The 57,671-nt window shown below is 61.9% G+C and carries 43 protein-coding genes and 1 pseudogene; 19 read left to right on the top strand and 25 right to left on the bottom strand.

The genetic code is table 11. From position 1 onward, the window contains the following. Nucleotides 1–413 (top strand): integrase core domain-containing protein (locus tag CKW07_RS06220; RefSeq protein WP_141234429.1); only part of this gene is annotated, 413 nt, incomplete at its 5' end. Nucleotides 414–514: 101 nt separating this feature from the next. On the opposite strand, the gene CKW07_RS06225 is transcribed toward CKW07_RS06220, so the two are convergent. From CKW07_RS06225 to CKW07_RS06235, 3 genes are all read right to left on the bottom strand, one after another. Continuing rightward, nucleotides 515–934, bottom strand: coding sequence for a cupin domain-containing protein (locus tag CKW07_RS06225; protein WP_095144075.1), 420 nt, complete (start codon nt 932–934; stop codon nt 515–517). 145 nt (nt 935–1,079) lie between these two features. Further along, nucleotides 1,080–1,373 (bottom strand): putative quinol monooxygenase, encoded by a 294-nt coding sequence (locus CKW07_RS06230; protein ID WP_095144076.1) that lies wholly within the window; start codon nt 1,371–1,373, stop codon nt 1,080–1,082. A 125-nt stretch (nt 1,374–1,498) separates the two neighbouring features. After that, nucleotides 1,499–2,932 (bottom strand): PLP-dependent aminotransferase family protein, encoded by a 1,434-nt coding sequence (locus tag CKW07_RS06235; protein ID WP_095144077.1) that lies wholly within the window; start codon nt 2,930–2,932, stop codon nt 1,499–1,501. 218 nt (nt 2,933–3,150) lie between these two features. Between CKW07_RS06235 and CKW07_RS06240 the strand changes: the two genes are divergently transcribed. Both CKW07_RS06240 and CKW07_RS06245 read left to right on the top strand, forming a co-directional pair. Further along, the gene (locus CKW07_RS06240; protein WP_095144078.1) at nt 3,151–3,672 is read left to right on the top strand and encodes a GNAT family N-acetyltransferase; all 522 of its coding nucleotides are present in this window, start codon (nt 3,151–3,153) and stop codon (nt 3,670–3,672) included. Nucleotides 3,673–3,809: 137 nt separating this feature from the next. After that, nucleotides 3,810–4,304, top strand: coding sequence for a hypothetical protein (locus tag CKW07_RS06245; protein ID WP_095079153.1), 495 nt, complete (start codon nt 3,810–3,812; stop codon nt 4,302–4,304). 56 nt (nt 4,305–4,360) lie between these two features. Here the strand turns inward: CKW07_RS06245 and CKW07_RS06250 are convergent, their stop codons facing one another. Continuing rightward, on the bottom strand, nt 4,361–4,582 hold the full coding sequence (locus CKW07_RS06250) for a CcoQ/FixQ family Cbb3-type cytochrome c oxidase assembly chaperone (protein WP_095144079.1): 222 nt from the start codon (nt 4,580–4,582) through the stop codon (nt 4,361–4,363). 57 nt (nt 4,583–4,639) lie between these two features. Beyond that, on the bottom strand, nt 4,640–6,067 hold the full coding sequence (ccoN, locus tag CKW07_RS06255; protein ID WP_095144080.1) for a cytochrome-c oxidase, cbb3-type subunit I: 1,428 nt from the start codon (nt 6,065–6,067) through the stop codon (nt 4,640–4,642). Between the two features lie 263 nt (nt 6,068–6,330). On the opposite strand from ccoN, the gene CKW07_RS06265 reads away from it, so the two are divergent. Together CKW07_RS06265 and CKW07_RS06270 are read left to right on the top strand one after the other, a co-directional pair. Next, the gene (locus CKW07_RS06265) at nt 6,331–8,004 is read left to right on the top strand and encodes a nitrite/sulfite reductase (RefSeq protein ID WP_095144081.1); all 1,674 of its coding nucleotides are present in this window, start codon (nt 6,331–6,333) and stop codon (nt 8,002–8,004) included. Further along, complete coding sequence (locus CKW07_RS06270) at nt 8,001–8,483, top strand: DUF934 domain-containing protein (protein ID WP_095144082.1); 483 nt, start codon at nt 8,001–8,003, stop codon at nt 8,481–8,483. The genes CKW07_RS06265 and CKW07_RS06270 overlap by 4 nt, the downstream gene beginning before the upstream one ends. Nucleotides 8,484–8,553: 70 nt before the next feature. On the opposite strand, the gene CKW07_RS06275 is transcribed toward CKW07_RS06270, so the two are convergent. Then, nucleotides 8,554–10,905, bottom strand: a complete 2,352-nt coding sequence (locus tag CKW07_RS06275; RefSeq protein ID WP_095144083.1) for a tetratricopeptide repeat protein — start codon at nt 10,903–10,905, stop codon at nt 8,554–8,556. Between the two features lie 220 nt (nt 10,906–11,125). Between CKW07_RS06275 and CKW07_RS06280 the strand changes: the two genes are divergently transcribed. Next, nucleotides 11,126–11,797 (top strand): DUF3313 domain-containing protein, encoded by a 672-nt coding sequence (locus CKW07_RS06280; protein ID WP_095144084.1) that lies wholly within the window; start codon nt 11,126–11,128, stop codon nt 11,795–11,797. A gap of 304 nt (nt 11,798–12,101) precedes the next feature. Here the strand turns inward: CKW07_RS06280 and CKW07_RS06285 are convergent, their stop codons facing one another. The 12 genes and pseudogenes from CKW07_RS06285 to CKW07_RS06340 form a co-directional block, all read right to left on the bottom strand. Continuing rightward, the gene (locus tag CKW07_RS06285) at nt 12,102–14,618 is read right to left on the bottom strand and encodes a fused MFS/spermidine synthase (protein WP_095144085.1); all 2,517 of its coding nucleotides are present in this window, start codon (nt 14,616–14,618) and stop codon (nt 12,102–12,104) included. A 103-nt stretch (nt 14,619–14,721) separates the two neighbouring features. Then, nucleotides 14,722–16,311, bottom strand: coding sequence for an arylsulfatase (locus tag CKW07_RS06290; RefSeq protein WP_095144086.1), 1,590 nt, complete (start codon nt 16,309–16,311; stop codon nt 14,722–14,724). A 78-nt stretch (nt 16,312–16,389) separates the two neighbouring features. Then, entirely contained in the window at nt 16,390–17,418 is a 1,029-nt protein-coding gene (locus CKW07_RS06295; RefSeq protein ID WP_095144087.1) for an HAD family phosphatase, read from the bottom strand. Then, nucleotides 17,415–18,719 carry a BatD family protein gene (locus tag CKW07_RS06300; protein ID WP_095144088.1) on the bottom strand — a complete coding sequence of 435 codons (1,305 nt, stop codon included), beginning with the start codon at nt 18,717–18,719 and terminating at the stop codon, nt 17,415–17,417. Before CKW07_RS06300 ends, CKW07_RS06295 begins: the two co-directional genes overlap by 4 nt. Further along, entirely contained in the window at nt 18,716–20,308 is a 1,593-nt protein-coding gene (locus CKW07_RS06305; RefSeq protein ID WP_095144089.1) for a VWA domain-containing protein, read from the bottom strand. Before CKW07_RS06305 ends, CKW07_RS06300 begins: the two co-directional genes overlap by 4 nt. A 1-nt stretch (nt 20,309) precedes the next feature. Then, the gene (locus CKW07_RS06310) at nt 20,310–21,302 is read right to left on the bottom strand and encodes a VWA domain-containing protein (RefSeq protein ID WP_095144090.1); all 993 of its coding nucleotides are present in this window, start codon (nt 21,300–21,302) and stop codon (nt 20,310–20,312) included. Beyond that, nucleotides 21,289–21,870: a DUF4381 domain-containing protein gene (locus CKW07_RS06315; protein WP_095144091.1), complete on the bottom strand. Its 582-nt coding sequence runs from the start codon at nt 21,868–21,870 to the stop codon at nt 21,289–21,291. The genes CKW07_RS06310 and CKW07_RS06315 overlap by 14 nt, the downstream gene beginning before the upstream one ends. After that, nucleotides 21,867–22,811 carry a DUF58 domain-containing protein gene (locus CKW07_RS06320; RefSeq protein WP_256577026.1) on the bottom strand — a complete coding sequence of 315 codons (945 nt, stop codon included), beginning with the start codon at nt 22,809–22,811 and terminating at the stop codon, nt 21,867–21,869. The genes CKW07_RS06315 and CKW07_RS06320 overlap by 4 nt, the downstream gene beginning before the upstream one ends. 10 nt (nt 22,812–22,821) lie before the next feature. Further along, a pseudogene (locus CKW07_RS06325) lies at nt 22,822–23,825 on the bottom strand (AAA family ATPase). 113 nt (nt 23,826–23,938) lie between these two features. Beyond that, a complete protein-coding gene (locus CKW07_RS06330; RefSeq protein ID WP_095144093.1) occupies nt 23,939–24,844 on the bottom strand; it encodes a transporter in 906 nt (301 codons plus the stop codon). A gap of 43 nt (nt 24,845–24,887) precedes the next feature. Beyond that, nucleotides 24,888–26,291, bottom strand: coding sequence for a DUF1254 domain-containing protein (locus tag CKW07_RS06335; RefSeq protein WP_095144094.1), 1,404 nt, complete (start codon nt 26,289–26,291; stop codon nt 24,888–24,890). Between the two features lie 33 nt (nt 26,292–26,324). Beyond that, nucleotides 26,325–27,104, bottom strand: a complete 780-nt coding sequence (locus CKW07_RS06340) for a hypothetical protein (protein WP_095144095.1) — start codon at nt 27,102–27,104, stop codon at nt 26,325–26,327. Nucleotides 27,105–28,225: 1,121 nt separating this feature from the next. Between CKW07_RS06340 and CKW07_RS06345 the strand changes: the two genes are divergently transcribed. Next, on the top strand, nt 28,226–29,623 hold the full coding sequence (locus CKW07_RS06345; protein ID WP_176465285.1) for an insecticidal delta-endotoxin Cry8Ea1 family protein: 1,398 nt from the start codon (nt 28,226–28,228) through the stop codon (nt 29,621–29,623). Here CKW07_RS06345 and CKW07_RS25175 read toward each other — a convergent pair. Next, nucleotides 29,600–29,857: a hypothetical protein gene (locus CKW07_RS25175; RefSeq protein WP_141234430.1), complete on the bottom strand. Its 258-nt coding sequence runs from the start codon at nt 29,855–29,857 to the stop codon at nt 29,600–29,602. The two genes, CKW07_RS06345 and CKW07_RS25175, sit on opposite strands and share 24 nt — an antisense overlap. A gap of 96 nt (nt 29,858–29,953) precedes the next feature. On the opposite strand from CKW07_RS25175, the gene tpx reads away from it, so the two are divergent. The 9 genes from tpx (at nt 29,954) to CKW07_RS06390 (ending at nt 43,587) form a co-directional block, all read left to right on the top strand. After that, entirely contained in the window at nt 29,954–30,454 is a 501-nt protein-coding gene (gene tpx / locus CKW07_RS06350; RefSeq protein ID WP_095144097.1) for a thiol peroxidase, read from the top strand. A gap of 176 nt (nt 30,455–30,630) precedes the next feature. Further along, nucleotides 30,631–31,947 carry an MdtA/MuxA family multidrug efflux RND transporter periplasmic adaptor subunit gene (locus CKW07_RS06355; RefSeq protein WP_095144098.1) on the top strand — a complete coding sequence of 439 codons (1,317 nt, stop codon included), beginning with the start codon at nt 30,631–30,633 and terminating at the stop codon, nt 31,945–31,947. Then, nucleotides 31,944–35,048 (top strand): MdtB/MuxB family multidrug efflux RND transporter permease subunit, encoded by a 3,105-nt coding sequence (locus CKW07_RS06360; protein ID WP_095144099.1) that lies wholly within the window; start codon nt 31,944–31,946, stop codon nt 35,046–35,048. Before CKW07_RS06355 ends, CKW07_RS06360 begins: the two co-directional genes overlap by 4 nt. After that, nucleotides 35,045–38,152, top strand: coding sequence for an efflux RND transporter permease subunit (locus CKW07_RS06365; protein WP_095144100.1), 3,108 nt, complete (start codon nt 35,045–35,047; stop codon nt 38,150–38,152). Before CKW07_RS06360 ends, CKW07_RS06365 begins: the two co-directional genes overlap by 4 nt. Continuing rightward, nucleotides 38,149–39,642, top strand: a complete 1,494-nt coding sequence (locus tag CKW07_RS06370) for an efflux transporter outer membrane subunit (protein ID WP_095144101.1) — start codon at nt 38,149–38,151, stop codon at nt 39,640–39,642. Before CKW07_RS06365 ends, CKW07_RS06370 begins: the two co-directional genes overlap by 4 nt. Nucleotides 39,643–39,891: 249 nt before the next feature. Further along, a complete protein-coding gene (locus tag CKW07_RS06375) occupies nt 39,892–41,973 on the top strand; it encodes a bifunctional diguanylate cyclase/phosphodiesterase (RefSeq protein WP_095144102.1) in 2,082 nt (693 codons plus the stop codon). Between the two features lie 180 nt (nt 41,974–42,153). Further along, nucleotides 42,154–42,900, top strand: coding sequence for an SDR family oxidoreductase (locus CKW07_RS06380; protein ID WP_095144103.1), 747 nt, complete (start codon nt 42,154–42,156; stop codon nt 42,898–42,900). A 139-nt stretch (nt 42,901–43,039) separates the two neighbouring features. Beyond that, nucleotides 43,040–43,312 carry a CopG family ribbon-helix-helix protein gene (locus CKW07_RS06385; protein WP_095144104.1) on the top strand — a complete coding sequence of 91 codons (273 nt, stop codon included), beginning with the start codon at nt 43,040–43,042 and terminating at the stop codon, nt 43,310–43,312. Further along, on the top strand, nt 43,312–43,587 hold the full coding sequence (locus CKW07_RS06390) for a type II toxin-antitoxin system RelE/ParE family toxin (RefSeq protein ID WP_095144105.1): 276 nt from the start codon (nt 43,312–43,314) through the stop codon (nt 43,585–43,587). Before CKW07_RS06385 ends, CKW07_RS06390 begins: the two co-directional genes overlap by 1 nt. Before the next feature lie 19 nt (nt 43,588–43,606). On the opposite strand, the gene mapR is transcribed toward CKW07_RS06390, so the two are convergent. The 4 genes from mapR to CKW07_RS25425 all read right to left on the bottom strand — a co-directional run bounded on the left by mapR (nt 43,607) and on the right by CKW07_RS25425 (nt 47,316). Next, nucleotides 43,607–45,016, bottom strand: coding sequence for a GntR family transcriptional regulator MpaR (mapR, locus tag CKW07_RS06395; protein WP_095144106.1), 1,410 nt, complete (start codon nt 45,014–45,016; stop codon nt 43,607–43,609). Nucleotides 45,017–45,161: 145 nt separating this feature from the next. Then, a complete protein-coding gene (ccoG, locus tag CKW07_RS06400) occupies nt 45,162–46,574 on the bottom strand; it encodes a cytochrome c oxidase accessory protein CcoG (RefSeq protein WP_095144107.1) in 1,413 nt (470 codons plus the stop codon). Nucleotides 46,575–46,796: 222 nt separating this feature from the next. Beyond that, nucleotides 46,797–47,003: a DUF3203 family protein gene (locus CKW07_RS06405; protein ID WP_095144108.1), complete on the bottom strand. Its 207-nt coding sequence runs from the start codon at nt 47,001–47,003 to the stop codon at nt 46,797–46,799. A 151-nt stretch (nt 47,004–47,154) separates the two neighbouring features. Then, nucleotides 47,155–47,316, bottom strand: a complete 162-nt coding sequence (locus tag CKW07_RS25425; RefSeq protein ID WP_176465286.1) for a hypothetical protein — start codon at nt 47,314–47,316, stop codon at nt 47,155–47,157. A 186-nt stretch (nt 47,317–47,502) separates the two neighbouring features. Between CKW07_RS25425 and CKW07_RS06410 the strand changes: the two genes are divergently transcribed. Genes CKW07_RS06410 through glgB form a run of 3 tightly spaced genes read left to right on the top strand, consistent with a single transcriptional unit; the run spans nt 47,503 to nt 55,107 of the window. After that, nucleotides 47,503–49,497, top strand: coding sequence for an alpha-1,4-glucan--maltose-1-phosphate maltosyltransferase (locus CKW07_RS06410; protein ID WP_095144109.1), 1,995 nt, complete (start codon nt 47,503–47,505; stop codon nt 49,495–49,497). A 26-nt stretch (nt 49,498–49,523) separates the two neighbouring features. Beyond that, nucleotides 49,524–52,865 carry a maltose alpha-D-glucosyltransferase gene (gene treS / locus CKW07_RS06415; protein ID WP_095144110.1) on the top strand — a complete coding sequence of 1,114 codons (3,342 nt, stop codon included), beginning with the start codon at nt 49,524–49,526 and terminating at the stop codon, nt 52,863–52,865. A gap of 10 nt (nt 52,866–52,875) precedes the next feature. Further along, nucleotides 52,876–55,107, top strand: a complete 2,232-nt coding sequence (glgB, locus tag CKW07_RS06420; protein ID WP_095144111.1) for a 1,4-alpha-glucan branching protein GlgB — start codon at nt 52,876–52,878, stop codon at nt 55,105–55,107. Between the two features lie 81 nt (nt 55,108–55,188). On the opposite strand, the gene CKW07_RS06425 is transcribed toward glgB, so the two are convergent. Then, the gene (locus tag CKW07_RS06425) at nt 55,189–56,256 is read right to left on the bottom strand and encodes an autotransporter outer membrane beta-barrel domain-containing protein (RefSeq protein ID WP_095144112.1); all 1,068 of its coding nucleotides are present in this window, start codon (nt 56,254–56,256) and stop codon (nt 55,189–55,191) included. A 312-nt stretch (nt 56,257–56,568) separates the two neighbouring features. Further along, a complete protein-coding gene (locus CKW07_RS06430; protein WP_095144113.1) occupies nt 56,569–57,357 on the bottom strand; it encodes an endonuclease/exonuclease/phosphatase family protein in 789 nt (262 codons plus the stop codon). Nucleotides 57,358–57,671: the final 314 nt, after the last annotated feature.

Genomic DNA, 57,671 nt, shown 5'->3' on the forward strand with positions numbered 1-57,671 from the left:
TGATCACTGACGCCTACTCACGGAAAATCGTGGGTCATCATGTGCATGAGAGCCTGCACACCGCGTCAGTGATCAAGGCGCTCAAGAACGCCGTCGGACAGCGCCAAACCAAGCAGACGCTGATCCATCATTCAGACCGTGGCGCCCAGTACTGCTCCGATCTTTATCAGCGGCTGCACATCAAGCACGGCATCACCTGTTCAATGACGGATGGTTATGACTGCTATCAGAACGCTATGGCTGAGCGGGTAAACGGAATCCTGAAGACGGAATTCCTGCTGCATCGCCCAAAGGATCTGGAGGAAGCGAAGAGAATGGTGGACGAATCGGTGCTGATCTATAACCGGGAGCGACCGCATTTGTCCCTGAAATACAAAACGCCCGATGCGGTGCATCGGGCGTTTGGCGACTGAAACAGGTGTAAACCTATTTCAGGACTAGACACGTGATTCCCTGTGTTCCCCCCCCCTCATTCGTTGTGGGGTAGGCCCGCTCACGCAGGCCGATTCAGTGATCAGTTCTGCAGTGGGATCAGTATTTTCTCGTCAGGCGACAGGACCATGAACACCAGCAATTTGGCCGGTTGGGTGCTGCTGGCATTTTTCGACACCAGGTGCTCGGAACCTGCCGGTTCGTACCAGTATTCGCCTGCCTTGTAGGTAATGGCCTTGCCGCCCTTGACCTGGGAAACAATCTCCCCCGAGACCACGTAGGCCATGGCCGTGCCCTCATGTTTGTGGGCGATGGACGACTGGCCGGGCAGGTAGTCGACTTCGATCATCAGCGCCTTCTTGCCGGGTGCGTTTTGCAGCATCTCGTCCTGCAGTACCGTGACTTTTTCTGACGGGGCACCGGCTTCGTGGGCCAATACAGGGGCGGATGCCAGCAGGCTCAGGACGGTCAGGGTGCTTGCGAGTAACGGTAGCGGTCTCATGCTCATCACCTATGGGTGTGTTGATCAAGTGTGCGAATCAGGCTTAACGTTAAGCCTGCATCCGGGATCAACAAACAGCCAATTGTTGCGAAGCTGAGCAGACCAATGAGCGCCGGGCGAGTGTCCGGGGTGCACTTGTTATCGTTCAAACTATCGGAAAGCTGTTGAAGTCGATGCTGCTGGCCAGTCGACTGTCGAGCAAACTGATGAAACCTTGCACCTCGGGGCAGTTGAAGTGGGTTTGCATGGCGGTTTCCGATTGCCAGTGGGCACTGACGGTCCACCGATTGTCATCCTCCGGGCAGCGATCAACCATGTAGGTGTCGCAATCGGGGAGTTGGCGCAAGGTGTCGACGATCTGCTGCAAGTGCCGGCCCAGTTCATCGGAGCAGCCAGGGGCGGCCTGGACCTGGACCGTGTTGATCATTTTCGCGGGCATCGCACAGGCTCCCTTTTCAAGCCGCACAGGCCGTGTTCAGGATGGGGTGACATTCGTGCAGGATAGGCCCGTATACGGTAGCGGCCAACGACCAATTGGCTGTAAAAGCCCCATGCCAATAGACCTCAGGCGACTTGCTGCAAGAGGTCGCGCAGGCGGTCCAGGGCGGTATCGATGTCCAGGGTATCGATCGCGCCAAACCCCATGAACAGCCCGGCGCGAGGGGCTTGCTGATAAAAGAATTCGCTCAGGCCATAGAGCCCGACCTCGACGTCTTTCGCTCGCTCGATGAGTCGCGACACATCCACCTCCACCTTGCACAGCAGCACCATGTGAAACCCGGCGGTGCTCGGCACGGCCTCAAGCCAGGGTGAAAGGTCGTCGGCAACCCGCGCCAGGATTCGCTCGCGACGCCCGGCGTAGACCGTGTGGCAGCGGCGAATATGCTTGAGCAGGCAGCCTTCGTCGATGAACTTGGCCAACGCCCATTGCGGCAGGGTCGAGGTGTGCAGGTCGGTCAACTGCTTGGCGCGGATGACCGCCTCGAGGATGGCTGGCGGCAGGATGGCATAACCCAGCCGCAACTCGGGCAGCAAGGTTTTGGAGAAGGTCCCGACATAAGCCACGAGCCCGTGTTGATCCAGGCTCTGCAGGGAGTCGGTGGGCCGGCCCTCGTAGCGGAACTCGCTGTCGTAGTCATCCTCGATGATAATCGCGCCCAACGCGTGAGCCCTGGCCAGCAAGGCTTCACGTCGAGCCTGGCTCATGGGCATGCCCAAGGGGAACTGGTGCGAGGGCGTGACGTAGATCAGCCGGGTGCCTTCGGGAATCGACGCCACCTGAATGCCTTCGCCATCGACCGGCACGCCGACCACCTCGGCACCGTGGGAGGCGAACAGCAGGCGGGCCGGCGGATAGCCGGGGTCTTCCATGGCCACCAGGCTGCCGGGCTGGATCAGCACCCGGCCAATCAGGTCCAGCGCCTGCTGCGCACCGTTGCACACCACCACGTCCTGGTCCTGGCAAATCACCCCGCGAGAAAACGCGATATGCCGGGCGATGGCACTGCGCAGGGCCGGGAGACCTTCGGCCTGACTGTAAAAGCCCATGACGCTGGCGACCTGGCGCAGTGCATGGGCGGTGCAACGGCGCCAGTCGTCCCGGGGGAACAGGCCCTTGCTGGTGGCGCCGCCAATGAAGTCATAACGCAATGAAGCGTCCGGGGCGGGGTGACGCAGGAACGTCGGCAGGTTGCGCCAGCGTTCTATGATTTCGCGGCTGGCCAGCTCCGAGTGGCTTTGCTTGCGCGCCAGCGCTGAAGTCCGGATGTTGACGTAGGTGCCTTTGCCGACGATCCCGGTCAGGTAGTTTTCGTAGGTCAATTGCGTATAGGTGTCGGAGATGGTCTTGCGCGAGATCCCCAGTTGCTCGGCCAGCAAGCGGCTGGGCGGCAGTTGCGTGCCGGCGGCCAGGCGGCCCGATTCGATGGCGCTGCGCAGCTGCTGGTACAGCTGGCCTGCGAGGTCCTTGCGGCCATTGATCACAACGTGAAGTTCCATACCCGCGAGGCTCCTGCGGTGGTGAGGGTGAGGCGGCTGACGACAGGTTACTCGCAGAGGCGGGGGGCTGCACCTGATCAACGCCCACGCCCGGGAGCAGGCCACGCTCGCCAAGGCAGGCATATTGCGATTACCCTCGAAGGCCAGGCTGCACGTGGCCACTGGATCACAGCGGGCAACGGATACCGCGCAGCACCGCTTTCAAGGAAGAATTCCCTATGTCGACCTGCGATCCCGTCATCACCCTCGAGCGTTTCAGCGAAGCTCACATCGAGGGCATTACCACGCTGTACAACGACCCCGCGGTTGCTCGTCAGGTGCTGCAAACGCCTTACCAGTCCACCGAGGTCTGGCGCGAACGCCTGGCGTCCAGGAACGAGCGGGTGGTGCAACTGGTGGCGTTGCATCAGGGGCAGGTGATCGGCAACATCGGCCTGGAGCAGTTCTCGCGCATTCGGCGCAGTCATTGCGCCAACATCGGCATGGGGGTCGCGGTGGCGTGGCAGGGAAAAGGCTTGGGTACTCGCTTGTTGGCCACGGTGCTGGACCTCGCGGACAACTGGATGAACGTGCAACGGGTGGAATTGTCGGTGTATGCGGACAACGACGCGGCGATCGGGCTGTATCGCAAGTTCGGCTTCGAGACCGAGGGCCTGTTCCGCCAGTATGCGGTGCGTGACGGTCAGCTGGTAGACGCCCTGAGCATGGCACGTTTGCGCCATTCGCCCAAGGCGTCCTGACTCAGTCGCCCAAGGCAAAGGCCACGGCGGCATGGGCGTGCAGTTCGGTGGTGTCGAGCAGGTATTAGTCGTACATCGCCCGCGAGCATCTGTCATGCTCAGTGTTCGTAACACGGGTTAGTCCGAGGAACAGCGCAATGGACGACGTACAGCAACTGGGTGAAATGCTTCGCCACTACGCAGAAAGCGAAGCGCACAAGAAACAGGTGTTTGAAAGCCAGTCGGCGGTGTGGGCCATGCGAATCGGCGAATTGTTCGACCAGATCGAACAATGGCTGGCACCGGTCAGGACGCCGAATTTGCTTGAGGTGAGCCGGGAGGTCTATGTCGCGTTCGGGGCCAGTGTGCCGGTGGAAACCTCGGCTTTCAAGTCCGAGAAACTGAGCATTCTGATCGCCGGCAAACCGGTGGAGTTCGTGCCCGAGGTGATGGGCGCCGGCGGGTTGATCACCTTGGCGGTGGTGGGCCTGACCGCCGCGCGTTATGGCAGTGTGTCACTGGTGTGCCTGCCGCCATCGACCGAGTGGCAGTGGCGCAAGACCAACGGTTTGAAAGACCCGGACACCTTTGCCTTTGATGCCAATTTCCTGGCCCAGCAGCTGCAGAGCCTGATTCCGCGTGAGCGGGGGTGAGGTAGTTGGGGCCAGCGCCCGTCTTTGTGGCGGGCATCTAACCCTGTGGGAGCGCATCAAACTTCCACATTACCCCAACCCGGCTTCGCCACCTCCGGTGCAACCGCGTTGATAGTCTTACCGGTGGCCTGTTCCACCCGTCGTGCTACGTCGGGGTCGTCGGCAAAGGGGATCAGGCTGGCATCGTCCAGGCTCTCGGGCGATTGATGCCGCAAGCAGTACTCCACCGACAGATACAGGCACGCCACCGCCGCCAGATTCAGCATCACTTCCATCATGATCAACGTTCCCTCGGGTGAGTGACGCAAGCCGGGGCGGCTTGCGTCGTGGGGCAATCAGGCAAACTGCGCTTCGCGCTCGGCCAGCGTTGCGTCGGCAACCCGCACGGTGCGCCAGGTGTTGTAGGCCATCAGCAGCATGCCGCCGAGGAAGAACACCCCCCCGGTAAACCGCACGATGAAGCCAGGATGGCTGGCCTGCAGCGCTTCGACGAAGGAGTAGGTGAGGGTGCCGTCGTCGTTGATGGCGCGCCACATCAGGCCCTGGGTGATGCCGTTGACCCACATCGAGGCGATGTAGAGCACGGTGCCGATGGTCGCCAGCCAGAAGTGCAGGTTGATCAGTGGCACGCTGTGCATCTGTTCGCGGCCGAAGATCTTCGGGATCATGTGGTAGGTCGCGCCGAACGTGATCATCGCTACCCAACCCAGGGCGCCGGCATGGACGTGGCCGATGGTCCAGTCGGTGTAGTGGGACAGCGCGTTGACGGTCTTGATCGCCATCATCGGGCCTTCGAAGGTCGACATGCCGTAGAACGCCAGGGACAGCACCAGGAAGCGCAGGATCGGATCGGTGCGCAACTTATGCCAGGCACCCGACAGCGTCATCATGCCGTTGATCATCCCGCCCCAGCTCGGCGCCAGCAGGATCAGCGACATGGCCATGCCCAGTGACTGGGCCCAGTCCGGCAGTGCGGTGTAGTGCAGGTGGTGGGGGCCGGCCCAGATATACAGGGTGATCAGTGCCCAGAAGTGCACGATCGACAGGCGATACGAGTACACCGGGCGGCCGACCTGCTTGGGCACGAAGTAGTACATCATCCCCAGAAAGCCGGTGGTCAGGAAGAAGCCCACGGCGTTGTGGCCGTACCACCACTGGACCATGGCGTCGGTGGCCCCGGAATACACCGGGTAGGACTTGAACCAGTCCACCGGGATCGACAGGTGGTTGACCACGTGCAGCATGGCGATGACCACGATGAACGCGCCAAAGAACCAGTTACCGACATAGATGTGTTTGGTCTTGCGCTGCACTACGGTGGTGAAGAACACGATGGCATAGGCCACCCAGACCACGGTCATCCACACCGCGCCGGTGAACTCGATCTCGGCGTATTCCTTGGTGGTGGTGTAGCCCAGCGGCAGGGTGATCAACATGCTGACGATTACCGATTGCCAGCCCCAGAAGGTGAACGCCGCCAGCTTGTCCGAATACAGCCGTACCTGGCAGGTCCGCTGTACCGCGTAGTAGCTGGCGGCAAACTGTGCGCTGCCGGCAAAGCCGAAAATCACCAGGCTGGTGTGCAGCGGCCGCAAGCGGCCGAAGGTGGTCCAGGGCAGGTCGAGGTTCGCCTCCGGCCACACCAGCTGCGAGGCGATCCACACGCCCATCGCCATCCCGATAACACCCCATACCACTGTTGCCACGACGAATTGGCGGACGACCTTGTAGTTATAGGCCTGTCCGATTGTTGCTGTGCTCATGGTCATTGCTTCCACGGTTGCAAAGTCATGCCAGGCCACCCGGTCTGGCAGGGTGTGAACTGTAGAAACACCCGGGGAAACAAAACAGGCTCAGAAAAAGCACATTAATACGGATCAGAAATTACCCATGTCTACGGCAATTGGATGGGGTCTGATCTGGTTTTTTAGTGGTTAGCTGAATCTGTAACGTCCTGAGCTGCTGATCCATAGTCATTCACCTTGAAACGAGCCGTAGAGCCCGATCACCCTGATGAGGTAGCGACATGTATCAGTACGATGACTACGACCGGGCCCTGGTCTTTGAACGGGTTGAGCAGTTTCGCGATCAGGTCGAACGGTTCATGGCCGGCGCCTTGAGCGAGGAAGAGTTCTTGCCCTTGCGCCTGCAGAACGGCCTGTACCTGCAAAAGCACGCGTACATGCTGCGGGTGGCCATTCCCTACGGCACCCTGAATGCCTGGCAGATGCGCACGCTGGCCAGCATCGGCCGGGATTACGATCGTGGCTACGGCCACTTCACCACCCGGCAGAACCTGCAGTTCAACTGGATCGAACTGGCGCAGGTGCCGGACATTCTCCAGCGCCTGGCCGAAGTCGAAATGCATGCGATCCAGACCTCTGGCAATTGTGTACGCAACATCACCACCGAGGCGTTTGCCGGGGTGGCGGCGGACGAGTTGATCGACCCGCGTCCCCTGGCGGAGATCCTGCGGCAGTGGTCGACCATCAACCCCGAGTTCCTGTACCTGCCGCGCAAGTTCAAGATCGCCATCTGCTCGGCCGTACAGGACCGCGCGGCGATCATGATGCATGACATCGGCCTGTACCTTTACCCGGATGCCTCCGGGCAGATGCTGCTACGGGTCATCGTCGGCGGTGGCCTGGGGCGCACGCCGATCCTCGGCCTGCAGATCCGTGAAGGCCTGCCCTGGCAGCACCTGCTGTCCTACGTCGAGGCGGTGTTGCGGGTGTACAACCGTCATGGTCGGCGCGACAACAAGTACAAGGCACGGATCAAGATCCTGGTGAAGGCCCTGGGGATCGACGCCTTTGCCAGGGAAGTGGAGCAGGAGTGGCAACACCTCAAGGACGGCCCGGCACAGTTGACCGAACTCGAGTACCAGCGGGTCGCCAGCGCCTTCGTGCCGCCGAGCTACGATCGATTGGCGGACACTGATCTGGATTTCGGCACGCGGCTGGCCGAAAACCCGGCGTTCGCGCGCTGGGTGGCGCGCAACGTACAGCCGCATAAAGTGCCGGGTTACGCCAGTGTGGTGCTGTCGACCAAGCCCGGCCTGTTCGCGCCTCCGGGTGACGTCACTGACCGGCAGATGGACGCGGTGGCCGACTGGTCCGAGCAGTTCGGCTTCGGTGAGATCCGCATTGCCCACGAGCAGAACATCGTGCTGCCGGACGTGCCCAAGGCGCACTTGTACGCTTTGTGGTGCCTGGCCTGCGAGGTCGGGTTGGGGTGCGCGAACATCGGCTTGCTGACCGACATCATTGCCTGCCCTGGCGGTGATTTCTGTGCGTTGGCCAACGCCAAGTCGATTCCGATTGCCCAAGGCATCCAGGCACGCTTCGACGACCTCGACTACCTGCATGACCTGGGGGATATCAGTCTCAATATCTCCGGTTGCATGAACGCCTGCGGTCACCACCACATCGGCAACATCGGCATTCTCGGGGTCGATAAGAACGGCAGCGAGTGGTACCAGATCACTCTGGGGGGTGCCCAGGGCAAAAACAGTGCGTTGGGCAAAGTGATCGGTCCGTCGTTCAGCGCGGCTGAAGTGCCCGGGGTGATCGAGCAGATCATCGCGACCTTTGTTCGCTACCGGGAAAGTGAAGAGCGGTTTGTCGACACCGTGCAGCGTATCGGGCTGGAGCCATTCAAGGAGTGCATCTACCCCAAGACCCTGGAGGGCGCGGCATGAACAATCTGCTACGCCTGTTGGATGGCGTTGCCCACAAGGTCGACGATGATCCATGGACCTTGATCAAGGACATTGATGCGCAACGGCCGGTCGGGCCGTTGATCTGGCCCCTGGCGCTATGGCATGAGCACCGTCGCGCCTCGGATGCCGTGTGGCTGGGGCCGGATGACGAGGTGGAAAGCCTCGAACCCTGGTTGCCCCGGTTGCCCATGATCGCGTTGGAGTTTCCCAGCTTTCGCGATGGCCGGGCCTACAGTCAGGCGTACCTGTTGCGCACGCGTTTGGGCTGGACGGGGGAGCTGCGGGCGGTGGGCGACGTGCTGCGTGACCAGCTCAGCCATATGCGTCAGTGCGGGTTCGATGCGTTCGCCGTGCGCGAAGACAAGTGCGTCGACGATGCACTCAAAGGCCTGGCGGGCATGAGCGTGCAGTATGGTCGCTCGGTGATCGAGCCTCGGCCGTTGTTTCGCCGACGCTGAAATACCCTGTGGGGTTCTGCCTATCGCCTGCTGTCCACCCGCAATGGCGCGGGTGGACAGGGTTTGGCGCTCACTTGAGCGCCGGATCCTGCGGGTTCAACTGCTTCCAGCCTTGCAGCAAGACCTGGGCCTTGGGTTCCTGGCCGTTGTCCAGGTAGTACTGGATCAGCGACAACCGTGCATTGCGGTTGGCTGGTTGCTGTTTGACCAGTTTTTCCAGCAGTGCGCACGCTTCATCGATCTTGCCACCCTCGTACAGGGCCACGGCCAGTACATAACCGTACTGTGCATTCAGCGGCTCCAGGCGCGCGGCATTGCGCAGGGCCGGCATGGCCTGGGCGGTCTTGCCCGCACGAATCAGGGCCAGGCCTTGGGTGTGCTGGAGCAGTGCGGCATCCGGGTGCTCCTTCAGGCTCGTGGCCAGCAACGCCTGCGCCTCCTCCTTGCGCCCGCGTGACTCCAGCCATTGCACCAGTGTCACCAATGCCGGGAAGAAGTCCGGGTCGCGCTGCAGGGCGGCTTGCAACCGCGGTTCGACCTCGGCACTGCGTCCACTGGCCTGGTAGAGCATCGCCAGGTTGAGGTTGGCTTCGGCGCGTTCGGCCAGGCTCAATTGAACCTGCTCATACTCATCGATGGCCGCCTTCCATTGCTTCTGAGCGGCACCCAATGTGTTGGCCACGCTCAGCAAATCCCGGGCGGCGGCAATGCGGATCGCCTTGACCGGATCGCTCAAAAACGGCGTGAACAACGCCACGCGTTCGGCGGGGGGAAGGAAGGCGCTGACCGCGTGAATGGCACTCTCGCGAACCTGCGGGTCGTGGTTGCCTAGGTCCTTGCTCGCCAGCTTCAACGCCTGCTCGCTCGGATACAGCGCCAGTTCCGCCAGCAAGGTTGCCCGTTGAATGGCCGGCAGGTTACTGCGCTGCAACTGCTCGTACAGTGCTTGCGCGGCACCGGGCTGGCCGGTACGCACCTGCCACAGGCTTTCGTCATAGCGCGGCGCCTGGGCCACGGGGTTGGCACTCCACAGCTTGAACTGCTCGGTGACCTTGTCGCCGGCCTTGCCCTGGTGGCACGTCAGGCAGGCGTCGGGCGTGCCCAACTGCTGGGCGCGTACAGGGTTGGGCAGGCTGAAGCTGTGGTCATGCCGAAAGTCATTGCCCATGTAGAACTTGCCGGGCATGTGGCAATCCACGCACTGGGATCCCGGTTGGCCGGCGACATGCCGATGGTGCTCAGGCGAGTCGTAGTTTTTGGCTTGCAGGCCTTTGCCGTCGACCCCGGCGACCGTGGTTTTGCCCGCGGTGTTGTGGCATTGCAGGCAGACGCCGTTGCCCTGGGCCTTGAGTTCGGTGCTGTGGGGGTTGTGGCAATTGCTGCAACGCACGCCCTTGTCGGCCATCTTGCTTTGCAGGAATGAGCCGTGCTCGAACACTTCATCCTTGATCTTGCCATCCAGCGCGTACAGCTCGCGGGTCAGTACGCTGGGCAGGTAGTCATCCATCAAGCGCTTGCCGACGGTGTAGCCGTCGCCCAAGGGGGCTCGGCGGGCATGGCAACGGGCGCAGGTTTCGATCTCGGTGGTGGCGTTCTTGTCCTTGAGGTCCACGGCAAAGCCTGCATGGATCAGGTCGCTTTTCTTGCCGGCCCATTCAAGGTGATTCGACGCCGGGCCGTGGCACGCCTGGCAACCCACCCCCAGGCTGTTCCACTGGCTGGCAAAGGTGTTGCTGGCCGCATCGAAGTTACGCTTGTAGCCGGTGGTGTGGCATTCCACGCACATGAAGTTGGCGTTCTGGTTCGGCTTGCTCCAGTGCAGCGGGTTCTTGAAGTTCACACCCTGGCCCGGGTAGAGGTGAAACCAGCGGGTTTTCTCGGTATCCCAGGCCACGCCCAAGGCTTGCAGGCGACCTTCGCCGACCTCGATCAGGTACTGCTGCAGCGGCGCGATGCCGAAGGTGTAGGCCACCTTGAAGTCAGCGTTCCGGCCGTCGGCCCCGGGCGTGTTGACCCAGAAACCGTCGTCCTTGCGAAAGAACCGCGTGGTCTCTTTTTCACCCTTGAACGTGCTGTTGTCGAAGTTGGCCAGAACGGTCCCGGCATCGGCCACCTGCATCGCCAGTTGGTGGTGGGAGCCTTGCCAGTCCTTGACCTGTTCAGTGTGGCATCCCTGGCATTGCTGTTCGTCGACCAGGGTGGCCGGCGGTGCAGGGGCGGGTGGTGCCTGCGCAGCGGGGGCATTGGCGATGCTGGGCGCCACATAGGGCGGCGGCGTCGATTGGCCGGCCAGCAGGAACCAGCCAAGCCCGGCCATGACCAGCAACAGCGCGGTGGCGGTCACCGGGAACAGGTAGCGGGAAATCAGGGGTGGGGGCGAATCAGGGTCAGGGTTTATCGCTTTATTTTTATGCTTGGGCATTACGACTTCCGTGGTCCAGATGCGTTGGCCATACCGGCGCGCTTTTTTTAGCTGGGTGCAGCTTTGCCCCACGGCGTCCGTCTGTCAAATGACGGTTGTGATGGCGCTTGCAGCCTTGGGTGAATTTTCAGAGTCCGGTACTGCAAATGATTTAACTTTTGCCTGTACCTGTTAGTCCATTTCGCTTTACCGTTGTCGTCCCTATAACAGGAGTTACAGTATGAAGCTTGCCCTCATGATGAGCACACTGTGCATCGCCTCCCTGGGAATGGTGGGGTGTTCGAGCACTATCACCAAGCCTGAGGATTATTCCGGCTTTCTCAAGGACTACAGTCAGCTCAAGGAGGCCAAGTCGCCTTCGGGTGTGGACGTGATGCGCTGGGTCGACCCTAAGCTCGACATCAGTCAATACACCAGCGTTTACATCGAGCCCACCCAGTTCTACCCGCTGCCAAAGCCGACGGAAAAAATCCCTCAGACCACACTGTCGGGTATTACTGGTTACTACGACCAGGCGCTGAGGCGTGAACTGGCCAAGTCTTTGCCGTTGGCTAACGCGCCAGGTCCGGGCGTGGTCGTGGTGCGTGCGGCCATCACCGGCGTCAGCAGCAGCACCGAAGGCCTGAAGCCTTACGAAATCATTCCGATTGCACTGGTGGCGGCTGCCGTCAGCACCGCGACCGGTATCCGCGATCAGGAAACCGACCTGGCCACCGAAGCCGTGTTCCTCGATGGCGGCAACAACAAGGTCATCGCCGAAGTCGTGCGCAAAGGCACCGGCAAGTCCCTGGAAAATGATTCGCAAGTCATGACGGCCAACGATGTGAAAAACGTCATGGATGGTTGGGCCCATGACTTGAACCAGTCTTACGTGAAGCTCAAGGCCCAGTAAAAGCTTCGCGGGCAAGCCCTAATGCCAGTCAGTTAAGAAGGTGAAGTCGAATTTGTAGGAGCGAGCGTGCTCGCGATGAACTCAAGAGCAACGCGTTCAATCAGAAAACACGCGTTATCGTTAATGTCCATCGCGAGCACGCTCGCTCCTACAAAGGCTGGCGTTCGCTTAACTGACTGGCATTAGGGCAAACCCGCTCTCAAATAGTCCGCGTATGCAGTAAAGCCGCTCAATCCTGCGTGAACGCGGCCTCTGTGGCGAGGGAGCTTGCTCGCTCGCCACGGAGCAGGTGTCCGGCATCCCCTCACTCCCCGACAAACCACCGGTAGTACGGGTTGGCGCCATCCCCTCGCATCACCTCACGAATATCCCTGGCCCAGGCTTCGCGGTCGCCGTCGTAGGCGTGCAGGCTGGCGCGATAGAACTGCATCAGGCGTTGTTGATGGGTATTCATTCGCTCGGTAAACGCGGCATCGGCATGAAGCAGCGGCGGCGGCTGACGCAGCGCCAGCAGGGCCGGCAACACGCGGGTGATTTCCCGGGCTCGGACCCAGGGGGCGTATTCGATGCGTGGCTGGTCATCGGTGACGGGCAGGGCCTGGCCGGCAAACTGTGTCAAACCCTCACGGTCGGTGACCCAGGTGGCCATCAACGCAGGCGCCGAACTCACGCCGACATCCTGCAAGGTGCTGCGCACACTCTCTTGGGCATAACGTTCACTGATGCGCGCGGCGTCCAGTTCGATCGGTTCCAGAGAACCCACCAGCAGCATTTCGTGGAACTCGCTGGTCCAGACGTTGGCATAGGGAAACACGTCGAGGAAGCTACGCACCAGCGCGCATGAGTCATCGATATTCTGGGTGGGCAGCGGCAGCCATTGGGCGACCAGGCCGTTTTTCTCCAGGCGCCTGGCGGCCAGTTCGTAGAAGTCGCGCGAATACAGGTTGACCACACCCGCGGCCGAAGGCGGCGGTGGTTCAAGGGTGATCAGGTCGTATCGTTGTTCGCTACGCAGCAACGCCTGACGACCATCGCGCAGGCGTACCTCCAGTGCCGGGTCGGCGGCGGCGTTGAAGTTGCCTTTGAACAAGGGCGCAGCCTTGACCACCGAGGGCAGCAGTTCAGCCACCACACGATGCTCGAGCCCCGGATAACGCAGCAGCGCGCCGGCGGTGATGCCGGTGCCGAAGCCGATCACCAGGGCCGAGCGCGGTTCGCCGTTGTGGATCAGCAACGGCAGCAGGGCCTGGATACGCATATAGCGCAGCGACGGCATGGCATCGCCAGTGTTCGACACGCCCTGAATGTACAAGCGCTGGAATGTGCGCTCACGCTGCCCCTGGGTAACCACCGCCACTGTGCCGCCGCGACCTTCTTGATAAAACGCCAGTTCGCCATTGCGCGCCCCGGGCAGCAGGCTGGCGAGCTTGTCGACCGGGGTCAGCCACGCTACGACCAGGGACAACAGGCCCAGGGCGATCACGCCTTGGCGTGTGCCTTTCTTCACGGCGTGGCCTCGGCTGACGGCGACGTAACCGACGGCGGCGGCGATGATCGCCAGCAGCCCCAGGGTGCGCACCAGGCCGAGCAAGGGAATCAACAGGAAACCGCAGAGCATCACGCCGATAATGCCGCCCAGGGTGTTGAATGCCACGACAGCGCCGACGTCCTGGCCGACACGATCACGGCCCACGCTCAGGCGCAATGCCAAGGGGAATGCGGCACCCAGCAGCAAGGTAGGAACAAACACAATGCTCAGGGCCGCGACGGCAAAGCGTACGCTCATGGCGCCCAGTTCACTGGCACCGATGGCCAGCGCGGCGGCTTCACCCTGGGTTTGCAGGTAGATCAGCCAACGACCGAGCAGCGCCACTTCGAGCAAGGCCACCAGCCCGGCACCGGTAATCAACCCACCGAACAGCCCCCATGGATCGCGGACCCGGTCAACGCGCCGGGCCATCCACACGCTGCCCAGAAACAGGCCACACAAGTAGGTCGCCAGCACGACGGCGAACGCGTAGGTGCGCGTACTCATGAACTGCACGATCGATTGCGACCAGACCACCTCGTAGCCCAGCGCGATACCGCCGGCGATCGCATACAGCCACAGGGCCAGGCGTGCGGGGGCGGCTGGTTGCGTGACGTGAACGGAGGCTTCGATGGGTGTCAGTGGCCGGCGCTGGAACCACAGCAGGGCCCCGGCGGCGGCCAGCAGGTTGAGCATGGCGGCGGCGATCGCGCTGCCACGCACGCCAAGGGTAGCAATCAGTATGAACCCGGTGAGCAAGGTCCCGGCGATGGCGCCCGCGGTGTTCGCCGCATACAGATGGCCGCCAGCCTTGCCCAGATACCGGGGATCGGCCGCCAGAGCGCGCACCAGCACCGGCAAGGTCCCGCCCATCAACACCGCCGGTATGCCCACCAGGGCAAACGGCAACACCCAGGCCACCACACCGATGTGCTGCTCCAGCCAGGCAAACGGACTGGCCGCCAGGCTCATGCCCATCGTGGCCCCGACACCCAGCAGCGCCACCAGCACTTCCAGCCCGGCGTAGAGCAGAACCGGGCGCTGCACGCGGTCGGCCAGGCGCCCGAACAGCCAGCCACCCAGGGCTAGTCCCGCGAAGAATGCGCTGATGCCGGTGGTGATGGCATAGACCTCCACGCCAACCACCAGCGACAGTTGCTTGATCCACAGCACCTGATATACCAGCGCCGCTGCGCCGGAGACGCACAGCAGCAGGGCGGGGATCAGCAGCGCTGGGGCGCTGGCGTGAGGGGCGGGTATGGCCGACGACTTGCTGGCGACACGTGAGGACATTGCGGATTGCCTTGTGAAAAATCGGGTTGCGCACAACCCGGTAACCGACAAAAAGAAATAGGGCCGCTCACCCCACCAGGGGTGAGCGGCGGTCTTGCAGGAGTTACTGTGCCGCTTGTTGCGCTTTCATTTTTTCCGCGATTTTTGCATCCACGGCCGCACGAACCTGGTCAATGCTGAAGCTGGCCGGGCGTTGGCTAGGTGGGTACTCGATGAAGGTCTCCAGGAACTTTGCCGATTTCGTGGTCGCGACAGCGGCCAGGTAGACGTTTTTGGTCAACCAGTCGTAGTACTGATCGGACACCACGTCGGCGCGTTCATACGGGTCCATGCGCAGGTTGAGGATTTTCGGCACGCGCAGGCAGACGAAGGGTTCGCTCCAGACCCTGAAGCCTCCGGGCTGGCGTTGCTCGCAGAACACCGCTTTCCAGTTGTCAAAGCGCATCGACACCAGCATGCCGTCGTCGTTGAAGTAGTAGAACTCCTTGCGCTCGCCTTTGGGCTGTTGGCCGGTCAGGTAAGGCAGCTGGTTGTAGCCGTCCAGATGCACCTTGAAGTTGGTGCCGCCAGACGTCGGCGCCCAACCTTTGAGCAGCTTCTCTTTCACGCTGTTGTCACCGGCGACAGCCAGCAGCGTCGGGAACCAGTCCAGACCCGAGAACATCTCGTTGGAGACTTCGCCCGCCTTGATCTTGCCAGGCCAGCGAACCATCGCCGGTACGCGGTAGGCGCCTTCCCAGTTGGAGTTCTTCTCGTTACGGAACGGCGTGGTCGCCGCGTCCGGCCAGGAGAACTGGTTCGGGCCGTTGTCGGTGGTGTAGACGACGATGGTGTTGTCGGTGATCTTCAGGTCATCGAGGGTCTTGAGCAGTTTGCCCACATCGTTGTCATGTTCGATCATGCCGTCGGCATAGTCGTTGCCAGGCATGCCGCTCTGGCCCTTCATCGACTCGCGAACGTGAGTGAACAAGTGCATGCGGGTGGTGTTCATCCAGACGAAGAACGGTTTGTCCGCCTTGGCCTGCTTCTCGATGAACGCCTGGGCAGCCGCGGTGGTCTCGTCGTCGATGGTTTCCATGCGCTTGCTGTTCAAGGCGCCGGTGTCTTCGATCTTGCCGTCGGCGAAGCTGTGGATCACGCCGCGTGGCGAGTTGGCCTTGACGAATTCGGCATCGTCCTTGGGCCAGTACGGGCGTTCCGGTTCCTCTTCGGCGTTGAGGTGGTACAGGTTGCCGAAGAACTCGTCGAAGCCGTGGTTGGTCGGCAGGTATTCATCCCGGTCGCCCAGGTGGTTTTTACCGAACTGGCCAGTGGCATAGCCTTGGGACTTGAGGGCCTGGGCGATGGTGATATCGCGCTTTTGCAAGCCAACCGGAGCCCCCGGAATGCCGACTTTCGACAGACCGGTGCGCAAAGGCGTCTGGCCGGTGATGAACGACGAACGCCCGGCGGTGCAGCTGTTCTCCGCGTAGTAGTCGGTGAACATCATGCCTTCCTTGGCAATCCGGTCGATGTTTGGCGTCTTGTAGCCGACCACCCCCATGGAATAGGCACTGATGTTGGTCTGGCCAATGTCGTCGCCGAAGATCACCAGAATGTTGGGTTTTTCAGCGGCCCCGGCCGTTGCCGAAATCGCCATGACCGATGCTGCCACCAGGGCGAGTTTCGGTAGCCACTTGCGTATGCGAGTCATCTGACTTGCTCCTTTTTCTGACTGGAGTCGCGTTCTTGTTGTGCGACCAACGTTTATTGCAGTCCTGCGATACGTCTTCTACTTTTTTTGTTCGGTTGCGGGGGCGTCGAACGGGTAGATCCGGCGCCATTCGGTGGTCATGTCGACGACTGTCCACTTGCGTGTATTGGCTTCGTCCAGGGCCTTGTCCAGTCGACCGATCTTCGACTCCCGGTCGTAGGCCCACTCACGCTTTGCATCGGTGTGATGCACCAGCCCCATGAAGCGCTTGCCGGGCCCGGCGGCGGTCCACTGGAGCATTTGCAGGTCGCCGTCCGAGTTGCCGAAGGCCAGGATCGGTCGCCGCCCGATCACCGCCTGGATGCTTTCCGGTTTGCCCGGGCCGTCGTCGTTATGCGCAAGCTTGGGCAGGCGCAGGATCGAAGCATCGCCGTCTTTTAGCTGGAATTGGGTGACAAAGGTGGTACCGATCACTTGCTCCGGCGGGATGCCATAGACGTGCTCGGCGAAGGCGCGCATGAACTCGACTTCACCGCCGGAGACGATGTAGGTCTTGAAGTCCTGGCTGCGCAGGTAATCGAGCATTTCCAGCATCGGCTGATAAATCATCTCGGTGTAGGGCTTACCGGTTTTCGGGTGGCGGGCTTGGCTGAGCCAGGTTTTCGCGTTGTCCATGAAGGCCGCGGTGGTGATCCCGGTGTGGGTCGCGCCGACGATCTTCATCAAGCCTTCCATGCCACTCTCGGCCAGGGCCTTGTGGTCGTTCTCCAGCACGGCCTGGAAGGGTTGCTCGGTTTTCCATTCCGGGTGCTGCGGCGCCATGCGCTTGACTTCCTCCAGGGCGAACAGCACCTGGAAGTACATCGGTTGCTCACTCCACAGTGTGCCGTCGTTGTCGAACACGGCGATGCGTTCAGCGGGCTTGACGTAGTCCCTGGAGCCTTCGGTAGTCACGGCCTGGACAAACTCGATGATGCTTTTCTTCGAGGGGCCATCGTTCCACGAGGGCAGGGGCTCGGCGGCTTGAACCAGCAGCGGCAGGCTCAGGGCCAGGGTCAACAACAGCTTCATTCCGTGGAACTGACGCAGTGAAGTCAGGTATGTCATGACAAGTCCTTCCCGTGACCCGGGTTAAGAGGGCGCAAGGCCGATGATTGCGTATCGTTTCGCGGCGCGGTTTGAGCTTGCAGCGTAGACAAGGATTGCTTGAAGTGGGACAACGCCGCCCGTTGGCTCTGCTCCTGTGCGTAGCAACCGCGTAGCAGGGCCTGCACGTTTTCCCCGAGTCCACCGATCCGCCAACCGGGCCGGGTACGCCGGGCCCACAGGTACAGCGCGCTCAGTTGTGGCGGTTGCCTCTCCAGTTGCCCGGGAATCTGTTTCCAGGCGTAGTCGGCGGACGCCAGCGAGGCGGCATGCCGTGCCTGCCGACGGGTTTGCAGGGCATGCCAGGCACGCCGGCACCACGGCCTGGCCAGGTAACCAAGGCCCGCAACCAACAGCAGCACGACCGTCAATACCAGCCAGTACCGGGACAGGTGCATACGGCTCTTCTGGCCCAGTTGCCGGAGATCCTCGGCGATCGAGAAGACGGGTTGATAGCGGCCGTTGGCCGCGGCGTCGAAGGTGGCGGCGGGCACTTGGACGGTGCGGGCCTGGCGGGTGCCGGTATCCCACCAGCGCAGCTCGATAGCCGGCAGGCTGTGGCGGCCCTGGCGGTCAATCTGATAGGTCACGCTGTCGATGCGCTGGCCACCGTTGTGGTTGCCCCGGCCGTCGTCCAGGTTGCTGATCTGCGGGGTTTTCGGGTACCGGCTCAGGCCATCGACCTCGACCAGCACCGGGGCTGGCAAGGCCATCGCCAGCGCGCCATCGGCTTGCAGGGTGAGTTGGCGGGTGACGGTGTCACCGACTTTCAGCGGTGTCGAAGACTGGCTGATCACTTGGGTGAAGCGTACGCCCTGGGCCACCAGCACCGGTTCGCCCGGCTGGAATCCCGGCGGTTGCTGCGCCGTGAAGTGCTGGGGCTGGCCTTGGGCTGTGAGTACACCGCTGGCCTGGCCTGGCGTGGCCTGTACGGTCAGGGCGGGGATGTCGAATGCTATGGCCTGGTTCGGGGTGATCAGGTAGCTGTAACGCAGGCCGAAGAACGGTGTGCCCTCCAGGGTTTGCGTGGTGTGCTGGGCCTCGCCGTTGGGCGGCATGACCAGCGCGCCCGCAAGCTTCAAGTCAGGCAGGGTGGGAGCACTGGTAAACCAGCTGTCGGTCAGCACATCGACCTGCAACTGCACCACCGAACCGACCATCACCTGCTCGGCGGGCACTAGCCGGGTTTGCACACGCAGTTGCGGTTCAGCGGCGAAGGCGCTGACCGACAGCAGGCAGCAGGCCAGCAAACTGATTCTCATGGCGGGCTCCCGGCTTGAGCCGCGCGCTGGTCCTGCAGGCTGAACTTCTGCCGCAGGAATTTGGCGGGCGAGGTGGTCAGGTTCTGCAACCAGAGTTCATCCGAGGTGGCTTGCTGGGTCTCGACCGCTTTGCTCTGGCCCTTGCCCGAGGGTTTGTCGTATTTCACCTCGTCGGGTTTGACCTCGGGCGTGTTTTGCTCGGCGCTCTCGGTGTCTTTTTGCAGGGCCTTGGCCAACGCCAGGTTGGCGGACGCTTGCGGGAACTGCGGTTGCAGCTTGAGCGCCTGGGTGTAGGCGTCGATGGCCTGGTCGAACTTGAAGCGCCGCACGTAAATGTTGCCCAGATAAAAGTACGCCTGGGGGGTCTCGAGCCGGGCGAAGCTGGCCAGTGCCAGGTCATAGTCGGCGGCGTTGTAGGCGGCAATGCCTTTCCAGTATGGATCGTGGAACCGCTTGGCAGCGGCAGGGAAGTGCTGGTGCTCGAACGCCCAGCGGCCTTGTTGATCGGCGGTAAAGAAGGCGTCGGTCAAGGTGTTGGCCCGGGCTGGTGCCGGTTGCAGTGCAAAGCCCAGGCCGAGCAGCAGCGTGGCCATCCAGTTCAGGCTCCAGCCCCGACGCACACTGAAAAAGGCCAGCAACAGCAGGGGCCAGCATAGCCAGTAGCCGGCGTCTTTCCAGTGCAACTCACGCTGTTCGGCGCTGGCGTTCTGGAAATGTTGCTGGGCGTGCAACTCGATCCAGTCCAGGTCGTCGTCGTTGAGGGTCAGGCTGCCCAGCGGCGCATCGGTGGCCGAGGCCAGTTGTTTGAGCGCCGCTGGATCGAAGCTGCCCAGCACCGGGCGACCGTTGCTGTCGGTGCTTAGTTGGCCGCTGGAATCCTTGACCACACCACCGTCGGTACTGCCCAGTGCAAGAATCAGCACTTGCAGCTGACTACCGTCCAGCTGCTTGCCCAGCCCCGCCAGCTGTGTCGTGTCGGCACCGTCGGTGATCAGCAGCAGGGTGCCAGGGGCTTTCTCGGCGGCCAGCAAGCGCTTGGCCTGATCGATGACGGCTCCGACGTTTTTCCCCGGCTTGTCGATCAATACCGTGCCCAGTGCCTGGATGAAGGTGTCTAGCAACGCTGGATCGTCGGTCGGTGGCAGCACCAGGTGGGCGCTGCCGGCGTAGGCGATCAGGCCGGTGCGGGCACCGCTGCGACGCTGGATCAGGTCATGCACCTTGTGTTTGGCGGCCTCCAGTCGCGTGGGCGGCACGTCGCTGGCATCCATCGACGGCGACAGGTCGAACGCGATGATCAAGGGCGCGCGGTTCTCCAGGAAGTCCGGTCGATCCTGCTCCCAGGTTGGCCCGGCTGCGGCGATGGCGCCCAGTACCAGCAGGGCACAGACCAGGTGTACCGGGCGCAGGCGATGGGGGTCGTCAGGGGTGATCAGCAGATGGGGCAGCAGGTGTGGGGCAATGTTGCCGCGCAGCCGCCGTTGAAGGTCGCGGCTACGGCGCCACAGCAGGGGCAGCAGCGCGCCGAACAGCGCCAGCATTAACCAGGCCGGGCGCAGGAAGTGGAAGTCGCCGAGGTTGATCTCCATCTCAGGCCTCCTGCCGTTGACGGGTGCTACTCAGGCGTGGCCGGAGCAGGGCGAGCAAGTGGTACAGGGCCAGCAGGCCGATGGCCGCGCTCAGGGGGAGCCAGAACAGGTCGCGCTTGGGCTGGTGGCTGAAGGTTTTCACCTGGTGCGGGGTGATCGTGTCGAGGGTTGCGTAGACCTGATCCAGCGCCTGCCGGTCTTCGGCACGGAAGAACCGGCCGCCGGTGGCCGTGGCGATCTGTTGCAAGCCTTGCAGGTTGACCTTGGCTTCGCCGCTGGCGTCGGGGTCGCCGATGCCGATGGTGTGAATCACCACCCCTTTGGCGGCCGCCATGCTGGCGGCGTGGTCCGGGGTGATCGCGCTGCTGGTGTCGTTGCCGTCGGTGAGCAGGATCAGCACTTTCTCCGGCTCATGGGCCTGGTCGAGCATCTTCAGGGCCAGGCCGATGGCATCGCCGATGGCGGTGTTGGGCCCGGCCATGCCGATGCCAGTGTCGTCCAGCAGCAGCGACAGGCTGGCGTGGTCCAGGGTCAGTGGTGCTTGCGGGTAGGCACCGCTGCCGAACACGATCAGGCCGAGGCGGTCCTCCTTGCGTCGGTCGATAAAACCGTGGACCACTTCCTTGACTGCGGCCAGGCGGTCGATCTTCTGCCCGTTGGCGTCGGTGTAGTCGGTGGTTTCCATGGATTGGGAAATGTCGATCGCCAGCATCAGGTCGCGCACCGGTTGCTGGCGCTCGATGGGTTTTTCCACCAGCACCGGGCGCGCAACGGCCGCGACCAGCAGGGCCCAGACCATTGCGTTGAGCAGCAATTGCCAGCGGTTGCCGCGAGTGCCGGCCTGGCTCGGTACCTGGCCGACGGCGCGGCTCATGGCGCCGAAAAACGGCACCCGCACCGCACTGTGGGCTTCGCGGTAGTCAGGCAGGTAGCGATAGCCCAGCCAGATCGCCGGGAGCAGCAACCACAACCACGGGTAGTCAAACTGCCACATGATGATGCTCCACCCAGTGTTTGCAGGTGTTGAACAGTTGCTGGCGCTGTTCGTGCGGCAGAGCCCGCAGGGCGGCGTCCGGGGCGTAGGCCAGTTGGGCAAGTTGTTGACTGAAGTCTGGAGGGAGGGGCTGTGCACTGTGCCGCTGCAGGAAGGCTTGCCAGTCCTCTTTACCTAGCGCCGCAGGACCCGGTGGGAGCGGGTTTGCCCGCGATAGCGTCCGGTCAGCTGACACCAATTTTGAAGGTGACGGCCTCATCGCGGGCACGCCTGCTCCCACAGCGGTTGCGTTCGGCATCGAGAGGGCGACTCTCTTGAGCAACTCCGGTAATTCACGTAACGCATTCAGGTCATCGCTGCATTTTTGCAACTGCGTCAACCGCATCAATGCCTCGCGCCGATAACGATCACGCCGCCACTGCCAATAACGCCGCGCCCCGACCAGCAGCACCGCACCCATCAACACGGCCAGCAACACCCACCAACCCCAGGTTTTCGGCATGTAGCTGACCGGTGCCGGCAGCGCCAGCTCCTTGAGTTGCTCAATGCTCGGGACGTTGGGGTTCATCGCCGCCCCCCGGCCAGCTTGCCCAGTTCGGCGCGCAGTTGTTCCTGAGCATCGGTGGCGGTGCTGAACATCATCAATGGCACCTGACTGCGACGCAGCAGGGTCGCGACGTCCTTGAGGCGTCCGCTGAGAAAGTCCCCCAAAGGCTGATGAACCTGGCGCTGTTCCACGGCCAGCTCCACCTGCAACTGGCCTTGAGTCACCAGCAGGCGGCCGTTCTTCGGCAAGTTCAGCGCCATTGGGTCGTAGATCTGCATGGCGATCACGTCGTTGTGGGCACTGAGCTGGCGCATCAGTTGCAAGGTGCGCGGGCCCGCGCCGGCGAAGTCGCTGATGATGCAGATCAGGTGATCATGACCGGCCAATGCCAGGCATTGCTGCAGGACCTTGTCGAGTTGGTCTTCGTCTTCACGGTCGGGGTTGCGTGCGCTGAGCTCCTGATTCTGCCGGGCGATGCGGCTGCACAGCGCCTCGACGCGCTTGCGGCTGCGCAGCGGGGCGACGCTGTCGATACGCTGGTCGTTGAACACCAGGCCGCCGACCCGGTCACCGGCGTTGAACACCATCCAGGCCGTCAGGGCGCCGAGTTCGGCGGCAAGCGCCGACTTGAAGCTGCGCTGCGAGCCAAAGAACATCGACATGCGCTGGTCCACCAGAATCAACGCCGGGCGGTCCCGCTCCTCGGTAAAGGTGCGGACCACCGGTTTGCCGGTGCGCAGGGACGCACGCCAGTCCAGGTGACGCAAATCATCGCCAGGCTGGTAGCGGCGCAGCTCATCGAAATTCAAGCCGCGCCCGCGCAACCGCGAAGCGTGATTACCGGCCAGGATGCTGCCCCGTGGGTGGCGGGCGAGAAAACTCAGGTCATGGGCCTTGAACGCCAGCGCCATCAATTGCGCCAGCGACACATACACCAGGCCGTCCATTTCCTGAGTATCCATCGCTCAACCCTCAGGCCGGGATCGCGACGGTGTCGAGCAGGCGGTCGAGTACCTGATCGGCGGTGACGCCGTCGGCCACCGCGTCGTAGCTCAATTGCAGGCGATGGCGCAACACCGGATGCACCACGGCCCGGACGTTGTCTGGCGTGACGAAGTCTTGCCCCTGCAGCCAGGCGTCGGCCCGGGCACAGCGGTCCAGGCCGATTCCGCCCCGGGGGCTGGCGCCAATGGCAATCCAGCGGCCGAGGTCGGCATCGTAGTTGGCGGGATGGCGGGTGGCGTTGATCAGGTCGATCAGGTAGCGTTGATCAGGTCGATCAGGTAGCGGTCGATGGCCGGTGACACACTGACGGCGCTGACTTCGCGGCGTGCGGCAAAGATCACCTCCTGGCTCAGGGCAAAGCCTTGCACCACAGCGGTCCTGGCGCCCAGGGCCTGTTCTTCTTCGCGCAGCAGGCGCAGCACCTGGCTTTCGTTGTCTGTGCTCGGGTAATCGAGCAGTACCTTCATCAGGAAACGGTCCATCTGGGCTTCCGGCAACGGGTAGGTGCCTTCCTGCTCGATGGGGTTCTGGGTTGCGACCACGATGAACAGCTCCGGCAACCCATGGCTGTTGCCGGCGACGGTGATCTGCCGCTCTTCCATGGCTTCCAGCAAAGCGGCCTGGACCTTGGCCGGGGCGCGGTTGATTTCGTCGGCGAGGATCAGGTTGCCGAACAACGGGCCTGGCTGGAACTGGATCTGATTCTGTCCGTCGACCTGATGCAGCACTTCGGCGCCGGTGATGTCCGATGGCAGCAGGTCCGGGGTGAACTGGATCCGGCTCATCTTCGCGTCCAGGTGCTTGGCCAGCGCTTTCACGGTGCGGGTCTTGGCCAGCCCCGGCAGGCTTTCGAGCAGCAGGTGCCCGTTGGCCAGCAGGCCGATCATGATCTGGCGAATGACCTGCTCCTGGCCAAGCACCGCCTCGGCAATACTGGCTTGCAGGGCGTTGATGTCAGTGAGTGCTGTCATTGGAGCGGTCCTTTGCGTGATCGGGTTAAAACACGAACGACGGATTCACCAGGATCAACCATAGGCGCAAGTTCCGGCGCCTGCTAACAAGATCATCCGCGTGAATGTCCGGATTACCAGGCGTACTGCAAGCGCAGAGTCCAGGTGTTCACATCGGGCGAGCCGGTGCGTTCGGCAACGGTGTCGGTGTAGGCGATCAGGCCACCGAACTGCGGCGAGAGCATGAAGCCCATGCTGGCGCCCAGCAGGCCGTTTTCCTGTTTGTTGTCCTGCCAGTCGCCATTGATCCGGGTTTCGCCGCCCCGGCTGTAGGTGGCGTCCAGCGAAGCCCAGAGGGCGCGGTTGAAGGTATAGCTGTAGTGACCTTCGACGGCGTACAAGGCTTTTTGCTCAAGGGTGCCGTCGCCTTGGTAGTCGTCGTTGTCAGTGAACATCGACACATAACCGTTGATCTCCAGCCAGGTCGGGCCAAGGGGAGTGCCGAAGGCGATTTCCGGCTTGAAGGCCCAGCGGTTGGAACCGATGTTGATCACCCGGTTCTTGTCGTAGTCGCCGGTGGGCGCGGTGACCCACAGCGCGCCGGTGACGAAGGTTTCCGGGGTCCAGTTGGCGAACTCTTCCTGGGTCAGGGCCGGGCCGCCAAAGAGATTGTGCACCAGGACGAACTGGGTATCGGCCATGCCGCCGTTGTGCTTGGTGCCCTTGAAGAACTCGGCGTTGTCGAAGGAGGCCGAAATGTCCGCGTAAGGCTGCAGGATCTGGATCGCGCTGTTGCGCCCGTCCACGGAGAACGAGCGGGCGAAACGGGCGATGTACAGATCCGCGTTGACCGACAGGCCGTCGATCGGCAGCGCAGTGTCGATCGGGGTGTTGGAATCGATCCGGTTGTAGTAACCGAATACCATGTTCAGGTCGGTTGGCAGGTTTTGCCAGTCCCGGGCGTTGTCGGCGAAACCGAGCAGTGGCGTCAGCGTCAGTGTGGCGGCAACGACACGCCCCAGTGTTGTCGATGAACCCATGGTGTTGCTCCTTGCATTATATGGTTCGGCCGGGCCGCGGTGATCAGTTGATAGGGGTCAACGCCGGCAGCTTCCACTGGCCGTTGGCGACTTCAGGTTTGGGCAGGTACAGGCGCAAGATGGCGAAGAACGGGCCATGGGGCGCCGGCAGCCAGTTGCTGCGCTGATCCTTGAGCGGCTCGGAATGCTGCAGATAGAGCGTCACGCCACCGTCAGCATCGCGCTTGAGCGTGGGCAGCATGCGCGAGTTGATCAGGTAGCGTTTGGAGTGGTTGGCCACCAGCAGCTTGGTCTTGGCGTCGTACAGGGTCAGCGACCAGAAGGCGTCGGCCGGTGGCAACTGGTCCTTGGCAAAATGCAGGGTGTAGCTGTGCTTCGCGCCATTGACCGGCTTGCCGGCGTTATCGACGAAGTACCCCATGTAGGCGGCTTCATCGGCGGAGTTGCCAAAGATCCCCATGTTGGCGCCGGCGTAGCGGTACAGGTAGTTGTTGTTCAGGTGATCGCGGGTGCCGAAGAAATCGCCACTGGCGACCTGATGGGTATCCACCTTGTCTTTCTTGAAGGCGGCGAACTCGGCCTTGGCATCGCTGATGCCGTCTTCCAGCGCCCTGCGTTGTTCGGCGGTGAGGGCCTTGAGGTCGAACGGCTGGCCGGCAACGATGCCGATGGTGGCGAAACGCGCCAGCAGGTCTTTCTCGGAGTCCTGTGCCGGGGCAAAGGCGAGCATGAAGTTCAGGTAACGGAACAGTTCCGGGCTGTCGGTCATGCTGGCGGTCGGTTTCGGCCAGCTGATTTTCGCCGGGGCGGCCAGTGCCGGTTGCTTGAGGTATTGGCTCAGGGTCTGGACCTTGTAGCCGTTCTGGATTTTCCTGACCTTTTCCAGGTCCTTTTCATCGAACAGCTGTGTGCGGTACAGCGCATAGGCGATATTGCTTTCGCTGCGCACCACGCGGTCGATATCGACTGGCTGCTGACCTTTCCAGTCGGGCCCGACGACCATGAAGTGGCCGCCACGGTTGCCGGTGCTGCGGGTGCCCAGGTAGGCGAAGTTCTGGGTGTAGAGGTCGATCAACTGGACCGAGTAGTAACGCTCCTCGGCGATCTCTGGCAGGGTCAGGACCAGCGGTTCGGCGCGCAGGTCCATCCACACGAACGAGTAGGGGGTGTCCGAGTTGGGCGTGATGATCGCCGTGTCCTTGGGGGTGAACACCCGGGCGGTATTGCCGATGCGGTTGAACGGTGCCTTGAAGTTCGGCCCGCCCTTGTCCACGGCCTGTGCGTATAACGTTTTGTACATCTCCACCACCGGGAAGCCATACAGATAGGCCTCCTTGGCAATGCCCCGTGCTTGTTCCGGGCTGGCGCTGAAGTCGGCCCAGGCGCCAGGGCTCAGTAGCAGGGCCAGGCCCGCGAGTAAAAGGCGGGTCGGTTTTACAAGAGTCATTGCACAGTCCTATGGCTAAGCACGTTGCGGATGTTATTTGCCAAACGTGACGTTGATACCGGCGAACAGGGTGAACTGCGGCAGGCCGTCGCCCTTGCGCGCGACCGTCCACTGCGGTTCGAGGAACGCATTGAGGATATTGCTGCCGGACTTCCACGCCTTGCCCCCACCGAAACCGATGGGGATGTAATGGGTGTCGTTCTTCAAGTCGAAGGTCCAGATGCCGGTCGAACGCAAGTACCAGCCCTTGGGCAGGTTATGCATGAAGAATGGCTGCAGGGTCGCGGTTTCAACGTGCTCCCGGTCGTGATCGCCGGCGAACGAGCTCTGGTACTGCACCAGCGCGCCGAGCAGGCCGCGTGGCGAGGCGTCGATGGCCACGGCGGCCAGGCCGGCCTGCCATTTTCCGGTCCCCAGCTCGTCCTGTTCCGCGGTAGGCGCGGTGAGTTGCGGGCCGATACCCAGTTGTACGCCTTCGGTCTTGAGCAGGAAGATATCGAACAGGTTCAGGTCGCCCATGCCCGTGCTGTAGCCGTTGTGCGGATCGGGTCGGGTGCTGATCGGCAGGGTGACGCGCAACAACTGGGGGACAGGGATGACGTCGTTGGCGGCCATCGGCAGGGCGCCCCGCAACAAGGCGTCATTGGTGTGGACGTTGGTGTCGTACAGGCTGGGAGTGTAGTAATCCTGGAGGTTGAGGCCGGGGGCCAGGCTCAACGGGTTGTTACTCTTGTTCGCGGTCTCGGCGTTATCCGCCAACGCGCCAGCGGCAGGCAGCAGTGTGGTGGCCAGCAGCAGGACCTTGCGTGACATTCCCTTTGACATCGTTCCCTCGTATCCCTGGTGGCTCGATCATCGCTTCAGTGCTTGATGGTCGATTGCTTTGTAGTACTTATTCTGGACGGCCGTAGGACGCAACGGGTTACGTTAGCATTAAACACGGTAACGACCGCTCGTCGTCATTGGATATTTCAATGTGTGTCGCAGTTCAGCTAAATTTTTTTAAAGTAACTTGTTTTAATTCATTTGGTTAGGCGTGAAAGTTCCGGTAATGCCTAAGAGGCTGGGGCGAGGCCTTGGGTGCGTGTTCAACGGAAGTTGGGTGCAGATGCCGGTAATGGCATTTACGACCCAGTCCAAAGGGCGCACACCCGACGAGGTTCGGGATTTCTGCCTTGGGGGTCGCCACTTTCTGAAGATCTTCCCTGGAGAAGCACCCCTTTGGCTGATATCGACCCACGGAGCCTGATAAACGCCTCCGGGCGCCCGTTTTGATGGCTGCACGGGGTCTTTGAGGTGTGGCATTGGAATAGGGGGCGTCGTTGGATTGAAGCCTGCACTTACCTCAACCCAAGTCATCAGAGTGTCATTATGGATGACGTATGGATGCGTTCTGTAATGACGGAGTTGGCTCGGACAACCTCCGGAATGAAATTCCGCCTAGTTGATCAAGTGTCAATTAAGTGTCCTCAACGTTCAGCTGAGGAGCCGCTCCCGGCGCTGAATAGGGTAATTCGCTCAAGCCCCTCTCAGTGCTTGCCCGACTGCCAGAACCAGGCCGGCTGAAATCTGCTGAGATTGAACTTCGGTAAGTTCCCCTGAAAAGTACCCGTCAGAAGTGGAGTTTTCCCCTGGTCGGATCAAACGGAGAACTTATACCGCGCAACAGGATGTACGCAGTGATGAATTCGATGCTATCGAGATGTTCTGTAACTCGAAGCGCCGTCACAGTTTCAATAGTAAGTTGTCATTGGCGGGGCTCAAAAATCGCTGCAAAATTAACTTGCAAGGTATCTAGCGAGTTTAGGGTGATTCATGCTTCCAGCAAAAATATATCGCACTTTGTTACGCATCGTAAGTTGCGCTTTCGACAAGCGCACGCTCATTGTAGTGCTACCGGCAGCATAACGCTGTTGAAAACAAGGAGCGTTGAGATGGTTCGTAATAAAGATAATACAGTGACCAACGTTAGGGCATTACTGGAACGGAGGCAGCTCCTGCAGGGAGCCGTAGCGGGTGCGGCAGTTCAAACGAACACTGGGCTCGTCGACTCGAATGGCGATCCACTCATGCAAAGCCACGTGTTACCTTCCAGCATGCCTGAGCAATTCTATGATGCCCTGCGACACAGCATTCTCGGTGGGGTGAATCTTGTCCCTGTCGTCGGTGGACTTCTATCATACTTGGGCGCGCTATTCATACCAGACACCGGTGAGTCGCCGGAGCAGATGTGGGGGCGTCTGATCGATGCGAAAATTTCAGATGCATTGATGAGAACGATTCAGCGGGATCTGGTTGGTCTTTCGAATGTGAGCAGGCTATACAAGACTGCTGTTGAAACCGGAAACAATCAGACGATCCTCGCACAGAGCATTGCGGCCAATACGCAGTTCACCGCCATGCTGCCGGGGTTTCAACTCAGTGGAGAGGAATCGGCACTGCTGCCCCTGTTTGCAATTGCCGCCACTCTCCATCTAGCCTTACTTAGAGACATGGTGCTAAAGGGTAAGGAAATTGGCCTCGAGGACGCGCATGTGGCCAGACTCGCAGACGAAATGATCGCCCTGATCAAACAGTACTCCACGTATGTGGACACTCATGTAGCCGCTGCAATCGACAAAACACGACGCGATAATCCGAACGGAGTCGGTTGGTACGGCAGGAACATGCCGCTGTCAGCCATGCTGGAAACAAAGGCTCACTATCAGATCACTGTCATTGATTTTCGAGATACATGGAGCGGGTTTGACCCGATTCGTTTTCCTGGCAAGTCTCTCATAAAGCTTGATCGCGAAGTGTACACGCCAGTCCTCGGTTGGTGGGACTCCAAGAATCGTGCTCCTGATGCGATCCCGGCATGGGAGCGTCCGCAGTCGCCCTTGAATGCGCTTAAGGTATGGGACAAGAGTCAATGGCGCACGCGTTTCATCTTCGGCTTCGAAGAAAGCTATGCGGACGGTAGCAGAACCAGTTCCGGCTCAAAGGACGGTGTTGTCCATGACGTTCCTGTTGGACGCTACATCGACGAGGTCGTTACGCAATCTACTGCAGGTGTCTTCCACATGAACTTTCGCAGCGCTGGACGCTGGACAGGGGTGGGAAGAGCCCCCGATGGGACCTCACCCCGCGTATTTCGAAGTGCCTTTTCCGGGCACAGGCTGTCCTCGGTTCGAGCCATAGGCCAAGGAGAAAGGGCGGCTGAAGGGGCTGTGAGTGGTTGCGTACTCGGATTTCAGTTGATCGATCAGGGCGCCACCTCGATATCCCTAGCAGCGTTCGACGCGATCGCTCCAAAGATCGCACCGCAGTTACTTGAGTGGATAGCTAGATGACAGGATTTGATCATCTGTCGCGCCGGACGATCGTGGCACAGACAACGTGACAATGCCGACGGTCAGAGGGTCGTTGGTGACCGCCTGACCGTCGGCAAACTCGCTCTCCCAGTGCAGGTCAACGCGGTCATTAATCAGCACCGTGCCGTGAGAAAGCGCTACCTGCACCTGGATCTTGATAGAGCCATTTATCAGTTCACACTGACATAATGCTCGACGGCGAAGTGCCGACATGCCGGGATAGGCTCGATGACGCATTCGTGGTTAACTTTGCGTCCTCGCACCACCAAGCGATGATTCATAATCACTCCATTCAAAAGGATACCGCTCATGGCTCAAGTCACCCTCAAAGGCAACCCGGTTCAAGTCAACGGCCAACTGCCTCAAGCCGGTACCAAGGCACCAGCCTTTTCCCTGGTGGCAGGCGATCTGTCCGACGTGACCCTGGCGAGCTTCGCCGGCAAGCGCAAAGTACTGAACATCTTCCCAAGCGTTGACACTCCGACCTGCGCCACCTCGGTTCGCACGTTCAACGCCCAGGCCAATGACGTGGCCAACACCGTTGTGCTGTGCATCTCGGCTGACCTGCCGTTCGCCCAGGCGCGCTTCTGCGGCGCGGAAGGCCTGGAAAACGTCAAGAACCTGTCGACCCTGCGCGGCGCCGAGTTCATCGAGCAGTACGGCGTGGCGATTGCCGACGGCCCGCTCAAAGGCCTGACCGCGCGCGCGGTGGTGGTGCTGGACGAAAACGACAACGTGCTGCACAGCGAACTGGTCAAGGAAATCGCTGACGAGCCGAACTACGCGGCGGCGTTGTCCGTTCTGAAATAATCGCGTTTACAATTGTTAACGGCCTGGCACTGCCCAGGCCGTTTTCATTTGTGCTTCAGTAATTTAGCAAACACTCGCAATCGTCAGCTGAAGGTAAATTGCCGGTAAAGGCGCTTTGCTTATAAGCCACTAGTGCTTATCGTTCAGCCTCCTGTATCAAGATGCCCACGCGCCCAATGGTTGATCACTCCATGCAATCCTCTGCTTCCCGTAATCCTCGTCGCTGGCTGTTCGGCCTATTGGTTCTGTTGGTCATTGCCGGCCTGTGCTGGATGTTCTGGCCAAGCGCGGCGACGCAAAAGGACGGCGCCGCGGCAAAAGCCGCGAACGGCCATGCCGGCAGGGCAGGCGGAATGCGCCCCGGATTTGGCGGCGCGACGGGGGCGGTGCCGGTACGGGTGGCCCCGGCGGTGCTGGGGGATTTCCCGCTGTACTACAAGGCGCTGGGCACGGTCACGGCGTTGAACACCATTAATGTGCGCAGCCGGGTCGGCGGCGAACTGGTGAAAATCGCCTTTGAAGAAGGGCAGATGGTCAAGGCCGGCGACCTGCTGGCCGAGATCGACCCGCGTCCTTATCAGAATGCCTTGCTCCAGGCCGAAGGGACCCTGTTGCAGAACCAGGCACAGTTGAAAAATGCCCTGGTGGACCTGGAGCGTTATCGCGGCCTGTATGCCGAAGACAGTATCGCCAAGCAGACCCTGGACACCGCCGCCGCGCTGGTGGGGCAGTATCAGGGCACGGTGAAGACCAACCAGGCGGCGGTCAACGACGCCAAGCTCAACCTTGAATTCACCAAAATCCGCGCCCCGATCACCGGTCGGGTTGGTCTGCGGCAGCTCGATGTCGGCAACCTGGTGGCCGCCAACGACACCACCGCGCTGGCAATCATCACCCAGACCCAGCCGATCAGCGTGGTGTTCACCCTGCCGGAAAACAGCCTGGACGTGGTGCTGGCCCGTTACCGCTCCGGCGCCAGGCTGCCGGTCGAGGCCTGGGACCGTGGCGACAACAAGCTGCAGGCCAGTGGCCTCTTGCATAGCCTGGACAACCAGATCGACACCACCACTGGCACCCTGAAGCTCAAGGCGCGCTACGACAACCGCGACCAGGCGCTGTTCCCCAATCAGTTCGTCAACGTCCGCCTGCTCGCCGACACCCTCAAGGGGGTGATCCTGGCGCCTTCGGCGGCCATTCAGTTCGGCACCAACGGCACCTTCGTCTATGCCCTGGACGGTGACAAGAAGGTCACCATCCGCACCTTGAAGATTGGCGCCAGCGACGGCGACAACACCGTGATCCTGGAGGGCCTGAAGCCTGGTGATCGGGTGGTCCTGGAAGGCACAGACCGCTTGAAAGAGGGCAGTGAGGTCGAAGTGGTCAACGACAGCGACACGGTACCGGCATCGCCGGCGGACAGCCTGCACAGCCAGGCCACTGATGGCGCCTCCGCACCCGCTGCCACCGGCAAGGCCCTCAAGGGCGGCGCATGAACATCTCGCGCCTGTTCATCCTGCGGCCGGTTGCCACGACCCTGAGCATGCTGGCCATTGTCCTGGCTGGCTTGATCGCCTATCGGCTGTTGCCGGTGTCGGCGTTACCGCAGGTCGACTACCCGACCATCCGGGTCATGACCCTGTACCCGGGCGCCAGCCCGGATGTGATGACCAGTGCGGTCACCGCGCCCCTGGAGCGCCAGTTCGGGCAAATGCCCGGCCTGACCCAGATGGCCTCGACCAGTTCCGGCGGCGCCTCGGTGATCACCCTGCGTTTCAACCTCGAGATCAACATGGACGTGGCCGAGCAGCAGGTGCAGGCGGCGATCAATGCCGCGACCAACCTGCTGCCCAACGACCTGCCGGCGCCTCCCGTGTACAACAAGGTCAACCCGGCGGACACCCCGGTGCTGACCCTGGCGATCACCTCCAAGACCATGCTGCTGCCCAAGCTCAATGACCTGGTCGACACGCGCATGGCGCAAAAGATCGCCCAGATCAGTGGCGTCGGCATGGTCAGCATTGCCGGCGGTCAACGCCAGGCGGTGCGGATCAAGGTCAATCCGCAGGCCCTGGCGGCTAGCGGCTTGAACCTGTCGGACGTGCGCAGCCTGATCGGCGCCTCCAACGTCAACCAGCCCAAAGGCAACTTCGACGGCCCGACCCGGGTGTCGATGCTCGACGCCAACGACCAGCTGACCTCGCCCAAGGATTACGCCGAGCTGATCCTGGCCTACAACAACGGCGCGCCGTTGCGGCTCAAGGATGTGGCGCAGATCGTCGACGGCGCGGAGAATGAGCGCCTCGCGGCCTGGGCCAATGAAAACCAGGCGGTGCTGCTCAACATCCAGCGCCAGCCCGGGGCCAACGTGATCGAGGTGGTCGACCGGATCAAGGCCCTGTTGCCGAGCATCACCGATAACCTGCCGGCCGGCCTCGACGTCGTGGTGCTGACCGACCGCACCCAGACCATTCGGGCCTCGGTCACCGACGTGCAGCACGAACTGCTGATTGCCATTGCCCTGGTGGTGATGGTGACATTCCTGTTCCTGCGTCGCGCCAGCGCCACCCTGATCCCGTCGATTGCCGTGCCCTTGTCGTTGATCGGCACCTTCGGGGTGATGTACCTGGCCGGGTTCTCGGTCAATAACCTGACCTTGATGGCCCTGACCATCGCCACCGGCTTTGTGGTGGATGATGCGATCGTCATGCTGGAAAACATCTCGCGCTACATTGAGGAGGGCGACAGCCCCTTGCAGGCAGCGCTCAAGGGCGCCAAGCAGATCGGCTTTACCCTGGTCTCGCTGACGTTGTCGCTGATCGCGGTGTTGATCCCGCTGCTGTTCATGGCGGACGTGGTCGGGCGGTTGTTCCGCGAGTTCGCCATCACCCTGGCGGTGGCCATCCTGATTTCCCTGGTGGTCTCGCTGACCCTGACGCCGATGATGTGCGCGCGCCTGCTCAAGCGTGAACCCAAGCCTGAAGAGCAGGGCCGTTTCTACCGGGCCAGCGGTGCGTGGATCGACTGGCTGATCGCAGCCTATGGCCGGCAGTTGCAATGGGTCCTCAAGCACCAGCCGCTGACCCTGTTGGTCGCCATCGCCACCCTGGGCCTGACGGTGGTCCTGTACCTGGTGGTGCCCAAGGGCTTCTTCCCGGTGCAAGACACCGGGGTGATCCAGGGGATTTCCGAAGCGCCGCAGTCGATCTCGTTCGCGGCCATGAGTGTGCGTCAACAGGAATTGGCCAGGGTCATCCTGAAGGACCCAGCGGTGCAGAGCCTTTCTTCCTATATCGGCGTGGATGGCGACAACGCCACGCTCAACAGCGGCCGCTTGCTGATCAATCTCAAGCCCCACCGGGAACGCGACCTGAGCGCGACCGAGGTCATCAGCCGCCTGCAGCCGCAACTGGACACCCTGGTGGGCATTCGCCTGTTCATGCAGCCGGTGCAAGACCTGACCATCGAGGACCGGGTCAGCCGCACGCAGTACCAGTTCAGCATGTCGTCTCCGGATGCCGAACTGCTCAGTCAGTGGAGTGGTCGCCTGGTCGAAGCGCTGGCCCGCCAGCCCGAGCTGACCGATGTCGCCAGCGATCTGCAGGACAAGGGCTTGCAGGTGTACCTGGTGATCGACCGGGACGCGGCCTCGCGCATCGGGGTGTCGGTGTCCAACATCACGGACGCGCTGTACGACGCCTTCGGCCAGCGGCAGATCTCGACCATTTACACCCAGGCCAGCCAGTACCGCGTGGTATTGCAGGCCAGGGATGGCGAGAAAATCGGTCCGCAGGCGCTGGAGCAGATCTACGTCAAGAGCACCGACGGCGGCCAGGTCCGACTGTCCAGCCTGGCCCGGATCGAAGAGCGCCAGGCCCAGCTGGCGATTGCCCATATCGGCCAGTTCCCGGCGGTGATGGTGTCCTTCAACCTCGCGCCCGGGGTGGCTCTGGGGCAAGCGGTGGCGTTGATCGAACAGGTCGAACAGGAAATCGGCATGCCGATCGGGGTGCAGACCGAGTTTCAGGGTGCGGCCCAGGCCTTCCAGGCTTCGCTGTCGAGCACCTTGCTGCTGATTCTGGCGGCCGTGGTGACCATGTACATCGTGCTGGGGGTGCTGTACGAAAGCTACATTCACCCGATCACCATTCTCTCCACCTTGCCTTCGGCCGCTGTCGGCGCCTTGCTGGCGTTGCTGCTCAGTGGCAACGACCTGGGGATGATCGCCATTATCGGCATCATCCTGCTGATCGGCATCGTCAAGAAGAACGCGATCATGATGATCGACTTCGCCCTGGAGGCCGAGCGCAATCAAGGCATGGACCCGGCGACGGCGATCTATCAGGCGGCGTTGCTGCGGTTCCGGCCGATCCTGATGACCACCCTGGCGGCCCTGTTCGGGGCGGTGCCCTTGATGCTCGCCACCGGTTCCGGCGCTGAACTGCGCCAACCCCTGGGGTTGGTGATGGTGGGCGGCTTGTTGGTCAGCCAGGTATTGACGCTGTTTACCACGCCGGTGATCTATCTGTATTTCGACCGTCTCGGTCGACGCTGGCGGCGTGCGCCTGAGCGTCTGGAGTCGGTAGAGCAGCCATGAACCTGTCTGGACCTTTCATCAAGCGCCCGGTAGCGACCATGTTGCTGAGCTTGGCAATCATGCTGCTGGGTGGCGTCAGTTTCGGCCTGTTGCCGGTGTCGCCTTTGCCGCAAATGGACTTCCCGGTGATCGTGGTCCAGGCCAGTTTGCCGGGTGCCAGCCCCGAGGTCATGGCGTCCACCGTGGCCACGCCGCTGGAGCGATCCTTCGGTGCGATCGCCGGGGTCAATACCATGAGCAGCCGCTCCAGCCAGGGCTCGACCCGGGTGATCCTGCAATTTGACCTGGACCGCGACATCAATGGCGCGGCGCGGGAAGTGCAGGCGGCGATCAATGCCTCGCGCAACCTGCTGCCCAGCGGCATGCGCAGCATGCCCACCTACAAGAAGGTCAACCCGTCCCAGGCGCCGATCATGGTGCTGTCGTTGACCTCCGACGTGCTGGAAAAAGGCCAGCTGTATGACCTGGCCTCGACCATCCTCTCGCAAAGCCTGTCCCAGGTGCCGGGTGTGGGTGAAGTGCAGATCGGCGGCAGCTCCCTGCCGGCGGTGCGCATCGAGCTTGAGCCGCAACTGCTGAACCAGTACGGCGTGGCCCTGGATGACGTGCGCAACACCATCGCCAACGCCAACGTGCGCCGGCCCAAGGGCTCGATCGAAGACGACCAGCGCATGTGGCAGGTGCAGGCCAACGACCAGTTGGAACGGGCCAAGGACTACGAGCCGCTGATCATTCGCTACCAGAACGGATCGGTGTTGCGCCTGAGCGATGTGGCCAAGGTCTCCGATGGCGTCGAGGACCGCTACAACAGTGGCTTCTTCAACGACGACTCGGCGGTGTTGCTGGTGATCAACCGCCAGGCCGGCGCCAACATCATCGAGACGGTCAACGAGATCAAGGCCCAGTTGCCCGCGTTGCAGGCCGTGTTGCCGTCCAGCGTCAAACTGAACCTGGCGATGGACCGCTCGCCGGTGATCAAGGCGACCCTGCATGAAGCGGAAATGACCCTGCTGATCGCCGTGGCGCTGGTGATCCTGGTGGTGTTCCTGTTCCTTGGCAACTTCCGCGCCTCGTTGATTCCCACGCTGGCGGTGCCGGTGTCATTGGTCGGCACCTTTGCGGTGATGTACCTCTACGGGTTCTCCCTGAACAACCTGTCGCTGATGGCGCTGATCCTCGCCACCGGCCTGGTGGTGGACGATGCCATCGTGGTGCTGGAGAACATCTCCCGGCACATCGATGACGGTATTGCGCCGATGAAGGCCGCCTACCTGGGGGCCAAGGAAGTCGGTTTCACCCTGTTGTCGATGAACGTGTCGCTGGTGGCGGTGTTCCTGTCGATCCTGTTCATGGGCGGGATCATCGAGAGCCTGTTTCGCGAGTTCTCGATCACCCTGGCGGCGGCGATCGTGGTGTCGCTGGTGGTGTCCCTGACCCTGACCCCGATGCTCTGTGCCCGCTGGCTCAAACCCCACACGCCGGGTCGGGACAACCGCCTGCAGCGGGGCAGTCGCAAGGCCAACGACTGGATGGTCAAGCACTACGCCAGCAGCCTGGACTGGGTGCTGCGTCATCCGCGACTGACCCTGTTCAGCCTGTTCATTACCATCGGCGTCAACGTCGCGTTGTATGTGGTGGTGCCGAAAACCTTCCTCCCCCAGCAGGACACCGGTCAACTGATCGGTTTTGTCCGGGGTGACGACGGGCTGTCCTTCAGTGTGATGCAGCCGAAAATGGAGATCTTCCGCCGTGCGGTGTTGAAAGACCCTGCCGTGGAAAGCGTCGCCGGGTTTATCGGCGGCAGCAACGGCATCAACAACGCCTTCATGCTGGTACGCCTGAAACCGGTCAAGGAGCGCAAGCTGTCGGCGCAGAAGGTCATCGAGCGCCTGCGCAAGGAAATGCCCAAGGTGCCCGGCGCCCAGTTGATGCTGATGGCCGACCAGGACCTGCAGTTCGGTGGCGGCCGCGAGCAACAGTCGTCCCAGTACAGCTACATCCTGCAGAGCGGCAACCTGTCGGCATTGCGCGAGTGGTACCCGAAAGTGGTGACCGCGCTCAAGGCGTTGCCGGAGTTGACCGCCATCGACGCCCGGGAAGGCGCCGGGGCGGCGCAGGTGACGCTGGTGGTCGACCGCGACCAGGCCAAGCGCCTGGGCATCGACATGGACATGGTCACCTCGGTGCTGAACAACGCCTACAGCCAGCGGCAGATTTCCACCATCTACGACAGCCTGAACCAGTACCAGGTGGTGATGGAGGTCAATCCCAAGTACGCCCAGGACCCGATCACCCTCAATCAGGTGCAGGTGATCACCTCGACCGGCGCGCGGATTCCACTGTCAGCCATTGCCCACTACGAAAACAGCCTGGAAAACGACCGCGTCAGCCATGAAGGGCAGTTCGCCTCTGAAAGCGTGTCGTTCGACATGGCCGAAGGGGTGACGGTGGAGCAGGGCGGTGCCGCGATCGAACGGGCGATCGCCAGGCTCGGCCTGCCGGAAGAAGTGATTGCCAAGATGGCCGGCACTGCCGATGCCTTCGCCGCCACCCAGAAGAGCCAGCCGTGGATGATCCTTGGCTCGTTGCTGGCGGTGTACCTGGTGTTGGGAGTGCTCTATGAAAGCTATGTACACCCGCTGACCATCCTTTCCACCTTGCCGTCGGCCGGGGTCGGCGCGCTGCTGTCGATCTACGCGCTGGGGGGCGAGTTCAGCCTGATCTCCCTGCTGGGGCTGTTCCTGCTGATCGGCGTGGTGAAAAAGAATGCCATCCTGATGATCGACCTGGCGCTGCAACTTGAGCGCCAACAGGGCATGGCGCCCCTGGAGTCGATCCGCAGTGCCTGCCTGTTGCGCTTGCGCCCGATTCTGATGACCACGCTGGCGGCCATTCTCGGCGCCTTGCCGCTGTTGCTCAGCAGCGCCGAGGGCGCGGAAATGCGCCAGCCCCTGGGCCTGACCATCATCGGCGGGCTGATCTTCAGCCAGGTGCTGACGCTTTACACCACCCCGGTGGTTTACCTTTACCTCGACCGTTTGCGCCATCGGGTCAACCGCTGGCGTGGGGTTCGTACCGATGCTGCCCTGGAAACCGCGCTATGACTGACCGCTGCCCATTCAACCTCGACACCCTGTCGACCCGACGTCTGGTCACGGCCCGCGGCTCGCGGTTGTTGAGCCTTTCCCTCAGCGCCCTGATGCTCAGCGCCTGCGCGATTGGCCCTGACTATCAGCGTCCGAGCGTTGCCTCGCAGGCCCACTACGAGCAGGCTGAAGGCTGGCGTCAGGCCGCTCCGAGCGATGCGTTGGCGCGGGGGGCCTGGTGGGAGCTGTATGGCGATCAACAACTCAATGGCCTGATCGACACGCTCAACCGTTCCAACCAGACCGTCGCGCAAGCCGAAGCACAGTACCGTCAGGCCCAGGCCCTGGTGCGCAGTGCCCGTGGTGCGTTCTATCCGACGGTCGACCTGAGCGGCGGGAAAACCCGTTCCAGCCAGGGCTCTGGCAGCAGCAGTTCGAGCCTGAGCAACTCCAGCAGCGGCATCCGCAACACCTACAGTACGGAGCTGGGTGTCAGTTGGGAGGCCGATATCTGGGGCAAGCTGCGTCGGGGCCTGGAAGCCGACGAAGCCAGCGCCCAGGCGAGCTTCGCCGACCTGGCGGCTATGCGCCTGAGCCAGCAGTCGGAACTGGTGCAGAACTACCTGCAGCTGCGGGTGATCGATCAGCAAAAGCGCCTGCTGCAAGCCACGGTGGACAACTACCAGCGCTCCTTGATCATGACCGAAAACCAGTACCGCGCCGGTGTGTCCGGCAAGGATGCGGTGGCCCAGGCGCAAACCCAGCTCAAAAGCACCCAGGCCGACCTGATTGACCTGATCTGGCAGCGCGCGCAATTCGAGAATGCCATTGCCGTGCTGATGGGCTTGCCACCGGCGCAGTTCAGCCTGGCGGAAATCCAGACCATCCCGGCCTTGCCCCAAGTGCCGGTGAGCCTGCCGTCGCAACTGTTGGAGCGGCGCCCGGACATCGCCTCCGCCGAACGCTCGGTGATCGCCGCCAACGCCAACATTGGCGTGGCAAAGGCCGCTTACTATCCGGACCTGTCGCTGAGTTTGTCCGGTGGCTACAGCAGCAGTACCTCGGCCGACCTGATCAGCTTGCCGAACCGTTTCTGGTCGGTGGGACCGAAACTGGCCATGACCCTGTTCGACGGCGGTCAGCGAACGGCTGAAGTCGACCGTACCGAGGCGGTCTACGACCAGACCGTGGCCAAGTACCGCCAGACGGTGCTCGATGGTTTCCGCGAGGTGGAAAACTACCTGGTACAGCTCAAGGTGTTCGAAGATGAAGCGGTGGTGCGTCAGCAAGCGCTGGACGCCGCCCGTGAGTCGCTGCGCCTGACCCAGAACCAGTACAAGGCCGGGCTGATCGCCTACCTTGACGTGGTGGTGGTGCAGGCCACGGCCCTGAGCAATGAGCGCAGCGTCCTGAGCTTGCAGCAGAGTCGCCTGATCGCCAGCGTCCAGCTGATCGCCGCGCTGGGTGGCGGATGGGACGGGCAGTTGCAGGCCAGCGCAAGCAAATAGGCATCGATGATGGTGCAGCCCACCCCGTGGCGAGCAAGCTCGCTCGCCACATGAAAGCGCGATTTCGACCCCTTCTGGAACACACCCTTACATCCCGTAAGGGCATGTCTGGGCTTGTTACAGACTTTTCGTCCGACTACTGGCCTTTTGGCTACTTTGCAGGTGCGTTCGGCGACGGAATCAGTACAATCGCCCACTTTCGCCCCACGAGCACGGACGCAGCATGGTAGGGCTTTGTCGAGAAGTCTGATGCTCATCGGTAGCTATTCCCCCGCCCTGGTTCTTATCTCGCTCTGCGTAGCGATACTTGCGTCCTATACGGCACTGGACCTGACCGGCCGTATCGCCACGGCCAAGGGGCGGGCGGTCCACCTGTGGACGGCCGGTGGCGCCCTGGCCATGGGGATCGGGGTCTGGTCCATGCACTTCATTGGCATGCTGGCCTTCAGTTTGCCGATCAACCTGGGCTATGACTTCGCAATCACCGCGTTGTCGCTGGTGATTGCGGTGGTGTCCTGTGGCTTTGCCCTGTGGCTGGTTAGCCAGCCACGCCTGCCGGCCTGGCAACTGGCATTTGGTGCCTTGATCATGGGCGCCGGGATCAGTGCCATGCACTACACCGGCATGGCCGCCCTGCGCATGACTCCCGGCATCGATTATGACCCGACCCTGTTCGGTGCCTCGCTGGCGATTGCCGTCGGGGCATCGGCCGCGGCACTGTGGATCGCCTTCCGGTTGCGCCAGAACACCCCGTACGTGCGCTTTGCCCGGGCCGGGGCGGCGATCATCATGGGCATTGCCATCGTTGGCATGCACTACACCGGGATGGCTGCCGCGCAATTCGCCGACGGCAGCTTTTGCGGCGCCGCCCTCGATGGCTTGAGCGGCAAGGGCCTGGACAACCTGGTACTGGTCACCACTCTGGCGGTGCTGAGCATCGCGCTGCTGACCTCCATCCTCGATGCGCGCCTTGAGGCGCGTACCGCCGAGTTGGCCAATTCCCTGACCCTGGCCAACCGTGAACTGACCCAATTGGCCTTGCACGACACGCTCACCGGGCTGCCCAACCGCGTGTTGCTGGCCGACCGTATCGACCAGGCCATGCAGCGGGTGCAGGAGCAGGGCGGCTGCTTTGCGCTGATGTTCATTGACCTGGACGGCTTCAAGCCGGTGAACGACGCCTTTGGTCACCATATGGGCGACCAGTTGTTGTGCGAGGTGGGCGTTCGCCTGCGTGAGGATTTGCGCAGCCAGGACACCCTGGCGCGCATCGGTGGGGACGAGTTCGTCCTGTTGGTGCAGCTCGCCGAAGCGGACGATGCCTTGCGTCTGGCCGCACGGCAGGTGGGGCTGATCGCGCGTGCCTTCCGGGTCGGGGAGCACGATCTGCAGATCTCCGCCAGCGTTGGTATCGCGATCTATCCCGGTAATGGCACAACGCCGCAAGAGCTGCTGATGAATGCCGATGCGGCGATGTATCACGCCAAGGGCACCGGCAAGAACGGTTACCGGTTCTTCGATGCGTCGATGAACACTGATGCGCGCCGGCAGCTGCAGCTGTTGCAGGACCTGCGCAACGCGGTCGAGCACCAGCACTTCAGCCTCTACTACCAACCCAAGTTTGACGCCAGCAACGGTCAGCCGGTGGGGGCCGAAGCACTGTTGCGCTGGGAGCACCCGACCCAGGGCATGATGCTGCCGGACCGCTTCATCGAGCTTGCGGAAAAAACCGGGTTGATCATCCCGATTGGTGAGTGGGTACTCAACGAAGCCTGCCGGCAGATGCGTCAGTGGCACCTTCAGGGGTATGCCAACTGGCGCATCGCGGTCAACCTGTCGGCCTTGCAGTTCTGTCACGAAGGCCTGGTGCAAAGCGTTGCCAACGCCCTGGCGGCCCATGACCTGCCGGCAAACAGCCTGACCCTGGAAATCACCGAGACCACCGCCATGAGCGATGCAGACGCCAGCATGACGGTACTCCAGCAGCTGTCGGACATGGGGGTCGACCTGTCCATCGATGACTTTGGCACCGGCTATTCCAGCTTGATGTACCTCAAGCGCCTGCCGGCCAACGAGCTGAAGATCGACCGCGGTTTTGTCCGTGACCTGGAGCACGACAGTGACGACGCCGCCATCGTGTCGGCCATCGTCGCCCTGGGGCAGGCGCTGGGCTTGCGCATTGTCGCCGAAGGGGTGGAAACCGGCGTGCAACAGGACTTCCTCACGCAGTTGGGCTGCGATTCGCTGCAGGGTTATCTGTTGGGTCACCCGTTGCCGGCCGAGCGCTTCATGGTCGACATCCACCGCGCCGAGCAACGGGCTGCCAGCTGATCGCCACGAACCTCGTCTGACCGGTGGGCGCTGGCTTGCCAGGGCAGGCAGCAGTGGGTTTTCCGCCCTCGGCAAGCCTGCCGGATACCGGGTTTGCCTGACCCAGGACATGCAAAAGCCGGCGCTGGCAGGTATTCTTGGCACGCAAGGCTTCAGCTCAGACCAGGGGGAGAGATCAGCATGGACAAAGTCATCGTCATCACCGGTGGCGGTCGGGGGATCGGTGCCGCCACGGCGTTGCTGGCGGCCAGGCAGGGGTACCGCATCTGCATCAACTACCAGTCCGACGAGCAGTCCGCACAGCGGGTGCTGGAGCAGGTGCGCGACCTTGGCGCCCAGGCCATCGCCGTACGCGCCGATGTCAGTATCGAAGATGAAGTGATCAGTCTGTTCCAGCGGGTCGACCAGGAACTGGGGCGCGTGACCGCATTGGTCAACAACGCCGGCACCGTCGGCCAGAAGTCGCGGGTGGAGGAGATGTCCGAGTTCCGCATCCTGAAAATCATGAAAACCAATGTCCTGGCGCCGATCCTCTGTGCCAAGCACGCACTGTTGCGCATGTCGCCCAGGCACGGTGGGCAGGGTGGCAGCATCGTCAACGTCTCGTCGGTCGCTTCGCGACTCGGCTCACCGGGTGAGTATGTCGACTACGCGGCCTCCAAGGGCGCGCTGGATTCGTTCACCATCGGCCTGTCCAAGGAAGTCGCCGGAGAAGGCATCCGCGTCAACGCGGTGCGCCCGGGCTACATCTACACCGACTTCCATGCCCTGAGCGGCGATCCGGATCGGGTCAGCAAGCTGGAGTCGGGCATTCCGATGGCCCGCGGCGGTCGCCCGGATGAAGTCGCCGAAGCGATTATCTGGTTGCTGTCGGACAAGGCGTCCTATTCCACCGGGACCTTTGTCGACCTGGGGGGTGGGCGCTAGTGTCCTGTCTCGCCAACCTTTTTGATGGCGTGTGTTGCCGCTCCGAGCCTGACATCACGGCTTGACGATTCGAAGTTATTAACTATGATTGAATTTTAATCATAGTGATGCGTGATTGCGCGGCATTGGAGTAATGATCATGGCAACCACTGCCAAAACCCGATCCGTGACGGCTCATGTCCCTGTCGAACTCGCCGAAAGGGTTGACGAGATCGCTGAGCGCCTGGAGCGTTCAAAGAACTGGATAGTCAAGCAGGCTCTGTCCGCCTGGATAGACCAGGAAGAAGAGCGCAGTCGCCTGACCCGTGAGGCCTTGGCTGATGTGGACGCTGGCCGCGTGATTGATCATCAGGCTGTCCAGGCCTGGGCCGATAGCCTCAGTACCGACTCCCCGCTGCCAGTTCCGCGCTGATGGAGTTGAAGTGGACCAGCAAGGCGCTTTCCGACATTGCCCGGCTGTACGAGTTTCTGGCCGCGGTGAACCAACCTGCTGCCGCGCATACGGTTCAACAGCTCACGGCTGCTCCAGCCACGTTGCTGGCTAATCCACGCATTGGCGAACGGCTTGAAGAGTTTGAGCCACGGGATGTGCGCAGAATTATCATCGGCCACTACGAGATGCGTTACGAGATACAGGGCTCCACCCTCTATTTGCTGCGCCTGTGGCATACACGCGAGGATCGATAGCCTGGACAACATCGAACCCTCAGAACGACCGTACGATCCGTCCCAGTGTCTCCATCGCCTTCTCAGAATCTTCAGTCCACGGGCTGCCGTAATTCAACCGGATGCAATTCCTGAAGCGCCGGGTCGGTGAAAAAATCGGTCCTGGTGCAATGCTGATGCCCTGTGCCAACGCCATCTGGAACAACTTCAACGAATCCATCTGTGCCGGCAATTCCAGCCATAGGAAGTAGCCGCCGGCCGGTTGGCTGACGCGGGTCTGGGCCGGGAAATAGCGGGCAATGGCGGCGAGCATGGCGCTTTGCTGCTCTTCGAGGGCATAGCGCAGTTTGCGCAGATGACGGTCGTAGCCGCCGTGTTGCAGGTAGTCGGCAATCGCCGCCTGGGCCGGCATCGAGGCGCACAGCGAAGTCATCAATTTCAGCCGTTCGATTTTCTGTGCGTAACGCCCGGCGGCGACCCAACCGATGCGGTAACCGGGGGCCAGGCTTTTGGCAAATGAGCCGCAATGCATCACCAGTCCCTCGGTGTCGAAGGCCTTGGCCGGCTTGGGGGCTTGCTGGCCATAGTAGAGCTCGGCGTACACATCATCTTCAATCAGCGGCACTTGATGGCGGCGCAGTAGTTCCACCAGCTCCTGCTTCTTGGCCTCGGGCATGGTCGCGCCCATGGGGTTCTGGAAACTGGTCATGCACCAGCAGGCCTTGATCGGATGGCGCTCCAGGGTTTGTGCCAGTACGCCCAAGTCGATGCCGTCACGGGGGTGCACGGGGATTTCCACCGCCTTGAGCTTCAGGCGTTCGAGCACTTGCAGGCTGGCGTAGAACGCCGGGGCCTCGATGGCCACCAGGTCGCCGGGCTCGGTCACCGCCTGCAGGCACAGGTTCAGGGCTTCCAGGGCACCGTTGGTAATCAGCAGTTCCTCCATGGGCAGCATCAAGCCGCCGACCATGTAGCGCAGGGCGATTTGCCGACGCAGTTGCGGGTTGCCGGGCGACATGTCGGTGACCACCATGCGCGGGTCCATCTCGCGACTGGCGCTGGCCAGCGAGCGTGACAGCCGTTGCAAGGGAAACAGGGTCGGGCTGGGGAAGGCCGAGCCAAAGGGTACGGTGTTCGGGTCCTTGATCGAATCGAGTACCGAGAACACCAGTTCGCTGACGTCGACTTCAGTGGACTCGTTGACCTGGCTGCTGATCACCGGCTCCGAAAACGGGCTCGGCGCGTGTGTATTGACGAAGTAACCGGAACGCGGGCGGGCGCGAATCAGACCGCGACGCTCCAGCAGGTAATAGGCCTGGAACACCGTGGAGGGGCTGACCCCGTAGGTCTGGCTGGCGTAGCGCACCGACGGCACGCGCTGGCCGGGGCCGAGCACCCCGGAGCGGATCAGTTCGGCAATGTCGTCGGCGAATTTTTCGTAGCGTTTCATCGAAAGCCCGATAGATGTCATTCAGAAAAAACGAGGTGTCTTCTTCGCGGGCAAGCCCGCTCCCACAGGTATTGCGCAGTTCTTGTGAGAGCGGGCCGGGCGGCGTTCCGCTTGCCCGCGAATGGCAGCACCGCAGTGTAAGGGATCAACGATTCATCGGCGCAACAAACCGGCTTTTCGCTTCGCTGTAGATCTGCGGCTCGTCACTGTCGGTGATCTTGAAGGTGATCTTCTGCGAACTGCTCTGTGCCTGGTAGGTGGTCATGGCCACCGACACCGGCACGTCGAGAATCTCACCTGGTGCCAGGCTCAGTTCGGTCCGGCCCTGCAACTGGAAGCCTTCACCCTCCACCAACGACAGGTGATAGTCCTGGCGCTGCTGGGTCTTGTTGATGACCTTGAGGCTGTAGATGTTCTCGATCTGCCCCTGGCTGTTCTCCCGGAACAGGCCCCGGTCCTTGCTCACGTCCAGCGACACCATGGGCCGCTCCATCAACGCCAGCACCAGCGCACCGATCATCACCAGCAGCACGGCGGTGTAGCCGATCAAGCGCGGCCGCAGCAGGTGGGTCTTGCCCCCCTGCAATTCGTGCTCGGAGGTGTAGCTGATCAGGCCACGGGCGTAGCCCATTTTGTCCATGATCGAATCGCAGGCGTCGATACAGGCCGCACAACCGATGCACTCCATCTGCAAGCCGTCGCGGATGTCGATACCTGTCGGGCAGACCTGCACGCACAACTGGCAGTCGATGCAATCACCCAGGCCGGCGTCGGCCGGTTTCACGTGACGTTTGCGCGGGCCGCGGTTTTCGCCACGGGCCGTATCGTAGGAAATGGTCAGGGTGTCCTTGTCGAACATCACGCTCTGGAACCGCGCATACGGGCACATGTGCATGCACACCGCCTCACGCAGCCAGCCGGCATTGATGTAGGTGGCGCCGGTGAAGAACAGCACCCAGAACAGGCTCACACCGCCCATTTGCAAGGTCAGCAGTTCAGTGGCCAGCGGGCGGATAGGGGTGAAGTAACCGACAAAGGTCAGGCCGGTGAGGACGCTGATGGCCAGCCACATCGTGTGTTTGGCCGAGCGGCGCAGCAGCTTGTTCAGGCTCCAGGGCGCGGCCTGCAGCTTGATCCTTTGGTTACGCTCGCCCTCGGTGACCTTTTCGCACCACATGAACAGCCAGGTGAACGAACTTTGCGGGCAGGTGTAGCCGCACCACACGCGTCCGGCGAACACGGTGATCGCGAACAGGCCGAAGGCGCAGATGATCAACAGCGCCGAGAGCAGGATGAAATCCTGTGGCCAGAAGGTCGCGCCAAAGATGTGGAATTTGCTTTGCGAAAGGTCCCAAAGCACGGCTTGTCGCCCGCCCCAGTTCAGCCACACGGTGCCAAAAAACGCCAGAAACAGAAACCCCGCACCGCCAAGGCGCAAGTTGCGGAACAATCCGGTGAAGCTTCGGGTGTGAATCTGGTTGTCGCTGGATTTGGCCTTCATCTTTGGACGCGAAGGCTCGAATGTTTCTACTAATCGGACGGGGATTTTATCGCTCATGGTCTTTCGCTCATCAGCCTCCATCAGGCCCGTGAACTATGAGCGTCGAACTGTTTGCATAACAGACTCAGATATTGGATTAAAAAGCGGATCAGATGGGGCGTCGAGCGGCCCCTGCGACAACTTGATGCACCCCGCCAGGCGCGGTAGCCGCGCCTATATCAAGGGGCTGCCGGTGTCCGTGATCTGCGTCAGGTAAATCACCGAATCACCGCCGCCGGGCTACAGGCGTCTGCGCTCGTCGACGGCGCCTGCTACGGTCAATGCGTCGGCTTCTGCTTCGGTGATGTAGAACCGCTGGCCATCGAGGTCGACCGCCGACATCAATGTCTGATCGTCGGTGATGAGGGTCACGTCGGGTGCCAGGCGAATCTCTTCGCCGTTTTCGGTGATGAAAAAACAGGTCTGATGGTCGATGCGTACCGTCATGGGATTCTCCGTTTCTTAGCCGATCTTATCCCTTGGGACGCACATCTGGCACCGTGGTTCGGTGCAGTCGATCAGTGGCCAGTGCCTCTTTCCGATGGCCGGTGCGCCGACATCGGATCGTCACCAGCGGTGCGGATAATCGGCCAGGCTTTTATGCCCTGGCGGGCGGCTCTTCACTCGGCGGGTCTCCCGCTGGCAGTTGCGGACCGGGTGGTACCGGATCCTCCTCGGGCTCAGGGGGTGGCTCGTCCGGCGGCAAGACGGGTTGATCAATGTTCGGATCAGGCGTTTCAGGCGGGATCGGAATACTCATCAGTGTGGCCTCTTTTGTGCTTGGCTTATTCGATGGACCATCGTGTCTGCGCATTGATTCCATCGAGGCAGGTGCGGATTCGACTGAACTTTGCCCGAGGTCCGATGCTCGGAACCTTAAGCAGGGTCCGCAAGGCAGGACACGACTGGCTACTAGCGCGTCCACGGGGCGTAGGGGGGATGCTCGATGACGACCGGGAAACCGACGGAACTGAACTACAACCCGCAACTGCCGCTGTCACAGGCGCTGTTGCTGCCACGCATTGCGATCGAGGACACCACGCCCGTGATCGATGGCGGCCAGTTTGCGGTCAAGGCCATCGAAGGGCAGGTGGTGACCGTGACGAGCAAGGTGTTTGCGGACGGCCATGACCGGCTCGCGGTGCGCGTGCGCTGGCGCAATGACGCCGATGAGTGCTGGCAAAGCGAAGTAATGAGCAACCTGGGTAACAACAGCTGGCAAGGCCAGTTCAAGGTCGCGGCGCCCGGGTACTACTGGTTTTGTATCGAGGCCTGGCTCGACCCGTTCGCCAGTTTCTGCCATGAGCTGGAAAAGAAGCACCTGGGCGGGGTGTCGATCAGCCTGGAACTGCAGGAAGGCCGCAATCTGGTGCAGCACGCCTCGCAGCGCAGTGACGGGGCTGTGAGTGAAGCACTTGTCGCCCTGCACCACGAGCTGTCGGGCTTGCTGGAAGCCGAGCAGGTGGCGCTGTTTGTGCATCCGCGCAGCGCCGAATTGATGGCGGCGGCCGATCAGCGCCCCTACATCAGTCTCAGCCCCGAGTATCCGCTGGACGTGGAGCGCACCCGTGCGCAGTTTGCCAGCTGGTACGAGCTGTTTCCCCGCTCGATTACCGACGATCCCACCGGGCATGGCACCTTCGACGACGTGCACTCGCGCCTGCCGATGATCCAGGACATGGGCTTCGACGTGCTGTATTTCCCGCCGATCCACCCCATCGGGAGCAGCTTTCGCAAAGGCCCCAACAACGCTCTGGTGGCCGGTCCCGATGACCCGGGCAGTCCCTATGCCATCGGCAGCGATGAGGGCGGGCACGAGGCCATTCATTCGCAACTGGGCAGCCGCGAGGACTTCCGTCGCCTGGTGGCCGCGGCCGCCGACCATGGGCTGGAGATTGCCCTGGACTTCGCCATTCAGTGCTCCCAGGACCATCCCTGGCTCAAGCAACATCCGGGCTGGTTCAACTGGCGCCCGGACGGCACGATCAAATACGCCGAGAACCCGCCGAAGAAGTACCAGGACATCGTCAACGTCGACTTCTATACGCACGATGCAATCCCCGGTCTGTGGCTGGAGTTACGCGACATTGTGGTGGGCTGGGTGAAGGAGGGGGTGAAGCTGTTCCGGGTCGACAACCCGCACACCAAGCCCTTGCCGTTCTGGCAATGGCTGATTGGCGATGTACGGGCGCTGTACCCCGAGGTGATTTTCCTCGCCGAGGCTTTCACCACGCCGGCGATGATGGCGCGCCTGGGCAAGGTCGGTTACTCCCAGAGCTACACCTATTTCACCTGGCGCAATACCAAGCAGGAACTGGCGACCTATTTCACCGAACTGAACCAGTCACCGTGGCGCGAGTGCTACCGACCGAACTTTTTCGTCAATACCCCGGACATCAATCCGCAGTTCCTGCACGCCTCGGGCCGTGCCGGATTTCTGATCCGCGCCGTCCTGGCGAGCATGGGCTCGGGCCTGTGGGGCATGTATTCGGGCTTTGAACTGTGCGAATCGGCGCCGGTGCCGGGCAAGGAGGAGTACCTGGACTCGGAGAAGTACCAGATCCGCGTCCGCGACTTCACGGCGCCAGGCAACATCATCGCCGAGATCGCCCAGCTCAACCGCATTCGCCGGCAGAATCCGGCGCTGCATACGCATCTGGGCCTGAAGATCTACAACGCGTGGAACGACAATATTTTGTATTTCGGCAAGCGCAGCGCGGACGGCAGCAATTTCATTCTGGTGGCGGTCAGCCTGGATCCACATAACGCCCAGGAGGCGAATTTCGAGTTGCCGTTGTGGGATATGGGCTTGCCGGATGACGCGACCACCCACGGCGAGGACTTGATGAACGGCCATCGCTGGGACTGGCACGGCAAGTATCAGTTCATGCGCATCGAGCCCTGGCATCAGCCGTTCGGGATCTGGCGCATATCGGTTTGATGATCACTCATCGATGGGAGTTGCCCATGGCGAAGAAAACGAGGTCAGCCACCTTCAGCAATGACCCGCTCTGGTACAAGGACGCGGTGATCTATCAGTTGCACGTGAAATCCTATTTCGATGCCAACAACGATGGGATCGGTGACTTTCCCGGCTTGATCGCCAAGCTCGACTACATCGCCGACCTGGGCGTCAACACCCTCTGGCTGTTGCCGTTCTACCCCTCGCCACGGCGCGATGACGGCTACGACATTGCTGAATACCGGGGCGTGCACAGCGACTACGGGACCCTGGCCGACGTCAGGCGGTTTATTGCCCAGGCCCATAAGCGTGGGCTGCGGGTGATCACCGAACTGGTCATCAATCACACGTCCGACCAACACCCCTGGTTCCAGCGGGCGCGCAAGGCCAAGTCCGGTTCGGCGGCACGGGACTTTTATGTCTGGTCCGATGACGATCAAAAGTACGACGGTACCCGGATCATCTTCCTCGACACCGAGAAGTCCAACTGGACCTGGGACCCTGTGGCCGGCCAGTACTTCTGGCACCGCTTCTATTCCCACCAGCCGGACCTTAACTTCGATAACCCGAAGGTCATGAAAGCGCTGCTGTCGGTGATGCACTACTGGCTGGACATGGGCATCGACGGCCTGCGCCTGGACGCCATTCCCTACCTGATCGAGCGGGACGGCACCCACAACGAGAACCTGCCCGAGACCCACGAGGTGCTCAAGCAGATCCGCGCCGAGATCGACGCCCATTACCCTGACCGCATGCTGCTGGCCGAAGCCAACCAGTGGCCCGAGGACACCCGGTTGTACTTTGGCGACACTCATGGCGATCACGGTGACGAATGCCACATGGCGTTTCACTTCCCGCTGATGCCGCGCATGTACATGGCGCTGGCCCAGGAAGACCGCTTTCCGATCACCGATATCCTGCGCCAGACCCCGGAAATTCCGGCCCACTGCCAATGGGCGATTTTCCTGCGCAACCACGATGAGCTGACCCTGGAGATGGTCACCGACAAAGAGCGCGACTACCTGTGGAACTACTACGCCGCCGACCGTCGCGCGCGGATCAACCTGGGCATTCGCCGACGGTTGGCCCCCTTGTTGGAGCGCGATCGGCGGCGTATCGAACTGTTGAACAGCCTGCTGTTGTCGATGCCGGGCACGCCGACCCTGTACTACGGCGACGAAATCGGCATGGGCGATAACATCTACCTGGGGGACCGTGACGGGGTGCGCACCCCCATGCAATGGTCGATTGATCGCAACGGCGGTTTCTCCCGGGCCGACCCGGCCAGCCTGGTGCTGCCACCGATTATGGACCCGTTGTACGGCTACCCATCGGTCAATGTCGAAACCCAGGCCGGGGACCCCCATTCGCTGCTGAACTGGACCCGGCGCATGCTGGCCATTCGCAAACAGTCCAAGGCGTTCGGCCGCGGCACCCTGAAGATGCTGTCACCGAGCAATCGACGGATTCTGGCCTATACACGCGAATACACTGGTGAAGACGGCAAGCCGGAAATCATTCTGTGCGTGGCCAACGTTTCGCGCAGTGCCCAGGCGGCGGAGCTGGACCTGTCGGCGTTTGCCGGTATGGTTCCGGTGGAGATGCTCGGCGGCAATGCGTTCCCGCCCATCGGCCAACTGAACTTTCTCCTGACCCTGGCGCCTTATGGCTTCTACTGGTTCGTGCTGGCCAGCGAGAACCAGATGCCCAGCTGGCACGTGGAGCCGGCGCAAAGCCTGCCGGACTTCACCACCCTTGTACTGAAACAGCGCATGGAGGAGTTGCTCGAGGCCCCTTCACGCACCCTTCTGGAGCAGGAGGTGTTGCCGAGTTGGCTGCTCAATCGACGCTGGTTCGCCGGCAAGGGCAGCCGCATCGACAGCGTGCACATTGCCTATGGTGTGCGCTTTGGCGATCCGCAGCATCCTGTGCTGCTCAGCGAAATCGAGGTCACCGGTAACGGGGTGAGCAGCCGCTACCAGTTGCCTTTCGGTTTCCTGGCCGAGGATCAGGTGGCGGCGGCCTTGCCGCAACAGTTGGCCCTGTCCCGTGTCCGCCGAGGCCGGCAGGTGGGGTTGATGACCGACGCGTTCAACCTCGACAGCTTTGTCCATGCCGTGTTGCAGGCGATGCAGACGCAAACCGTGCTGGCATTGGACGACGGCGAGATACGCTTCGAACCCACCCCGGGGCTGACGAAGCTGGGGCTGAGCGCAGAATCGCCGGTGCGTTACTTGACGGCCGAACAGTCCAATAGCTCGGTGGTAATCGGCGCCAGCCTGGTCCTCAAGCTGATTCGCCAGGTTTGCGCCGGCGTGCATCCGGAGCGGGAGATGGGGGGGTACCTGACGGCGGCCGGATTCCGCCATATCTCGCCATTGCTAGGTTCGGTGGTACGCCGCGACGGGCAGGGTCAAGACACGCTGTTGATGATCGCCCAAGGCTATCTGAGCAATCAGGGCGATGCCTGGGAGTGGACCCAGAGCAATCTGGAGCGGGCGATCCGCGATGAACTGGCCGATGCCGTGTCCGAACAGGAGCGACACTACAACGCGCTCGGCGAACTGAAAGAATTCGCCACTATGCTGGGGCGGCGCCTGGGGGAAATGCACCAGGTGTTGGCAGCGCCCAGCGACGACCCGGCCTTCGGTTCGCAGGTCAGCACGCACAAGGACCAACAGGCGCAGGCCAAGGCGATTGCGCGACAACTGGACAGTGCCTTGCAACAGTTGGCACAGCACCAGGCCGCGCTGAGCCCGATGGATCGGGTGCGGGCGGGGCGTTTGTTGGGGCAGAAAAAGGCGATCCTCAAGCACATTCAGGCACTGGCGCAAAAAACCGTGGGTGGATTGCGCATGCGGGTCCACGGTGACCTGCACCTGGGGCAGGTGCTGGTGATCAAGGGCGATGCCTACCTGATCGACTTCGAGGGCGAGCCGGCGCGCCCCTTGCATGAGCGCAGGGGCAAGCACAGCCCTTACAAGGATGTCAGTGGCGTGTTGCGCTCGTTTGATTACGCGGCCGCGATGGCGCGCGGCGGGCAGGGCGTCGACGGCAGCGCGCACGCCGAAGGCGCGCGCCAGCGCGTGACGCAACGTTATGTGCGTGAATCCCGCGAGGCATTTGTCCGGGCGTACCGGCGCGCGACAGCTAGTCTTGAGCATGCCTGGCAGGATCCCGAGGCTGAAGACGCCGCGCTGGTGTTGTTCAGTCTGGAGAAGGCGGCCTATGAAGTGGTGTATGAAGCTGAAAATCGTCCCGGTTGGTTGGCCGTGCCGTTGCACGGTTTGTACGGGTTGTTGAGTGACCTGGAACCCTTTTCTGAAGACGGTGCAGAGCTGTCATGAAGGAGCTGTCATGAAAGAGCGGGGACATGTGAAAGAGGCGCTGCTTCCGGCGGCGCGGGACATCGAGGCGCTGGTGCGCGCCGAACACCAGGATCCGTTTGCGATACTCGGCCCCCATACCGACGACGCGGGCGGCCAGTTTATTCGGGCCTACCTGCCGGACGCCTTGAGCGTGCAGGTGATCGCCCGTGACTCCGGTGAGCAGCTCGGCAGCTTGAGTGCCACCGAAGTACCCGGGTTGTTCGTTGGCCATTTCGACCGGGCACAGGCTTACCTGTTGCGCACCCAATGGGCCGGCGGCGAACAGACCTCGGAGGATCCCTACAGTTTTGGTCCGTTGCTGGGCGAGATGGACTTGTACCTGTTTGCCGAAGGCAACCATCGGGAGCTCAGCGCCTGCCTAGGCGCACAATTGAAGACCGTCGACGGTGTGGACGGTGTGCGCTTTGCGGTCTGGGCCCCCAATGCGCGCCGGGTCTCGGTGGTCGGTGATTTCAACGTGTGGGATGGTCGCCGCCATCCGATGCGCCTGCGCCATCTGACCGGGGTCTGGGAGGTGTTCGTTCCGCGCCTGCAGGCGGGAGAAGCCTACAAGTACGAAATCCTCGGTGAGCACGGGATCCTGCCGCTCAAGGCCGACCCCATGGCGCTGGCCACCCAGATGCCCCCCGACACAGCGTCGAAAGTCGCCGCGCCCTTGACCATCGACTGGCAGGACACTGACTGGATGCAACGCCGCGGCGAGCGTCAGCGGTCGAGCGCGGCGTTGTCGATCTATGAGCTGCATGCCGGTTCCTGGCAGTGCGAAGTCGACGATGCCGGTGAAGTCGCTCGGCAGTACAACTGGGCAGAGCTTGCCGAGCGCCTGATCCCTTACGTGAAGACCCTGGGGTTCACCCACATCGAGTTGATGCCGATCATGGAGCATCCTTTCGGTGGTTCCTGGGGCTATCAGCCACTGGCGCAATTTGCCCCGAGCGCCCGTTACGGTTCGGCCGATGACTTCGCCGCGTTCGTCAATACCTGCCACCTGGCGGACATTGGCGTGATCCTCGACTGGGTGCCCGCGCACTTTCCCACCGATACCCACGGCCTGGCGCAGTTCGATGGCACGGCGCTGTACGAGTACGGCAACCCGCAGGAAGGCTTTCACCAGGACTGGGACACGCTGATCTACAACCTGGGGCGCACTGAGGTGCATGGTTTCATGCTGGCGTCGGCGTTGCACTGGCTCAAGCACTTCCATGTCGACGGGCTACGGGTCGATGCGGTGGCGTCGATGCTCTACCGCGACTACTCGCGCAAGGCCGGCGAGTGGGTGCCCAACCGCCATGGCGGACGGGAGAACCTGGAGGCCATCGATTTTGTCCGCCACCTCAACGATGTGGTCGACCTGGAAGCACCGGGGGCCCTGGTGATTGCCGAAGAATCCACCGCCTGGCCGGGGGTCAGCCAGAGCACCGAACACGGCGGGCTGGGGTTCGATTACAAGTGGAACATGGGCTGGATGCACGATTCGTTGCACTACATCCAACAGGATCCGGTGTACCGCGCCCATCACCACAACGAATTGAGCTTCGGCCTGGTCTACGCCTGGTCCGAGCGCTTCATCCTGCCGATCTCCCACGACGAAGTGGTGCATGGCAAGCATTCGCTGATCGACAAGATGCCCGGCGATCGCTGGCAGAAATTCGCCAACTTGCGGGCTTACCTCGGTTTCATGTGGGCCCATCCGGGCAAGAAGCTGTTGTTCATGGGGTGCGAGTTCGGCCAGTGGCGCGAGTGGAATCACGACCAGCAACTCGATTGGTACCTGTTGCAATACCCGGAGCACCGTGGCGTGCAAAAGCTGGTGAGCGATCTCAACCAGTTGTACCGGCAGGAACCGGCGCTGCATGAACAGGACGACGTGCCACAAGGCTTCCAGTGGTTGATCGGCGACGATGCGATCAACAGCGTTTACGCCTGGCTGCGCTGGAGCAAGGACGGGTGCCCGGTGCTGGTGGTGGCCAACTTCACCCCCGTGCCCCGGCCGGCTTATCGGGTAGGGGTGCCGTTCGCCGGCCGCTGGAATGAGCTGATCAACAGCGATGCGGGGATCTATGCCGGTTCCAACTACGGCAATGCGGGCGGTGTCGTGGCCGAAGAGGAGGGCAGTCATGGCCAGGCCCTGTCGCTGGTGTTGAACCTGCCGCCACTGGCGGTACTGATCCTGCGCCCGGAGGGTGAGTTCGCCACCTGACGTACGGAGGTGACGCACCGGTGAAGCGTCCGCAGGCCCTGCCGGCATCCAGGATGACCGGCAGGACCGGGCGGTGCCGGTTCACCAGCGCATCCGCACGCCAAGACTGCCAATCAGCCCGTTCAGGTCATTGTCGTCCACGTCACTGCTGTAATCGGCACTGACATACAGACTCACGGTGGGTGTCACTCTGGCCACCAACCCCAGACCCAGTTCAACGGTCGATGAGTTGCGACTGCTGCTGATCTTGTCGACCTGGTCCAGGGTAACCGTGGCACTGGTATTGACCGTGTGCCACAGGTTGGTACGTACATAGGGTTCGACCGGCAGGCCATTGATGTCATAACTACCTTTCAAGCGTGCACCGACGCGGCCGCTCCATGAGTTCAGGTCACTGGAGGGGGCATCGCCGCCGGCGTTGCTGGCCTCCAGGCTGATGCGCTGGTTGATCAATTGCGCCTGGGGTTCGATCACCCAGTTCTTGCTGATGCCGATGGGGAATCCACCCTCGACCGACAAGGTCACTGCCCGGCCTTCGGTGGCTTGGCGGTCACCCTGGCTGTTGCGACTGTAGCCGCTGACCCGGCCACCGCTGGCGGTCAAGTCCACGTGCCAGCCGCTGGCACCGGTCAGGCTCCAGTAGGCGCCCAGGCTTTCGCCAGCGACATTGAGGCTGTCGGTATTCGGGTCGGCCAGTGCCGGGCCGATCAGCGTGCCGTTGCCATTGCTCTGGATCTGTTGGGTGCCACCCACCAATCCCATGCGCTGCGTACTGCCGCCATTGCCATGCACGGTCAGGAACGCTGGGCTGTTGACGGCCGGATGGCTGGCGCTGCTGGAAAACTGCGAATTGAGTACATCCTGTTCAGCCTGACGGGCGGGTTCGCCGTACACCCGTTGCCAGGCAGAAGGGGCCGCCTGTTCGATCGTCAGTAACTGGTTTTCAAGGCCGGGTTGGTGGATGAAATGCCCGCTCTGCGGCGCCTCGGGAGCAGGGAACGCAAACGTTGGGACATCCTGACGATACCAGGGAGTCGTCTCGTCGTCGGCGGACGACGCCTGAACCTCCATGGAGGTACACAGCAGTAGCGAAGTCGAAACGGTGTACAGGGTCAGTTTGAATTCGTGGTGGTGGAGTGAAGTGTTCATGGAGGTCTACCTTGCAATCGCATGCTGTCTCTCGTCTTGGTGTCCCTCCTACCCCGAATGAGGGGCGACCGATTTCATTGGGGCAAACCCTGGCGGCCCGCAGTGGCGGGATGTCGAGGCCTGCCCCAGGGAGATAATTCCGGGGGTAGTAAGGACTAGCTAAGAAGACCGGAGGCCTCGCGTCAAGAAATTGAACGATGAGCGGTATGACTAAATTAGGTGATATAAGCGACTGAAAATTGGCGAATCTCTAAGCCGTTGTTTATTCAAAAAATCATCTGCCAAGCGTTGGTTTCGCACCTTTCGTCGGGTTCAAAGGTGCACTTCGACGGCCAGGGGCAGGTGGTCGGAGAGGTGGGTCCAGGGCTTGCTGCCGAGGATTTTCGGCTCATGACTGCTGGCATTGCGCAGGTAAATGCGGTCCAGGCGCAGCAGGGGAAACCGGGCCGGGTAGGTTTTGGCCGGTCGTCCGTGATGACGCTCGAAGGCTTCGTGCAGGTCCTCGCGCCGGGCCAGGGTGAGGTTGCCCTGAAGCTGCCAGTCATTGAAATCGCCGGCGATGATCACCGGCGCATCGCCCGGCAGCGACTCAAGCAACTGGCAGAGCAGGGCTAGTTGCAACTGGCGGTGGCTTTCCCGCAGGCTCAGGTGCACACAGATCGCATGCACCTCGGCGTGCCCCGGTACATCGAGCACGCAATGCAGCAACCCGCGACGTTCGGGCCCCGTGATGGACACGTCCAGATTGCGGTAGTGACGGATCGGGTAACGGGACAGCAGGGCATTGCCGTGATGACCATCGGGGTAGACCGCGTTACGCCCGTAGGCAAAGTCGCTCCACATGCTGTCGGCGAGAAACTCGTACTGCGAGGTCGATGGCCAGTTGTTGTGGCGCATCGCGTGGCGATCATGCTCGCCCAGCACCTCTTGCAGGAACACCAGGTCGGCGGCGGTGCTGCGCACGGCCTCACGCAGCTCTGGAAGGATGAAACGCCGGTTGAGGGCGGTAAACCCCTTGTGGGTGTTTACGGTCAGCACCCTGAGGCGATGGGTCGCCGTCGAGGCCGAGGGGGCCGATTGCTGGTCTGAGTCGGGGTTCACATTCACTCCTCGAAATCCGCAACAGGGTATCCATGCGACTGATGCAATGGCCGGCAGTTCAGCCTGGGTCGCGCAAACGTGTCGCCGCGAGCAGCGACCACCCTGGCACGCACACAGGCACAGAGGAGGGAATGGGGACGGATGAATGCACTGTGGTCCGCTTGCGGGGGCGGGCTCCAGAGGGGGCCAGGCAACAGGCGGTCGACGAGAGGGGTAGGGCTCATGGTCATACGTCCTTGTACGGGTTGGTCATCTGTCGTACCCGCGATGCAGGCTACGTCCTGGCGACAGATCGGGGGCACTCGTTGTACCGG

The sequence above is a fragment of the Pseudomonas sp. Irchel s3b6 genome (assembly GCF_900187415.1).
Classification (GTDB): Bacteria; Pseudomonadota; Gammaproteobacteria; order Pseudomonadales; family Pseudomonadaceae; genus Aquipseudomonas.

Excerpts from the sequence above, each read along its gene's own strand:
- CKW07_RS06225 (WP_095144075.1), bottom strand. The coding sequence starts at position 934 with ATGAGACCGCTACCGTTACTCGCAAGCACCCTGACCGTCCTGAGCCTG.
- CKW07_RS06230 (WP_095144076.1), bottom strand. The coding sequence starts at position 1,373 with ATGCCCGCGAAAATGATCAACACGGTCCAGGTCCAGGCCGCCCCTGGC.
- CKW07_RS06235 (WP_095144077.1), bottom strand. The coding sequence starts at position 2,932 with ATGGAACTTCACGTTGTGATCAATGGCCGCAAGGACCTCGCAGGCCAG.
- CKW07_RS06240 (WP_095144078.1), top strand. The coding sequence starts at position 3,151 with ATGTCGACCTGCGATCCCGTCATCACCCTCGAGCGTTTCAGCGAAGCT.
- CKW07_RS06245 (WP_095079153.1), top strand. The coding sequence starts at position 3,810 with ATGGACGACGTACAGCAACTGGGTGAAATGCTTCGCCACTACGCAGAA.
- CKW07_RS06250 (WP_095144079.1), bottom strand. The coding sequence starts at position 4,582 with ATGATGGAAGTGATGCTGAATCTGGCGGCGGTGGCGTGCCTGTATCTG.
- ccoN (WP_095144080.1), bottom strand. The coding sequence starts at position 6,067 with ATGAGCACAGCAACAATCGGACAGGCCTATAACTACAAGGTCGTCCGC.
- CKW07_RS06265 (WP_095144081.1), top strand. The coding sequence starts at position 6,331 with ATGTATCAGTACGATGACTACGACCGGGCCCTGGTCTTTGAACGGGTT.
- CKW07_RS06270 (WP_095144082.1), top strand. The coding sequence starts at position 8,001 with ATGAACAATCTGCTACGCCTGTTGGATGGCGTTGCCCACAAGGTCGAC.
- CKW07_RS06275 (WP_095144083.1), bottom strand. The coding sequence starts at position 10,905 with ATGCCCAAGCATAAAAATAAAGCGATAAACCCTGACCCTGATTCGCCC.
- CKW07_RS06280 (WP_095144084.1), top strand. The coding sequence starts at position 11,126 with ATGAAGCTTGCCCTCATGATGAGCACACTGTGCATCGCCTCCCTGGGA.
- CKW07_RS06285 (WP_095144085.1), bottom strand. The coding sequence starts at position 14,618 with ATGTCCTCACGTGTCGCCAGCAAGTCGTCGGCCATACCCGCCCCTCAC.
- CKW07_RS06290 (WP_095144086.1), bottom strand. The coding sequence starts at position 16,311 with ATGACTCGCATACGCAAGTGGCTACCGAAACTCGCCCTGGTGGCAGCA.
- CKW07_RS06295 (WP_095144087.1), bottom strand. The coding sequence starts at position 17,418 with ATGACATACCTGACTTCACTGCGTCAGTTCCACGGAATGAAGCTGTTG.
- CKW07_RS06300 (WP_095144088.1), bottom strand. The coding sequence starts at position 18,719 with ATGAGAATCAGTTTGCTGGCCTGCTGCCTGCTGTCGGTCAGCGCCTTC.
- CKW07_RS06305 (WP_095144089.1), bottom strand. The coding sequence starts at position 20,308 with ATGGAGATCAACCTCGGCGACTTCCACTTCCTGCGCCCGGCCTGGTTA.
- CKW07_RS06310 (WP_095144090.1), bottom strand. The coding sequence starts at position 21,302 with ATGTGGCAGTTTGACTACCCGTGGTTGTGGTTGCTGCTCCCGGCGATC.
- CKW07_RS06315 (WP_095144091.1), bottom strand. The coding sequence starts at position 21,870 with ATGAACCCCAACGTCCCGAGCATTGAGCAACTCAAGGAGCTGGCGCTG.
- CKW07_RS06320 (WP_256577026.1), bottom strand. The coding sequence starts at position 22,811 with ATGGATACTCAGGAAATGGACGGCCTGGTGTATGTGTCGCTGGCGCAA.
- CKW07_RS06330 (WP_095144093.1), bottom strand. The coding sequence starts at position 24,844 with ATGGGTTCATCGACAACACTGGGGCGTGTCGTTGCCGCCACACTGACG.
- CKW07_RS06335 (WP_095144094.1), bottom strand. The coding sequence starts at position 26,291 with ATGACTCTTGTAAAACCGACCCGCCTTTTACTCGCGGGCCTGGCCCTG.
- CKW07_RS06340 (WP_095144095.1), bottom strand. The coding sequence starts at position 27,104 with ATGTCACGCAAGGTCCTGCTGCTGGCCACCACACTGCTGCCTGCCGCT.
- CKW07_RS06345 (WP_176465285.1), top strand. The coding sequence starts at position 28,226 with ATGGTTCGTAATAAAGATAATACAGTGACCAACGTTAGGGCATTACTG.
- CKW07_RS25175 (WP_141234430.1), bottom strand. The coding sequence starts at position 29,857 with ATGTCGGCACTTCGCCGTCGAGCATTATGTCAGTGTGAACTGATAAAT.
- tpx (WP_095144097.1), top strand. The coding sequence starts at position 29,954 with ATGGCTCAAGTCACCCTCAAAGGCAACCCGGTTCAAGTCAACGGCCAA.
- CKW07_RS06355 (WP_095144098.1), top strand. The coding sequence starts at position 30,631 with ATGGTTGATCACTCCATGCAATCCTCTGCTTCCCGTAATCCTCGTCGC.
- CKW07_RS06360 (WP_095144099.1), top strand. The coding sequence starts at position 31,944 with ATGAACATCTCGCGCCTGTTCATCCTGCGGCCGGTTGCCACGACCCTG.
- CKW07_RS06365 (WP_095144100.1), top strand. The coding sequence starts at position 35,045 with ATGAACCTGTCTGGACCTTTCATCAAGCGCCCGGTAGCGACCATGTTG.
- CKW07_RS06370 (WP_095144101.1), top strand. The coding sequence starts at position 38,149 with ATGACTGACCGCTGCCCATTCAACCTCGACACCCTGTCGACCCGACGT.
- CKW07_RS06375 (WP_095144102.1), top strand. The coding sequence starts at position 39,892 with ATGCTCATCGGTAGCTATTCCCCCGCCCTGGTTCTTATCTCGCTCTGC.
- CKW07_RS06380 (WP_095144103.1), top strand. The coding sequence starts at position 42,154 with ATGGACAAAGTCATCGTCATCACCGGTGGCGGTCGGGGGATCGGTGCC.
- CKW07_RS06385 (WP_095144104.1), top strand. The coding sequence starts at position 43,040 with ATGGCAACCACTGCCAAAACCCGATCCGTGACGGCTCATGTCCCTGTC.
- CKW07_RS06390 (WP_095144105.1), top strand. The coding sequence starts at position 43,312 with ATGGAGTTGAAGTGGACCAGCAAGGCGCTTTCCGACATTGCCCGGCTG.
- mapR (WP_095144106.1), bottom strand. The coding sequence starts at position 45,016 with ATGAAACGCTACGAAAAATTCGCCGACGACATTGCCGAACTGATCCGC.
- ccoG (WP_095144107.1), bottom strand. The coding sequence starts at position 46,574 with ATGAGCGATAAAATCCCCGTCCGATTAGTAGAAACATTCGAGCCTTCG.
- CKW07_RS06405 (WP_095144108.1), bottom strand. The coding sequence starts at position 47,003 with ATGACGGTACGCATCGACCATCAGACCTGTTTTTTCATCACCGAAAAC.
- CKW07_RS25425 (WP_176465286.1), bottom strand. The coding sequence starts at position 47,316 with ATGAGTATTCCGATCCCGCCTGAAACGCCTGATCCGAACATTGATCAA.
- CKW07_RS06410 (WP_095144109.1), top strand. The coding sequence starts at position 47,503 with ATGACGACCGGGAAACCGACGGAACTGAACTACAACCCGCAACTGCCG.
- treS (WP_095144110.1), top strand. The coding sequence starts at position 49,524 with ATGGCGAAGAAAACGAGGTCAGCCACCTTCAGCAATGACCCGCTCTGG.
- glgB (WP_095144111.1), top strand. The coding sequence starts at position 52,876 with ATGAAAGAGCGGGGACATGTGAAAGAGGCGCTGCTTCCGGCGGCGCGG.
- CKW07_RS06425 (WP_095144112.1), bottom strand. The coding sequence starts at position 56,256 with ATGAACACTTCACTCCACCACCACGAATTCAAACTGACCCTGTACACC.